General features: G+C 70.8%; 57 protein-coding genes and 1 pseudogene (1 of these 58 only partly in view). 36 read left to right on the top strand and 22 right to left on the bottom strand.

What is annotated here, in order from left to right; genetic code table 11:
- Together AB0H43_RS15905 and AB0H43_RS15900 are read left to right on the top strand one after the other, a co-directional pair.
- Positions 1-143, top strand: the end of a protein-coding gene (locus tag AB0H43_RS15905) for a winged helix DNA-binding domain-containing protein (RefSeq protein ID WP_360000074.1). The gene continues 1030 nt to the left of window position 1, outside the view; the window shows 143 of its 1173 coding nt (coding positions 1031-1173); the start codon falls outside the window, past its left edge; its stop codon occupies positions 141-143.
- Positions 144-177: 34 nt separating this feature from the next.
- Complete coding sequence (locus AB0H43_RS15900; protein WP_360000073.1) at positions 178-927, top strand: alpha/beta hydrolase; 750 nt, start codon at positions 178-180, stop codon at positions 925-927.
- On the opposite strand, the gene AB0H43_RS15895 is transcribed toward AB0H43_RS15900, so the two are convergent.
- Positions 860-2269 carry an aldehyde dehydrogenase family protein gene (locus AB0H43_RS15895; protein ID WP_360000072.1) on the bottom strand — a complete coding sequence of 470 codons (1410 nt, stop codon included), beginning with the start codon at positions 2267-2269 and terminating at the stop codon, positions 860-862. The two genes, AB0H43_RS15900 and AB0H43_RS15895, sit on opposite strands and share 68 nt — an antisense overlap.
- Positions 2270-2451: 182 nt before the next feature.
- On the opposite strand from AB0H43_RS15895, the gene AB0H43_RS15890 reads away from it, so the two are divergent.
- From AB0H43_RS15890 to AB0H43_RS15880, 3 genes are all read left to right on the top strand, one after another.
- A complete protein-coding gene (locus AB0H43_RS15890; protein WP_360000071.1) occupies positions 2452-3390 on the top strand; it encodes a hypothetical protein in 939 nt (312 codons plus the stop codon).
- Between the two features lie 81 nt (positions 3391-3471).
- Positions 3472-3951: a hypothetical protein gene (locus AB0H43_RS15885; RefSeq protein WP_360000070.1), complete on the top strand. Its 480-nt coding sequence runs from the start codon at positions 3472-3474 to the stop codon at positions 3949-3951.
- A 27-nt stretch (positions 3952-3978) separates the two neighbouring features.
- Complete coding sequence (locus AB0H43_RS15880; protein ID WP_360000359.1) at positions 3979-4797, top strand: hypothetical protein; 819 nt, start codon at positions 3979-3981, stop codon at positions 4795-4797.
- Between the two features lie 22 nt (positions 4798-4819).
- Here AB0H43_RS15880 and AB0H43_RS15875 read toward each other — a convergent pair whose 3' ends face one another.
- The gene (locus AB0H43_RS15875) at positions 4820-5722 is read right to left on the bottom strand and encodes an NADP-dependent oxidoreductase (RefSeq protein WP_360000069.1); all 903 of its coding nucleotides are present in this window, start codon (positions 5720-5722) and stop codon (positions 4820-4822) included.
- 95 nt (positions 5723-5817) lie between these two features.
- Between AB0H43_RS15875 and AB0H43_RS15870 the strand changes: the two genes are divergently transcribed.
- The 4 genes from AB0H43_RS15870 (at position 5818) to AB0H43_RS15855 (ending at position 9926) form a co-directional block, all read left to right on the top strand.
- Positions 5818-6114: a hypothetical protein gene (locus AB0H43_RS15870; RefSeq protein ID WP_360000068.1), complete on the top strand. Its 297-nt coding sequence runs from the start codon at positions 5818-5820 to the stop codon at positions 6112-6114.
- Between the two features lie 110 nt (positions 6115-6224).
- Positions 6225-8558 (top strand): HAD-IC family P-type ATPase, encoded by a 2334-nt coding sequence (locus tag AB0H43_RS15865; protein ID WP_360000067.1) that lies wholly within the window; start codon positions 6225-6227, stop codon positions 8556-8558.
- A gap of 79 nt (positions 8559-8637) precedes the next feature.
- Positions 8638-9708, top strand: coding sequence for a LacI family DNA-binding transcriptional regulator (locus AB0H43_RS15860; RefSeq protein ID WP_360000066.1), 1071 nt, complete (start codon positions 8638-8640; stop codon positions 9706-9708).
- Positions 9709-9710: 2 nt separating this feature from the next.
- A complete protein-coding gene (locus AB0H43_RS15855) occupies positions 9711-9926 on the top strand; it encodes a hypothetical protein (RefSeq protein WP_360000065.1) in 216 nt (71 codons plus the stop codon).
- Between the two features lie 144 nt (positions 9927-10070).
- Here AB0H43_RS15855 and AB0H43_RS15850 read toward each other — a convergent pair whose 3' ends face one another.
- Positions 10071-11462: an alkaline phosphatase PhoX gene (locus AB0H43_RS15850; protein ID WP_360000064.1), complete on the bottom strand. Its 1392-nt coding sequence runs from the start codon at positions 11460-11462 to the stop codon at positions 10071-10073.
- Between the two features lie 139 nt (positions 11463-11601).
- Here AB0H43_RS15850 and AB0H43_RS15845 point away from each other — a divergent pair, with 139 nt between their 5' ends.
- On the top strand, positions 11602-12015 hold the full coding sequence (locus AB0H43_RS15845; RefSeq protein WP_360000063.1) for a protease inhibitor I42 family protein: 414 nt from the start codon (positions 11602-11604) through the stop codon (positions 12013-12015).
- Here AB0H43_RS15845 and trpS read toward each other — a convergent pair.
- Both trpS and AB0H43_RS15835 read right to left on the bottom strand, forming a co-directional pair.
- The gene (gene trpS / locus AB0H43_RS15840) at positions 11999-13045 is read right to left on the bottom strand and encodes a tryptophan--tRNA ligase (protein WP_360000062.1); all 1047 of its coding nucleotides are present in this window, start codon (positions 13043-13045) and stop codon (positions 11999-12001) included. The two genes, AB0H43_RS15845 and trpS, sit on opposite strands and share 17 nt — an antisense overlap.
- A 164-nt stretch (positions 13046-13209) precedes the next feature.
- A complete protein-coding gene (locus AB0H43_RS15835) occupies positions 13210-14394 on the bottom strand; it encodes an aminoglycoside phosphotransferase family protein (RefSeq protein ID WP_360000061.1) in 1185 nt (394 codons plus the stop codon).
- A gap of 129 nt (positions 14395-14523) precedes the next feature.
- On the opposite strand from AB0H43_RS15835, the gene AB0H43_RS15830 reads away from it, so the two are divergent.
- Positions 14524-15009 (top strand): hypothetical protein, encoded by a 486-nt coding sequence (locus tag AB0H43_RS15830; protein WP_360000060.1) that lies wholly within the window; start codon positions 14524-14526, stop codon positions 15007-15009.
- Positions 15006-15623: a class F sortase gene (locus tag AB0H43_RS15825; protein ID WP_360000059.1), complete on the top strand. Its 618-nt coding sequence runs from the start codon at positions 15006-15008 to the stop codon at positions 15621-15623. Before AB0H43_RS15830 ends, AB0H43_RS15825 begins: the two co-directional genes overlap by 4 nt.
- 72 nt (positions 15624-15695) lie before the next feature.
- Here AB0H43_RS15825 and AB0H43_RS15820 read toward each other — a convergent pair whose 3' ends face one another.
- From AB0H43_RS15820 to AB0H43_RS15805, 4 genes are all read right to left on the bottom strand, one after another.
- Positions 15696-16721, bottom strand: coding sequence for a serine hydrolase domain-containing protein (locus AB0H43_RS15820; protein WP_360000058.1), 1026 nt, complete (start codon positions 16719-16721; stop codon positions 15696-15698).
- A gap of 575 nt (positions 16722-17296) precedes the next feature.
- A complete protein-coding gene (locus AB0H43_RS15815; protein WP_360000057.1) occupies positions 17297-18145 on the bottom strand; it encodes a metal ABC transporter permease in 849 nt (282 codons plus the stop codon).
- Complete coding sequence (locus AB0H43_RS15810; RefSeq protein WP_360000056.1) at positions 18145-18933, bottom strand: metal ABC transporter ATP-binding protein; 789 nt, start codon at positions 18931-18933, stop codon at positions 18145-18147. The genes AB0H43_RS15815 and AB0H43_RS15810 overlap by 1 nt, the downstream gene beginning before the upstream one ends.
- Positions 18930-19946, bottom strand: coding sequence for a metal ABC transporter substrate-binding protein (locus AB0H43_RS15805; protein WP_360000055.1), 1017 nt, complete (start codon positions 19944-19946; stop codon positions 18930-18932). Before AB0H43_RS15805 ends, AB0H43_RS15810 begins: the two co-directional genes overlap by 4 nt.
- Positions 19947-20056: 110 nt before the next feature.
- Between AB0H43_RS15805 and AB0H43_RS15800 the strand changes: the two genes are divergently transcribed.
- From AB0H43_RS15800 to AB0H43_RS15785, 4 genes are all read left to right on the top strand, one after another.
- Positions 20057-21028: an acetylxylan esterase gene (locus AB0H43_RS15800; protein WP_360000054.1), complete on the top strand. Its 972-nt coding sequence runs from the start codon at positions 20057-20059 to the stop codon at positions 21026-21028.
- A 72-nt stretch (positions 21029-21100) separates the two neighbouring features.
- Positions 21101-22345, top strand: coding sequence for a sensor domain-containing protein (locus AB0H43_RS15795; RefSeq protein ID WP_360000053.1), 1245 nt, complete (start codon positions 21101-21103; stop codon positions 22343-22345).
- 22 nt (positions 22346-22367) lie between these two features.
- Positions 22368-23009 carry a response regulator transcription factor gene (locus AB0H43_RS15790; protein ID WP_360000052.1) on the top strand — a complete coding sequence of 214 codons (642 nt, stop codon included), beginning with the start codon at positions 22368-22370 and terminating at the stop codon, positions 23007-23009.
- Complete coding sequence (locus AB0H43_RS15785) at positions 23006-23731, top strand: PH domain-containing protein (RefSeq protein ID WP_360000051.1); 726 nt, start codon at positions 23006-23008, stop codon at positions 23729-23731. The genes AB0H43_RS15790 and AB0H43_RS15785 overlap by 4 nt, the downstream gene beginning before the upstream one ends.
- Here AB0H43_RS15785 and AB0H43_RS15780 read toward each other — a convergent pair.
- Positions 23713-24492, bottom strand: a complete 780-nt coding sequence (locus AB0H43_RS15780) for a hypothetical protein (RefSeq protein ID WP_360000050.1) — start codon at positions 24490-24492, stop codon at positions 23713-23715. The genes AB0H43_RS15785 and AB0H43_RS15780 overlap by 19 nt on opposite strands.
- A 156-nt stretch (positions 24493-24648) precedes the next feature.
- On the opposite strand from AB0H43_RS15780, the gene AB0H43_RS15775 reads away from it, so the two are divergent.
- Complete coding sequence (locus AB0H43_RS15775; RefSeq protein ID WP_360000049.1) at positions 24649-25632, top strand: helix-turn-helix domain-containing protein; 984 nt, start codon at positions 24649-24651, stop codon at positions 25630-25632.
- Positions 25633-25644: 12 nt separating this feature from the next.
- Here AB0H43_RS15775 and AB0H43_RS15770 read toward each other — a convergent pair whose 3' ends face one another.
- Positions 25645-26319 carry a PhzF family phenazine biosynthesis protein gene (locus AB0H43_RS15770; RefSeq protein WP_360000048.1) on the bottom strand — a complete coding sequence of 225 codons (675 nt, stop codon included), beginning with the start codon at positions 26317-26319 and terminating at the stop codon, positions 25645-25647.
- Positions 26320-26401: 82 nt separating this feature from the next.
- Between AB0H43_RS15770 and AB0H43_RS15765 the strand changes: the two genes are divergently transcribed.
- Both AB0H43_RS15765 and AB0H43_RS15760 read left to right on the top strand, forming a co-directional pair.
- Positions 26402-27460, top strand: coding sequence for a hypothetical protein (locus tag AB0H43_RS15765; protein WP_360000047.1), 1059 nt, complete (start codon positions 26402-26404; stop codon positions 27458-27460).
- On the top strand, positions 27457-28245 hold the full coding sequence (locus tag AB0H43_RS15760; protein WP_360000046.1) for a MaoC/PaaZ C-terminal domain-containing protein: 789 nt from the start codon (positions 27457-27459) through the stop codon (positions 28243-28245). Before AB0H43_RS15765 ends, AB0H43_RS15760 begins: the two co-directional genes overlap by 4 nt.
- Before the next feature lie 265 nt (positions 28246-28510).
- Here AB0H43_RS15760 and AB0H43_RS15755 read toward each other — a convergent pair whose 3' ends face one another.
- The 9 genes and pseudogenes from AB0H43_RS15755 to AB0H43_RS15715 all read right to left on the bottom strand — a co-directional run.
- Positions 28511-29206, bottom strand: a complete 696-nt coding sequence (locus tag AB0H43_RS15755) for a hypothetical protein (protein WP_360000045.1) — start codon at positions 29204-29206, stop codon at positions 28511-28513.
- A gap of 44 nt (positions 29207-29250) precedes the next feature.
- On the bottom strand, positions 29251-30339 hold the full coding sequence (locus tag AB0H43_RS15750; protein WP_360000044.1) for a CaiB/BaiF CoA-transferase family protein: 1089 nt from the start codon (positions 30337-30339) through the stop codon (positions 29251-29253).
- Positions 30340-30342: 3 nt separating this feature from the next.
- The gene (locus AB0H43_RS15745) at positions 30343-31557 is read right to left on the bottom strand and encodes a lipid-transfer protein (protein ID WP_360000043.1); all 1215 of its coding nucleotides are present in this window, start codon (positions 31555-31557) and stop codon (positions 30343-30345) included.
- Positions 31554-32372: a hypothetical protein gene (locus AB0H43_RS15740; protein ID WP_360000042.1), complete on the bottom strand. Its 819-nt coding sequence runs from the start codon at positions 32370-32372 to the stop codon at positions 31554-31556. Before AB0H43_RS15740 ends, AB0H43_RS15745 begins: the two co-directional genes overlap by 4 nt.
- A 44-nt stretch (positions 32373-32416) precedes the next feature.
- Positions 32417-33034, bottom strand: coding sequence for a response regulator transcription factor (locus AB0H43_RS15735; RefSeq protein ID WP_360000041.1), 618 nt, complete (start codon positions 33032-33034; stop codon positions 32417-32419).
- Positions 33031-34203, bottom strand: a complete 1173-nt coding sequence (locus AB0H43_RS15730; RefSeq protein ID WP_360000040.1) for a sensor histidine kinase — start codon at positions 34201-34203, stop codon at positions 33031-33033. Before AB0H43_RS15730 ends, AB0H43_RS15735 begins: the two co-directional genes overlap by 4 nt.
- Positions 34200-35012, bottom strand: a complete 813-nt coding sequence (locus AB0H43_RS15725; RefSeq protein WP_360000039.1) for an ABC transporter permease — start codon at positions 35010-35012, stop codon at positions 34200-34202. Before AB0H43_RS15725 ends, AB0H43_RS15730 begins: the two co-directional genes overlap by 4 nt.
- Positions 35009-35845, bottom strand: coding sequence for an ABC transporter ATP-binding protein (locus AB0H43_RS15720; protein WP_360000038.1), 837 nt, complete (start codon positions 35843-35845; stop codon positions 35009-35011). The genes AB0H43_RS15725 and AB0H43_RS15720 overlap by 4 nt, the downstream gene beginning before the upstream one ends.
- 309 nt (positions 35846-36154) lie before the next feature.
- Positions 36155-36601: pseudogene (locus AB0H43_RS15715) on the bottom strand (SRPBCC family protein); the annotation flags it as partial.
- 110 nt (positions 36602-36711) lie between these two features.
- On the opposite strand from AB0H43_RS15715, the gene AB0H43_RS15710 reads away from it, so the two are divergent.
- Both AB0H43_RS15710 and AB0H43_RS15705 read left to right on the top strand, forming a co-directional pair.
- Positions 36712-36927 (top strand): DUF2795 domain-containing protein, encoded by a 216-nt coding sequence (locus AB0H43_RS15710; protein ID WP_360000037.1) that lies wholly within the window; start codon positions 36712-36714, stop codon positions 36925-36927.
- Positions 36928-37082: 155 nt separating this feature from the next.
- Entirely contained in the window at positions 37083-37265 is a 183-nt protein-coding gene (locus AB0H43_RS15705) for a hypothetical protein (RefSeq protein ID WP_360000036.1), read from the top strand.
- 80 nt (positions 37266-37345) lie between these two features.
- On the opposite strand, the gene AB0H43_RS15700 is transcribed toward AB0H43_RS15705, so the two are convergent.
- Positions 37346-38128, bottom strand: a complete 783-nt coding sequence (locus AB0H43_RS15700; protein ID WP_360000035.1) for an SDR family oxidoreductase — start codon at positions 38126-38128, stop codon at positions 37346-37348.
- Positions 38129-38199: 71 nt separating this feature from the next.
- Here AB0H43_RS15700 and AB0H43_RS15695 point away from each other — a divergent pair, with 71 nt between their 5' ends.
- The 3 genes from AB0H43_RS15695 to AB0H43_RS15685 all read left to right on the top strand — a co-directional run bounded on the left by AB0H43_RS15695 (position 38200) and on the right by AB0H43_RS15685 (position 41142).
- Positions 38200-39858 carry a RecQ family ATP-dependent DNA helicase gene (locus AB0H43_RS15695; RefSeq protein ID WP_360000034.1) on the top strand — a complete coding sequence of 553 codons (1659 nt, stop codon included), beginning with the start codon at positions 38200-38202 and terminating at the stop codon, positions 39856-39858.
- A gap of 35 nt (positions 39859-39893) precedes the next feature.
- Positions 39894-40379: a hypothetical protein gene (locus AB0H43_RS15690; RefSeq protein ID WP_360000033.1), complete on the top strand. Its 486-nt coding sequence runs from the start codon at positions 39894-39896 to the stop codon at positions 40377-40379.
- A gap of 64 nt (positions 40380-40443) precedes the next feature.
- Positions 40444-41142: a nucleotidyltransferase domain-containing protein gene (locus AB0H43_RS15685; protein WP_360000032.1), complete on the top strand. Its 699-nt coding sequence runs from the start codon at positions 40444-40446 to the stop codon at positions 41140-41142.
- A 175-nt stretch (positions 41143-41317) separates the two neighbouring features.
- On the opposite strand, the gene AB0H43_RS15680 is transcribed toward AB0H43_RS15685, so the two are convergent.
- Positions 41318-42049: an NAD(P)-dependent oxidoreductase gene (locus tag AB0H43_RS15680; RefSeq protein WP_360000031.1), complete on the bottom strand. Its 732-nt coding sequence runs from the start codon at positions 42047-42049 to the stop codon at positions 41318-41320.
- Between the two features lie 47 nt (positions 42050-42096).
- Between AB0H43_RS15680 and ligD the strand changes: the two genes are divergently transcribed.
- The 12 genes from ligD to AB0H43_RS15620 all read left to right on the top strand — a co-directional run bounded on the left by ligD (position 42097) and on the right by AB0H43_RS15620 (position 55300).
- Entirely contained in the window at positions 42097-43065 is a 969-nt protein-coding gene (ligD, locus tag AB0H43_RS15675) for a non-homologous end-joining DNA ligase (RefSeq protein ID WP_360000030.1), read from the top strand.
- Between the two features lie 76 nt (positions 43066-43141).
- Positions 43142-43657 (top strand): GrpB family protein, encoded by a 516-nt coding sequence (locus AB0H43_RS15670; RefSeq protein ID WP_360000029.1) that lies wholly within the window; start codon positions 43142-43144, stop codon positions 43655-43657.
- Between the two features lie 210 nt (positions 43658-43867).
- Positions 43868-44608, top strand: a complete 741-nt coding sequence (locus AB0H43_RS15665) for a TetR/AcrR family transcriptional regulator (protein ID WP_360000028.1) — start codon at positions 43868-43870, stop codon at positions 44606-44608.
- Positions 44608-46344: an ABC transporter ATP-binding protein gene (locus AB0H43_RS15660; protein WP_360000358.1), complete on the top strand. Its 1737-nt coding sequence runs from the start codon at positions 44608-44610 to the stop codon at positions 46342-46344. Before AB0H43_RS15665 ends, AB0H43_RS15660 begins: the two co-directional genes overlap by 1 nt.
- Before the next feature lie 113 nt (positions 46345-46457).
- Entirely contained in the window at positions 46458-48359 is a 1902-nt protein-coding gene (locus AB0H43_RS15655; protein WP_360000357.1) for an ABC transporter ATP-binding protein, read from the top strand.
- A 173-nt stretch (positions 48360-48532) separates the two neighbouring features.
- Positions 48533-49384, top strand: a complete 852-nt coding sequence (locus AB0H43_RS15650; protein WP_360000027.1) for a DUF4397 domain-containing protein — start codon at positions 48533-48535, stop codon at positions 49382-49384.
- On the top strand, positions 49381-50004 hold the full coding sequence (locus tag AB0H43_RS15645; RefSeq protein ID WP_360000026.1) for a class F sortase: 624 nt from the start codon (positions 49381-49383) through the stop codon (positions 50002-50004). The genes AB0H43_RS15650 and AB0H43_RS15645 overlap by 4 nt, the downstream gene beginning before the upstream one ends.
- Before the next feature lie 4 nt (positions 50005-50008).
- A complete protein-coding gene (locus AB0H43_RS15640) occupies positions 50009-51571 on the top strand; it encodes a serine/threonine-protein kinase (RefSeq protein ID WP_360000025.1) in 1563 nt (520 codons plus the stop codon).
- Between the two features lie 117 nt (positions 51572-51688).
- Positions 51689-52282: a hypothetical protein gene (locus tag AB0H43_RS15635; RefSeq protein ID WP_360000024.1), complete on the top strand. Its 594-nt coding sequence runs from the start codon at positions 51689-51691 to the stop codon at positions 52280-52282.
- Between the two features lie 37 nt (positions 52283-52319).
- On the top strand, positions 52320-53429 hold the full coding sequence (locus tag AB0H43_RS15630) for an aminopeptidase P family protein (RefSeq protein WP_360000023.1): 1110 nt from the start codon (positions 52320-52322) through the stop codon (positions 53427-53429).
- A gap of 120 nt (positions 53430-53549) precedes the next feature.
- A complete protein-coding gene (locus tag AB0H43_RS15625; RefSeq protein WP_360000356.1) occupies positions 53550-54548 on the top strand; it encodes a PfkB family carbohydrate kinase in 999 nt (332 codons plus the stop codon).
- Positions 54545-55300: a 5'/3'-nucleotidase SurE gene (locus AB0H43_RS15620; RefSeq protein ID WP_360000022.1), complete on the top strand. Its 756-nt coding sequence runs from the start codon at positions 54545-54547 to the stop codon at positions 55298-55300. Before AB0H43_RS15625 ends, AB0H43_RS15620 begins: the two co-directional genes overlap by 4 nt.
- The last annotated feature ends 234 nt before the right edge of the window (positions 55301-55534 follow it).

The raw sequence follows: 55534 nt of genomic DNA, 5'->3' as shown, positions 1-55534 counted from the left end.
TCCGGCTCCTCGAAGACGTCGGCGCGGCCAAGATCGCCGCGGTCGAGGAGGCCGTCGGCCGGTGGCAGGGCTGGCTCGGCGCGCTGCGGGTCGCACCGCGGGGGCGTCGCCACAGCGACCTCGAACGCAGCCTCCTCGCATGATCATTGCGTCACCCATGCTGTTTCGCCGAGCGAAATGTCCGACGAAACAGCATGCCTGACGCGACGATCACGGAACAATCGGGGACAGGAGCTGTCCGCAATCAGGGCTAGCGTGGTCCGTATGACGACATTCGTACTGGTCCCCGGCATGTGGCTCGGCGCGTCGGCCTGGCGGGACGTGGTGAGCCCGCTGACCGCGCTCGGGCATTCGGCGTACCCCTTGGATCTGAGCCTGGAGCCGGGCACGGACCTTGACGCGCACGTGGCCGAGGTGGTCGCGGTGCTGGAGAAGGACGATCTGCGGGACGTGGTGCTGGTCGGCCACAGTTACGGCGGCATGGTGGTGTCGACGGCGGCCGGGCAGGTCGCCGACCGCGTGGCGCGAGTGGTCTATCTGGACAGTGGGCCGCTGCCGGACGGGATGTCGCAGTTCGACACGACCTCGCCGGAGGAGCAGGAGCAGACCCGGGCCTCGGTGGTCGACGGCCTGGTGCCGGTCCCGGAGCATCTCCGAGCCGAGGGCCGGCCGCACCCGTTCGCCTCGGTGACCCAGGGCGTTCACTACACGCCCGAGTACGCGACCCTGCCGCAGACTCTGATCACCTGCTCGTTCCCGGCCGACCAGGTACGCGGCATGATCGCGGCGGGGCATCCGTTCTTCGCGAAGCTCGAGGGAGCCGACGTGGTGGACCTGCCCGGCGACCACTGGCCGATGTTCAGCCGGCCTGGGGAGCTGGCTGAGGTACTGGCGGCGCTTCCCAGTGGACGACCTTCGTCGCGGTGAACTCGTCGAGCAGCTCCGGGCCGTAGCCGTAGCCGTCCCCGCTGGCGCCACGGGGATGGGCGGCTCCGGCCGGAGCCCCGCCGAAGACCGAGTTCACCTTGACCGTGCCGACCGGTAGTTCGCGCCACGCTTCCTGAGCATGTCGTAGCGACCCCGTCAGCACCGTCGCGGCCAGCCCGTACGCCCCGTCCGCCGCCCGGGTCAGGCCTTCGGAGAAGGACGACACGACGCTCACCGGGGCGACCGGGCCGAAGGTCTCCTCCCGCATCAGCCGCATCTGCTCCGTGCATCCGGCCAGCACCGTCGCCGGGTAGAACGCGCCCGGTCCCGCCGGGATCTCCCCGCCACATTGGACGGCCGCGCCTGCGGCGATCGCCTCCGCGACCTGGCTGTGCACCTCGTCGCGGAGCCGGCGGTCCACGAGGGGCGCCAGGTCCAGCGCCTCGGCCCGTTTGACCAGCTCGGCCAGGAAAGACGCCGCGATCCGTTCGTGGACGTAGATCCGTTCCACGGCCACACAGATCTGGCCAGAGTTCGCGAAGGCGCCGATCGCCGCCTGCTCGGCCGCCCACGCCGGGTCGACGTCCTCGTCGACGAGCAGTGGATCGTTGCCGCCGTTCTCCCGGACGACCTTCGTCGTCGTGGCCCGGCGGATGCCGAGCCCGGTGGCGGTCGAGCCGACGTGCGCGATCACGTCCAGCGGTTCGCGTACCAGCCGGTCACCCACCTCGGCCCCGCCGTTCACGAGCGTCAGCACACCCTCCGGGAGTTCTTCCGCGATGAGCTGGTGCAGCAGCCAGCCGGTGGCCGGCGTACGCTCGCTCGGCTTGTAGACCACGGTGTTGCCGGTGACCAACGCCGCCCCGATCAGTCCACAAGAGACGGCCACCGGATCGTTCCACGGCGTGATCACAGCCGCCACGCCGCGCGGCTCGGGCACCATCAGGTCGGTCGCGCTCCAGGCCCCGGCCAGGCTCCGGCCGCGATGCGCCGGGCCGAGCTGCGCGTACTGGCGCAGGGTCGCGATGCCGGCGGCGACCCCGGCCCGCGCCTCGTCCAGGGGGCGGCCCATCTCGCGCTTGGTCAACCAGGCCAATTCCTCTTGGTACGCCGAAAGCCCGTCCGCGGCCCGGTCGACCGCCGCGGCGCGGTCAGCCGGTGCGGTACGCGCCCAGTCCCGGCTCGCCGCTCTCGCCGTACGCACAGCGCCGGAGATCGCCTCGGCGGAGGCGACCGGGATGCGGACGACGGGGGAGTCGTCGGCCGGGTCGGTCTTGTCGATCCATTCCTCGGCGCGTACGCCGGAGCACTCCTCGGCCAGCAGCCGTTCGATGTCGCGCATGCCGACGCAGGTGCCCGTGTCCTCTGCGGCTAAACCGGCGAGCCTGACTGAGCTGCGGTGATGCTTTCTTGGGACACGTGTTCGGGTAACGCTCGGAGTTTTTGTCGTACCTCACCGTTATCGTCGCCCGTGACAGGTGCTTCACCCCTAACCGCTGCCTGAGACAGCAGGGAGTTCCGGTCATGGCGATGGAGATGCCGCCCTGGTGCGGCCGATGCGATCAGCAGACGCGCAGGTTCGACCTGGGCGACAGCGAACGCCGCTGCCCCGAGTGCCACCCCTACTGGGCGTTCGGCCACTCCTCGATCGATCCCGCTCGCGTACCGGTCGGGCGGGCCGCCCAGGAGCAGGCCGTCCGCTGGCTGCTCTACGAACTGGTGAGCCTGCGCGAACTGCAGCCGCCTGAGCTGCGCCGCCGGATCAGCCGGTTCTTCGAGGCCGGGTGGACCCCGTTGGACGTCGTTCACGCCCTCGACCACGACCCCGACGGCAGTTCGGCGCGGGGAGTGCCGCTGGCGGGCGACACGCCCGCTCGCGTCGAGCGTACGGTGCTCAATCTGCTGGCCGCGTGGTGCGACGCCGACGGGCGGCCGTTGCCGTCCATCTCGCAACAGGCCGCGCGACGCCGTGACCGGATGCACGAGCGGCAGCGGGCGGCGCATCTCGCCTGGGCGGAGATCGCGGCGCGTCCGATCAACCCCGACGCCGCCGTCGTGTCCGGGGCACGTGGCATCGCCGCCGAGGCCCGTCGCCGGGCGGAGCACCTGCGGTTGGAAGGCCGTCGCCGGGAGCGGGCGGCGTTGGCGGCGCAGGCCACGGCTCTGCGGGCCCGTCAGGATCGGATCACCGACAGCGCTCAGCGCCTCGCCGCATATGCGCTCCAGACGGGTGTGAGCGCGGGCGAGTTCGAGGATCTCGCCGCGACTCGGCACGAGTGCTCGGCCGAACTCGACGACACGGCCTACGAGCTGCACGTGGTCTCGTCCGGGTGCGACGCCGACGTCACCCCTTCGGTCGCCGACTTCGGTTCGGCCGGACGTCGTGGCGCATCTACTTCGATGAGACGATCTGTGGGCGCATCGGCGGCCCGCCGCGGCGGCACTCAGCGACGCGCTGCCTGAGTGGACTCTTTCCAGTAGCGTGTCGGCGTTCGGGGCCGGGACCCCTCTTCGTGCCGGCCCCCAAGGGGAGGAGACAAGGACATGTCCGAAACAGAGGCCAGCGGCGGCGCGAAGGTGTTCCGGGGGTTGCTCTTCGCCGTCGTCATCGTCGGAGTGATCGTGCTCCTGGCGGTCTTCTGGCGGCAGGTGCTCAACAGCGGCAAGTCACTCGGCGAGGTGATCGCCGACGGCTTCCCGTCGCAGGGCGGCCAGCGGGTCGCCGTCGTGGTCTTCCTGATCCTGGCGATCCTGCTCGGCATCGGTTTCTCGCACGCCGGTCACTACACGGCTTACGGGCTCGCCGTCGGCCTCGGCCCGCTGCTGTGGTTCCTGTTCTGGGAGGGTTTCCCGCCCCTCGGCCTCACCACGAGCTGGGCGGAGAGCGCCGGGTTGCCGCACCTCGACCCGTGGACCGTCATCCTCTGGGCGATCGTCGCCGACGTGGTGATCACCCTGGTGTTCGTGCCGCTGGAGTGGCGGGAGAAGTACCTGCGGCGTAAGCACGCGCTGGACGCCGACTAGGGTCAGCCCATGCATCTCGCGCGTCGCATGTGGACACTGTTCGAACCGCTCCACGCGGTGACCTACTTCGCGCCCGAGGCGCGCGAGCAGTTCGAGGCGGCCGGCCTCCGGGGTTTCTGGCGAGGCTACTTCGCGGGGCGGGCCGCCGTGCTGGGGCCGGTCGGTCCCGCTCCGGTGATAGCCGCGTTCTTCGGGTTCGCCCCGGCGACGGTGGCCCGCGCTCTGCCTGACGTGTGGAGCCGGGCCACCCCCGCCGCCGCCCTGGAGGCGCGGCAGTCCGGAGCGGTCGCGGCCCTTCGACGGCTGCTCACCGAAGTCGGCGAGGACCACGTCGCCGAGGCGGCCGACCTGCTCAGCCGGGCTGCCCTGGCGGCCGACACGGCCGGGCGTGTCCTGGGCGCGGCCAATCTCGCGCAGCCGATGCCGGCGGATCCGTACGCCCGGCTGTGGCAGGCCGCGACGATCCTGCGCGAGCATCGCGGTGACGGGCACGTGGCCGCCCTGGTGACGGCCGGGCTCGACGGCTGCGAGGCGTTGGCCTGGCGATCCGGGCTCGACCTGTCCCGCCAGACGCTCCAACCGGCCCGGGGCTGGACCGATGAGGAGTGGGCGGCGGCGGTCGGCCGCCTCCACCAGCGGGGCTGGCTGACCTCGGCGGGGACGGCCACGACGAGCGCGGTCGAGGCGCACCGGCGGATCGAGCGGATCACCGATGAGGCCGCGATGCGGCCGTGGCACGCGCTCGGCTCGACCGACCGGCTGGTCGACCTGCTCACGCCGCTGGCCCGAGCCGCCGCGCGTGCCATACCGGAGATCAACCCGATCGGCCTGCCCGTCCGCTCCTGACCCGGCTTCTTGCCTGCGCTTCCTAGAGGGTGAGCACGACCTTGCCCCGGCCGTGACCCGACTCCACCGCGGCGTGCGCGGCGACCACGTCGGCCAACGGGTATGCGCGGACGGGGAGCACGATCTTGCCCGCCGCGGCCAACGCGACCACCTCGGCGAGCCGGTGCGGGGATCGTCCGGCGCGGACGACTCGGGTACCGAACTCGGCCGCGGCCGCGTCGTCGACGATGGTGCCGATCCGATCCCGGTCGGCGACCAGCTCGACGGAGGCGGCGACGGCACCCCGCCCGGCCGCGTCCAGCGCGACGTCGACGCCCTGAGGGGCGACCGCCCGGACACGATCCGCCAGCCCGTCCCCGTACGCCACGGGCACCGCGCCCAGCGAGCGCAGATAGTCGTGGTTGGCCGGGCTGGCGGTGCCGACGACGGTCGCTCCGGTCCTCCGGGCGAGCTGCACGGCGAGGGTGCCGACCGAACCGGCGGCGGCGTGGACGAGCAGGGTCTCCCCAGCGGCCACCTTCAGCTCCAGCAGCGCCCCCGACGCCGTCTGCGAGGCGGCGACCAGGGCCGCCGCGCTCGGGAAGTCGAGTTGCGGGGGCTTGCGGACGGCATTCTCGGCTGGGACGACGACGTAGTCGGCGACGGCGTCGAGCATGGTGGAGCCGAGGACCTCGTCGCCCACCGCCCAGTCGGTGACGCCTTCGCCGACCTGGTCGACGGTGCCGGCGTACTCCTGGCCGATCTGTTGCGGGAAGGCGATCTTCGCCCAGGTCATCGCCCCGGTACGCACGGCGACGTCGAACGGCTGCACGCCGGCGGCGTGCACGCGGACGCGTACCTGACCGGGTCCGGCCGACGGATCGGGCAGCTCGGCGAGGCGGAGGACGTCCGGCGGGCCGAACCGGTCGAAGACGACTGCTCTCATGCCGCCCAAGCCTGCCTGCTGAACCTTGGTTGAGGTCAACTCGGCGACTTCTTTGTGCGAGATTGGGCATAGGAACGGCAGAAGGGAGTACGCCAATGAGCAGCGACGCCATCGAGCCGATCGAGGAAGACCCCAACACCGCTGAGGCGGTCGACGACGAGGCGCCGGTCGCCGCGCTGGCCCCGTCCGGCCGGGGTACGCCCGACTCCACCACGCCGGTCTTCCGGGAGCCCGGGGAGGAGCCGGTTTACCGGACGGGCGCCGAACAGCAGTGGGATCCGGAGGATTACGCCGTCGCGAAGGGCTGGGACCCCACCCCGGAGAACGTCGAGCGCGCCCGCAAGGAGCTGGCGGAATGGGGACCGGCCGCCATCGAGAAGACGGTGCCGTGATCATGGGTTCCGGGAATTGACCAGGGAGCCACGGACACGACACACCGGTTGATCACGCCCGTTAGTTCGTGATCACGCCGCAGGGGGTGGAGGTCGGCCACACTGAGGGCGTGAGCGGACAGAGCAGCCGAACGGTCGGCCAGATCCTCCGGGCGAACGTCCTGACCCGGTTCAACGCCCTCATCGGCGCGTTGTGCGCGCTCGTCCTGGTCTTCGGCTCGCCGATCGACGCGCTGTTCGGCCTCATCATCGTGGTGAACAGCGCGGTCGGCGTGATCCAGGAATTGCGCGCCAAGCGCACGCTCGACCGGTTGGCGCTCGTGGGACGGGCGCCGGTGCGCGTACGCCGGGATGGCAAGGAGGTCGAGGTCGCGCCGGAGCAGGTCGTGCTCGACGACGTCGTGCTCCTGGCGACGGGCGAGAAGGCGCCGGTGGACGGCGACGTCGTCGAGAGCGACAACCTCGAGATCGACGAGTCACTGCTCACCGGGGAGTCCGACCCGGTGGACAAGGCACCCGGCGATCGGGTGCTCTCCGGCAGCTTCGCGGTCGCCGGGTCGGGCGCGTTCCGGGCGACGAAGGTCGGCGACGACGCGTACGCGGCCAAGATCGCGGCCGACGCGGGCCGGTTCAGCCTCGCCCACTCGGAGCTGTACCAGGGCATCAACCGCTTCCTCGGGCTGCTGACCTGGGTGATCGTCCCGGTCGGCGCGTTGCTCGTGATCGCCCAGTTCACCCGGGGGTCGAGCGTCTCCGACGCCGTGATCGGCTCCGTGGCCGGAGTCGTCCCGATGATCCCCGAAGGCCTCGTGCTGATGACCAGCGTCGCGTTCGCCGTCGGGGTGATCCGGCTGGGTCGCCGCCGCTGCCTCGTCCAGGAACTGCCCGCCGTCGAGGTGCTGGCCCGCGTCGACACCCTCTGCCTCGACAAGACCGGCACGCTCACCGAGCCGGGCATGCGGCTCCGCGCCATCGAGCCCATGCCCGATCAGGACGAGGAGCGGCTGCGTGCCGTCCTGGCCGCACTGGTCCAGGCAGACGAACGGCCGAACGCCACGCTGCAGGCCGTCGGCGCGGCGGTGGGTCCCGCTCCGTCCTGGCCGGTACGCGAGAAGCAGGCCTTCTCGTCGGCCCGCAAGTATTCGGGGGCGGACTTCGACGGCCACGGCGCCTGGTTGCTCGGCGCTCCGGAGGTGCTCCTGCCCGATTCCGCCGAGGCGTCGTCATCCGAGGCGTCGTCATCCGAGGCATCGTCCGGGGCGGGGTCGTCAGGGGCGGGGTCGTCCGAGGTCAGCTCGTCCGAGGCGGCTTCGTCGGACGCACGGGACCGGGCGTCGGCGCTCGCCGCCGAGGGGCTGCGCGTACTGGCGCTGGTGTCCGCGCCGTCGCTGTCTACTTCGGATGGCCGGAGTCCCATGGCGCTGATCGTGCTGGAACAAAAGCTCCGCGAGGCCGCCCCGGCGACCCTGAAGTACTTCGGTGAGCAGGACGTCACCGTGAAGGTCATCTCCGGGGACAACGCGGCAGCCGTCGGCGCGATCGCCGGGCAGGTGGGCGTACCTGGGTCGCGGGACCCCTGCGATGCCCGGACGCTGCCGGACGGCGGGGACGACCTGGCCGACGCGGTCGAACGGCACGCGGTCTTCGGGCGGGTCACGCCGCACCAGAAGCGCGAGTTCGTGCGTACGCTGCACAGCCGGGGCCACGTCGTCGCGATGACCGGCGACGGTGTGAACGACGCGCTCGCCCTCAAAGAGGCCGACCTCGGGATCGGGATGGGCTCCGGCAGCGGCGCGACCCGGGCGGTCGCCAAGGTGGTGCTGCTCGACGACGACTTCTCCGTGCTGCCTTCGGTGCTCGCCGAGGGCCGGCGGGTGCTGGCCAACATCGAGCGCGTGGCCAACCTGTTCCTGACGAAGACGGCGTACTCGATCCTGCTGGCGCTGGCGGTCGGGGTGGCTCAGCTGCCGTTCCCGTTCCTGCCCCGGCACGTCACCCTCGTCGCGTCGCTCACCATCGGCATTCCCGGCTTCTTCCTGGCCCTGGCGCCGTCGAACGAACGAGCGCGGCCCGGCTTCGTGCCCCGCGTACTCCGGTTCGCGATCCCGGCCGGGATCGCTTGCGCGGCGGCCACCTTCGTCGCGTACGCCCTCGCCCGGGCGGTCGGCGGCACGTCGCTCGCGGCCGACCGGTCGACGGCGACGCTGACCTTGTTCCTCGTCGCGTGGTGGGTGCTGCTGCTCGTCGCCCGGCCGCTGAACGGCTGGAAGATCGGGCTCCTGGCCGGGTCGGCCGGTGCGTTTGCCCTGGTGGCGCTGGTGCCGCCGTTGGCTCGGATCGCCGCCTTGAGCGTGACCGACCCGGGCAACGACGCGATCGGCGTCCTGTGCGCGACGGCGGCCGCGACCGCATTGACCTGGGTGGTTGCCAAGCTCCGGCGGTGAGCGTACTGTATCGATTCAGAAGCACTGGATCGATACAGAAGATGTGCGAGAACATCGCCAGAGGGAAGGGCGGTCGGCCGTGACACCGGTGAAGCCGACGTTGCAGACGATCGCCGACGAGCTCGGGGTCTCCCGCAGCACGGTGTCGAATGCGTACAGCCGACCGGATCAGCTGTCCCCGCACCTGCGGGACAAGATCCTGGCGACCGCCCGCCGCCTCGGTTACACCGGCCCGCACCCGGGCGCGCGCTCGTTGCGTACCGGGACGGTGGGTGCGATCGGCGTGCTGTTCACCGACGACCTGCGGTTCGCCTTCACCGACCCGTTCGCCGTGCAGTTCCTGGCCGGATTGGCCGCTGCGGCCCAACGCCACGACACCGGGCTGCTGCTGCTCCCGTTGTCGGCGAGCAATGAGGAGACCGCCGCGTCGATGGTGCAGAGCGCGGTCGTGGACGGCTTCTGCTCCTACTGCATCCCCGACTGGCATGCCGCCTGGGCGGCGGCCGAAGCACGCGACCTGCCCATCGTCACCGGCGAGCACCGGGACGAGGGCCGGCTGTTCGTCGGCATCGACGAGGCCGCCGCGACCCGGGCGGCCGGCGAGCACTTGATCCGCCTCGGCCACCGCAACATCGCCGTCGTCAGCGACTGGTTGATCCCCGAACGGGAGAATCATCCGGTTTCCTTGACCGATCCAGATGCCGTGCCGTACTACGTCAGCCGCGAACGCCTCCGGGGCTACGCCGAAGCGTTCGGCCAGGCCGGAGTGCCCTTCGACGACGTCATCACCGTCAACGCGGCCGGCAACGCCCGCGCCGACGGGGCCGCTGCGGCGGCGTACGCCCTGGATCGCGAAGAGCGGCCCACGGCGATCGTGGCGCTGACCGACCTGCTGGCGCTCGGCGTGCTCGACGCCTTGACCCAGCGTGGCCTGGCGCCGGGCCGGGACGTCTCGGTGATCGGCTTCGACGACATCCCCGATTCCGCCACGGCGGGTCTCACGACCGTGCGCCAACCCGCCGCCGACCGCGGCCGGATCGCGGGCGAGCTGCTGCTCGACCCGGACAGCCGGCCGCCGACCGGGCAGGTCGTCCTGCCCACCGAACTGATCGTCCGGGCCTCGACCGGCCCGGTCTCGTCCAGGAGGTAGTGATGCAGTTCCCCGCTGCGTTCGTGCTCGCCCGCCAGCAGACCGAAGAACACCTTGCCTCAGCCAGGCCCGACGCGCCCGTCGTCCCCGATCGTCCACAGCGGACTCCATCTGCCCGGCGACCCCGATTCGGCGGGCTCCGGCAGGCGGCCGCGAACGGGCTCCGCGGCCTCGCGACCCGCGTGGAACCGCGCCGGGACTGCCAGGCCGCCCTCTGACCGCGCGCGCTCATCGCGAGCCGCTCTCTAGCCGCGCGCTCATCGCGCCCCCCGCTCTCTAGCGTGATCATTGCGTCAGCCATGCTGTTTCGCGGAGCATTTTGTCCGTTCAAACAGCATGGCTGACGCAATGATCAGGAAACGTCAGCGGCGCTGCCGGCCCCACGGGCCGGTGATGGCGAAGACGATCCCGGGCGACTGGATGTTGGCGTAGAGGATCCGGCCGTCCGGGCTGAACGTCGGCCCGGTGAACTCGCTGTCGTTGAGCTCGTTGCGGGCGAGCGCGAACGCCGTGCCGTGCTCGTCCACCCCGACGAGGTGAGACAGCCCTTCGCCGTCCTCGGCGAGGATGACCCCGCCGTAGGGGGAGACGGTGATGTTGTCCGGCCCGTCGAAGTTCCCCTCGGCACTCGGGTCGGGGTTCACGCCGAAGATCGTCTTGAGCGTGATCGTCTCGCTCTCGGGGTCGTAGAACCAGACCTGCCCGTCGTGTTCGTTGACGCTGCCGTCGTCGGCCCGGGCGTAGCTGGCGACGAAGTACGCGCCGCCGTCGCCCCACCAGGCGCCCTCGAGCTTGCGGCTGCGGGTCACCTCGTCGTCGGTGAACTGCTTGCGGACCGAGACCGTCCGGGCGTCCCGATCGGGCACGTCCACCCAGTCCACCTTGTACCGCGTACCGGGTTTGGTCGCCTCGGAGAGATCCTTGACGTGCGTGTCGCCGTGGCGGGCACGCATCGCCTGGAGACGGCCGGCGGTCGCACCGCCGTCGCTGAGTGCAAGCTCCCGCAAGGCTCCCTTGCGGCCCTGGAACCCGCGCGGCGGAGTCCAGCGGAAGTAGAGGCCGAGCGGGCCGGAGGCGTCCTCGGTCAGGTAGATCTCGTTGCTGCGCGGGTTCACCGCGACCGCCTCGTGCGAGTACCGGCCGAGGAACTTCAGCGGCACCGGATCGAAGTTCGCCTCCCGGTCGAACGGGTCGACCTCGAAGACGTAGCCGTGGTCCTGCAGGTAGACCCCGCCCTTGCGCTGCTCGGTCTCCTCGCAGGTCAGCCAGGTGTTCCACGGCGTACGCCCGCCGGCGCAGTTGTTGTGCGTCCCGGCGAGGGAGACGTATTCGCCGATGCGGTTGCCGTCCGGGTCGACGTCGATGGTGGTCGTGCCACCGCCTGCGCCGGGGTCGAAGGTGAGCCCGGCCAGCGCCGGTACGCGGAACGGCTCGCTGCCGCCGATCTCATGGTTGTTGACCAACGCGCCCGCGCCCCGGTGGCCCCGGAAGAACGCGGTGCCGTCGGCGTCGCTGGGCGTGACCTGGCCGGTCTCCAGGCGCGTCTGCCCGGCGTACGCGACGACGGTGTAGGCGAACCCGGCGGGCAGGGCGAGCAGGCCGGCTGGATCGGGGATGAGCGGGCCGTAGCCCGCGGCGGGTGCGTGCGCCGCGGCCGGGCCGGCGATGGCGGGGATGCTGCCGCTCAGGGCGATTCCGAGGCCGCCGGCGGCGGAGGCCCGCAGTACGCCGCGGCGGGAAACGGAGGAAGTCACCTCGATCACTTTTCCGTAGCCACTGGGCAGCGGGGATACCGACATTCCACCAGGACGTGAACAGCGCGTGAAACCGCCGGGTGCAGGCGGGCCCGGGAGACCACCGGGCGGCTGGCGTCGATGGGCCACAATCTGCGGCATGCGACCGCGTCAGCTGACCGCCCTGCCCGCCGCCGTCCTGGCGCTCGCCCTGTCCGGCTGCTCGTCCACCGAGCACGTCGGGGTGGACGTGGGATCGGTGACCCTCGAGAAGGGACAGACCCTGTCGATCGACATCGGCGCGGTCAACGCGTCGATCGGCGACTCGTGGTACGTCGTCGAGTCCGGCGACCGCGCAGTCGTCGCCGAACCCCGGCGCGAGTACGACTCGGACTGCCGGGGCGGCGAGGTCGGCTGCGGCGGGAAGCTGAGCTACGAGGTGAAGGCGGTCGGCGTGGGGGAGACCGAACTGGTCTTCCGCTACTGCTACCGGTCCGGCCTCGACGCCTGCGACCCCGGCCCGGGGCGTGGACCGGCCACGCCCCAGACCATCAAGGTCACCGTGACTTCGTAGCCGCCTGCGCTTTCCGGCGGATGGCCTGGAACGTCGAGGTCAGCCCCATCGCCTTGCGGGCGTCGAAGACGGTCTGCCGCACCACTTCCCGCGTACGCTCGGTGCCCTCGACGATCAGGCGGTCGACCAGACCCGGCTCGTCGGCGTACTTGGCGCGGCGCTCGCGCATCGGGTCGAGAAACCTGTTGAGCGCCGTGGCGAGCTTCTCCTTCACCTCGACGTCGCCGACCCGGCCGGTGCGGTAACGCTCCTTCAAGTCCTCGACCTGCGCCTTGTCGTCGTTGAAAGCATCGTGGTAGATGAAGACCGGGTTGCCGTCGACCTTGCCCGGGATGTCGGCGCGCACCCGATCCGGGTCGGTGTACATGCCCATGACCTTCCGGCGTACCGAGGTGGCGTCGTCGGAGAGCAGGACGGTGTTGCCGATGCTCTTGCTCATCTTCGCCTGCCCGTCCGTGCCGACCAGCGTCGGCACGTCGGCGTGGATCAGCTCCGGCACCGGGAACGTGTCGCCGTAAAGGTGGTTGAACCGTCGGGCGATCTCCCGGGTGACCTCGACGTGCGCGGCGTTGTCCTTGCCCACGGGGACGGCGTTCGCCTTCACACACAGGATGTCGGCCGCCTGCAGCACCGGGTAGCCGAGCAGGCCGTAGGGCATCTCCTCCTTGCCGGAGTCCCGGGCCATGTCCTTCAACGACGGGACCCGCTCCAGCCGGGGGACCGTCACGAGGTTCTGGAACAGCGTGTTCAGGTCGCCGACCTCGGGGATGGCCGACTGGAGGTAGAAGGTCGCGGTCTCCGGCTCGATCCCGGCCGCGAGCATGTCCAGCACCATGTCCCGCGCGTTGCCGGCCGATCGCTCGATGTCCGCGCGACTGTTCTTGGTGGTCAGCATGTGCAGGTCCGCGATGATGAAGAAGCTTTGGTACGCGTGCTGCAGGCGTACGCGGTTGGCGATGCTGCCGACGTAGTGACCGAGGTGCAGTTTGCCGGTGGGACGGTCGCCGGTGAGCATGACGTTCTCAGACATGGCAGGGAAGCCTTTCGAGGGCGCACGGGCACACTGCGGCCACGCGCGGAAAGAAAAAGAGAAAAGGGTGGTACGGATGGATCAGCTGGAGAACGTCGACAGCCGCCATCGGTACAGAATGAGGACGCGAGAGTCCATGTGATCAACCATAGCAGCCGGAGCGGTCAGGCGGCGAGAGCCGCCTGGTGGAGCCAGAACGGCACGTCCCCGGCGTGGTATGGATGCTCCGACGGCTCGATGTTGGCCAGGAACCGGGCGTAGGTGGCGGCGTTGCGCAGGGCGGCCACGGGGCGCAGGAGATCGATCGCCTTGACCGGGTCGCAGCCCGGCACGGCGTGCTGCCAGCGGGCGGCCCAAGCCTCGATCAACGCGGCCCCCTCGGGCTCGCTGACCCGCTCGGTCAGCCGCAGGATGTCGAAGCCGGGGTGCCCGACGAACGAGTCGCCCCAGTCCAGGACGGCTTGGTGGACCTCGTCGCCGCGGGCGTTGCCGGGGTGCAGATCCCCGTGGACGAGGGTGTCCGGCAGTCCGCACGCGTCGATCGCGGCCCACCGGTCGGGCAGGCCCGCGACGAGCGCGTCGAGCGCCGGGTCGCTTTCCGCATACCACTGGGTGACGCGAGTGACGACCTCGGTCAGGCGGGGGCCGCGAAGGTCCGGGACGCCGAGCCCGATCAACCGCGTGGCCTGCGCCGCCGCCTCGACCTGGACGTGGTGGTGCGTCGCGGCGATCGAGGCGCGGACGCCGAGCCCGGCCGCGTAGAGATCCACCCCGGGCAGGTCGGCGAGCAGCATCCGGCTGCCGTCGGTGGCCAGCTGGATGGGCACGGACAAGCCGAACCCCTCGGCGGCCAGCCAGCGCAGCACCACCGGCTCGTGGGCGAAGAACGCCGGGACCTGCTTGAGCCAGACCGTGCCGGCGGCCGCCTCCAGCCGCCAGATCGCGCTCAGATTCCAGGTACGCATCTGGGTCGCCGCCCCGATCGGCCCGAACTCGAGCTCGTGCAGCTGCTCGGCGGCCCAGTCGAGGCTGCGGTCCGGCCCGCCGGGCTTGGCGTAGTCGGGCCGCAACGGGTGATCATTCAGATCCACGTCGATGGCTCGGGTGGCCGGCAGTTCGCCGGCCGAGAGCGGCCCGGTCTGCGCCAGGTACGTGACCTCGCCGCCGGGGAAGAGCTCCGGGGCGTGCAGCAGGCGCAGGACGGCGACCTCGACGCCGAAGCGCTCCTGGACGGCCGCGATCACGCTCGCGGTCTCCTGCCACCACGGGACCTCGACCTCGACCGGCGGCAGCGCGCCGAGTGGAGCGCCGTCGTCGTCCAGCAGGGCCAGCGTCACAGTACGGGGCACGTCGATGATCATAGTGGACGTCCCCCTCGAGGATTTCTCGCGAAACACGGTATTGGCGCGGTTGTTGCGCTTATTGTCGGATGTGCCAGCTCGTTCGGGGCCGACGTGTCCATGGCGAAAGGGACCGCTATGAGCGCTGCGCTGCCGTTCCGGCTCGTCGCGGGCGCTCTGCTCGGTTTGGTCCTCACCGTCGTCTTCTTCTTGGCGCTGCCGGCCGTCGCCTGGGCGGAGGACGCCCAAGTCGACCCGAATCCGGTACGCCCCGGCGCGCAAGTGGACGTCGTCGCCACCTGCCCGGCCGGCGTGCGCAGCGCATCGATCTCGGCCACCAGCCTCGACGGGGCCTCGAACATGCCGATGCTCGCCTCGGCGAAGAACCCGCGGGAATGGTCGGTCACGCTGACCATCCCGGCCGAGACCCAACCCGGCACGTACGCGCTCGGCGGCACCTGCGGCGACGGCACCGGCTTCACGGCGACCGTCACCGTCGCCACCGTCCTCGGCCCGATGGGCGGCGGCGGCTCGACGATGCGCGGCCCGTCCGCCACGCTGCTGATCACCGGCTCCCTCCTCCTCGTGGCGTCGATCGCCGTACGGCGGCTGGCCCGGCGATGAGGCGGCTACTCAGCCTCCTCACGTGGCTGTTCGCCGTCGCCGGCGTGGCCACCCTGGCCGCGGCCTTCGCCTTCATGCCCGCCCGGCCGCCACTGCCCAGTCTGGCGCAGATCCCGGACGGCTACACCGTCGACGGGACCGGCCGGCTGCTCAGCCGGTCCGTGCCGGTGTCGGTGCGCGTACCGGCGATCGGAGTGGACGCGGCGATCGTGGCGACCGGCGTCGCCGCCAACGGCTCCATCGAGGTGCCGCCGCTGGAAACCCCCGACGTCGCCGGTTGGTACCGCTACGGGCCCAGTCCGGGTGAGGCGGGCAGCGCGGTGATCGTCGGCCACGTCGACTCCCGCACCTCCGGCCCGGCCGTCTTCTTCCGGCTCGGCGAGCTGCGTAAAGGCGACGACGTCCTCGTCGATCGGGACGACGGGACGACCGCCGTGTTCACGGTGGACGGCGTACGCCTCGTGCCGAAGGACGAATTCCCCGCGCCCGAGGTGCATCGGGTCGCGGCGACGGCGCTGCTACGGCTGATCACCTGCGGCGGCCGATTCGACTACGCGACCCGGTCCTATATGGACAATGTGATCGTGTACGCGACCCTCACCGGCACTCACTGAGTCCGTTTCGTCGACGGTCCCTGTGCCGGTAGACGGTCGCCGGCCGTCGTTTCGCCGGTGGTTGCGGGCGGCCTAGAGGCAGTCGTTCAGGACGTCGACGAGGCGGTCGACGCGCTCGAAGCCCGCCAGATGCCTCGTGACGTAGCCGAAGGCGTACCCGCGGACGGGGTCGGCGAACCCGCAGTTGCCGCCGATCCCGCCCATGCCCCAGCTGCCGTCGTCCTCCACCTGTACGCCCAACCCCCAGCAGACCTTGCGATCCAGCACCTGGTCGACCCCGTCGTGCTGGACCCGGATCGCTTCGGCCACGACCTCCGTCGTACTGGCCATCAGTTCGGCGTAGAACTTGGCCACGCCGAGCGCCGTTGCGTGGAGGTTGACCGCCGGAACCTCGGTGCCCCGCCAAAGTTCGCCGTTGAGCACAGCCAGGTCGAGGCAGCCGAGAGGATTGCCGAGCGCTCGTGCCTTCAGGGAACCGGGTTCGCCGAGGATCGTCACGGGCCAGTCGGGGTCGCCGTAGACCAGATCGGCGCAGCGCGCCTCGTCGGCCGGGGACAGCCCGAACCCGAGATCCAGGCCCCACGGTTCGGCGACCTCCTGGCGGAGGAATCCGCCGAGCGAGCGTCCGTCGATGCGGCGGACGAGTTCGCCGACGAGGTGGCCGTAGGTGAGGGCGTGCTCGGCGGCTACCTCGCCGGGAGTCCACATCGGAGTGGCGGTGGCCAGGTCGGTGCAGAGCAGATCCCAATCCCGCAGCGCCTCGGCCGTCCGCGTCACCGGGAACACCGGCAGACCCGCCGTATGCGCGAGCACCTGCCTCAGAGTCGCGTCGCTCTCGAACTCCGGCCAGTGGCGGCGTACCGGGTCGTCGAGGTCCGCCCGGCCCCGGTCGACGAGCAGCAGCAGACAGTACGCCGCGAACGGCTTGCTCACGGAGTACGTGTTCACCAAAGTGTCCCGGCCGACCGCGCCGCCGACGAGATCCACCACCACCCGGCCGTCGTGGATCACCGCCAAACCGGCGCCGGACTCGGCCCCACTGCTCAGCAGATCCTCGAACGCCGCCTCGACCGGCTCGAAACCCCTCGCCACCGTCATGCGGCCATTGTGCCGGTCGACACCAGCGGGTTTCCCGACCTTCCCGTGCGGTCCTCCTGGCGTTCCTTCGGCGTGTCTCCTGGGGCGTCGTTGCCCGTTCGCGCTCGGCTCCTCGGCCATGATCCGGGGACCGGGAGTGATCTCCGGAAGCTCAGATACCTGATCTTGGTGCGGATACGTACGTAGCCGTCCGGAGATCATCTACCCGCTCGCGCTCGCCCTCCGCGCGCCCGCCCTCCGCGCGCTGACCGGCGCTCGGCGTCCGTGCGCTCGCCGTCCGCGCGCCGCTGTCCCACGCCCGTGCCTGCCGTCCGCGCGCCGCTGTCCCGCGCCCGCGCCGCCCGCGCCCGCGTCGCCCGCGCCCGCTGGCCCGTGCTCGCGTTCGCCGCCCGGCGGCTGGCCCGCGCCTGCCATCCGTGCGTCCGTCGACCCGTCGGTTCCTGGCGCGGCTGGGCCGCCCGGCGTCCGCGAATAGGCACCGTGAGGTTGGGCGTGCCGCGATCCCCGGTCTCGCCATGTTCCTAGGGGCCGGCAAGCCCGGCGCCTGCTTGCCGGCGTCGGGCTTGCCGGCGTCGTCAGACGGCGTGGGTGTCGAGTTGTCCGGCGCGCTGGAGCCGCCGTCCGCCGGTGATCAGCATGACGGCGGCGAACACTGCCGCTCCGGTCAGCACGATCGTCGTGCCGGATGGGACGTCCAGGTGGTAGCTCAGGTACATGCCGACGAAGCCGCAGACCGCGCCGATGATCGTGGAGAGCACGAGCATGCGGGAGAACCGGTTGGTCAGCATCCGGGCGACGACCGCGGGGACGACGAGTGTCGCGGCCACGAGGGTGACGCCGATGACGGTCAGGGTGGCCAGGATGGACAGCGACAGCACCAGCATGAGCAGCGCGTCCGTCCGCGCGACGCGTACGCCGCTGACGTCGGCGACGTCCGGGTCGAACGTCGCGAACAGCAGCGACCGGTAGTTCAGGAAGACGACGATCCCGGCGAAGAGGAAGACCCCGGCGAGGATCCACATGTCGGTGTAGGTGATCCCCAGTACGCTGCCGAACAGCGCGGCGTCGAAGCTCGGCCCCTTGGCGCCGTAGAAGCTCAGCAACGCCACGCCCAGCGCGAACGAGGCCGTCGTGATGACGCCGATCGCGGCGTCCGCGCCGATGCGCCGCCGCCGGGTGACGGCGTTGATGGCCAGGGCCGACCCCAGGCCCCACAGGCCCGCGCCGAGGTAGTAGTTCACCGCGATGATCGAGCTGGCCGCGAAGCCGCCGAAGATCGCGTGCGACAGCCCGTGCCCGATGTAGCTCATGCCCCGCAGGGTGATGAACACGCCGATGAGTCCGCAAAGCCCGCCGGCCATGGTGGCGACGATCAGGCCCTTGACGAAGAACGGGTAGGTGAACGGATCGAGCAGCACGTCCATCAGGAGCTCCCGGAAGGGGTCAGGTTGCCCTCGAGGTCGAGGACGACGGGCATGCCCAGGTGTTCCAGGACCTGCATCGGCGCGCCGAAGGTCTCTTCGAGCACCGGGGGCGTGATGACCTCACGCGGGGTGCCTTCGGCGACGATGCGGCCGTGGACAGCCACCAGCCGGGGCAGGTGGGAGGCCACGCCGTTGAGGTCGTGGGTGGTGATCAGGATGGCGACGCCTTCGGAGTGCAGATCCGTCAGCAGGTGCAGCATGTCGTGCCGGCTCGCGACGTCCACTCCGGACGTCGGCTCGTCCATGAGCAGCAGACGCGGCCGGCGTAGTAGCGCGCGAGCGATGAACATGCGCTGCTGCTGGCCGCCGGACAGCTCCCGGATGTGCCGGTGGGCGAGGTGTCCGATGCCGAGCCGGTCGAGGACCGCCGCGATGTCGGCCTTGTCCGTCCGGCTGGGCCAGGGGAAGCCGCGTTGCTTGCGCGCCATGAGGACGCACTCCGAGACGGTGACCGGGAAATTCCAGTTCACCGTCTCCAGCTGCGGCACGTAGCCGACCGCGATCCCGGGCTTGCGGACGATGCTGCCGTGCTGGGGCTTGTTCGTGCCGAGCAGGAGCCGCAACAGGGTCGTCTTGCCGGAGCCGGACGGCCCGACGACGCCGATGAAGTCGCGCTCGCACACGCTCAGGTCGACGCCCCGGAGCACGGCGTGGTGGTCGTAGCCGAAGTTCACCCCGGCGAGGCGGACCAGTTCCTCGCCGCGTCCGGTCGTGTCGACGGCGGTCACTGCGGGTAGCCCGCCTTGTCGGGCGTGGCGATCGCGATGTCGAGCGCCTGCAGCTTGGCCGGGTCGCCGCCCAGACCCTTGATCATGGTGACGTAGTCGTAGCGCATCAGGCCCAGCCACGAGTGGTCGGTCTCGCCCGGCTTGCCGGGCAGGTCGTCGTCGCGCAGGGTGTCCTCGTAGCGAGCGCCGGTCGACCGGCCGATCTCGGCCAGCACGTCGGACGGGAAGACCTCGGAACCGAAGATCACGGGGACCTTCTCCGCCTTGATCTGGTCGATCAGCGCGGCGACCTCCTTCGGGGTCGGATCCTCGAAGTTCTGCGGCTGGATCGCGCCGATCACCTTCCAACCGTACGTCTTCGCGAAGTAGGCGTATGCGTCGTGATAGGTCAGCAGCTCCTTGTGGCCGCCCGGAATGGTCTCCTGATCGGCCCGGAGGGCGGCGTCCAACTCCTTGGCCTTGGCCTCGAAGACCGTGTAGTTCGCCTTGTACGCCTCGGCGTTGGCGGCGTCCGCCTGCACCAGGGTGTCCCGGATGACCGCGGCGTACTTGATCGCGTACGTGGGGTCGGTCCACAGGTGCGGGTTCGGCTTGCCGTCCTCCTTCGGGAAGGAGAAGTCGTAGATGTAGTCGCTCTCCGGCAGCACCGTCGTGCCGATCTCGACGATCTTGGCGCCCTTCTTCAAGTTGGTCTCGGCCAGCTCCTTCGTCGGCTCCTCCAGCTTGAGGCCGTTGACGAAGACGATGTCGGCCCGGCTCAGCACCTTGGCCGCGCTCGGCGGGGGCTCGAACGTGTGGGAGTTCGTGCCCTCCGGGACGAGCCCGTCGATACGTGCCTTGTCGCCCGCGACGGCGGCCGCGATCGAGGTGATCGGGGCGACGGTGGTGACGATGCGCAGACCGGTTGAGCTGCCGGGGTCGCCGGACTCGCCGCAGGCGGCTAGCGTGGTGCCGGTCGCGAGTAGTACAAGTGTCGGAATGGTGAGGACACGGCGGAGCCGAGAGGTGACCATGACGGCAGCCTAAAACTGCGCCGGACGCTATTGCAAGTTAGTTGCAATAACTCCAGCTGAACGTGGGGTTTAGGGTGTCCCAAGATCCCTCTCGCTGAAAGGAGCGGCCCGTGCTCGTCGACTGGCCCCTCGACCGTCTCCGCGAATACCGTCCCGACCGCGTCGAACCCGCCGACTTCGACGCCTTCTGGGCGAAGACCCTCACCCAGTCCCGCGAAGCCGCCACCGACGCGGTCTTCACCCCCTACGACGCCGGCCTGGCGACCGTCGACGTGTTCGACGTGACCTTCAGCGGGTACGCCGGCCAGCCGGTGAAGGCCTGGTTCCTGCTGCCCAAGCACATCGAGGGCCCGCTGCCCTGCGTCGTGAACTACCTCGGCTACAGCGGCGGGCGCGGGCTGCCGCACGACTGGCTGCACTGGAGTGCGGCCGGCTATGCCCACCTGCTCATGGACACCCGCGGCCAGGGCTACAACCCGGCGTACCCGGGCGACACCGCCGACCCGGACGCGTCGGGCGCTCCGCAGGCCCCCGGTTTCATGACGCGCGGCATCGGCGATCCGCAGACCTACTACTACCGCCGGGTCTTCACCGACGCCGTCCGCGCTGTCGAGACCGTGCGGGCGCATTCGCGGGTCGACGCCGACCGGGTCGTCGTCACCGGCGACAGCCAGGGCGGTGGCATCACGATCGCGGTCGCCGGCCTCGTCGACGGCCTGGTCGCCGCGATGCCGAACGTCCCGTTCCTGTGCCACTACCGTCATGCGACGGAGATCACCGACAGTGCGCCCTACTCGGAGATCGTCACGTACCTGAAGGCCCACCGGCACGACGTCGACCAGGTCTTCAGCACGCTCAGCTACTTCGACGGCGTCAACTTCGCGACCCGGGCGACCGCGCCTGCCCTGTTCTCCGTCGCGCTGATGGACGCCGTCTGCCCGCCGTCCACGGTCTACGCTGCGTACAACCACTATGCCGCGGAGAAGGAGATCGTCGTGTGGCCCTACAACGGCCACGAGGGCGGTCAGACGCTCCAGCGCGTCGAGATGCTCCGCTTCGCCGCAGGCCAGACTACGAAGTAGGGATAACCCCACCATGAGGACGCCGGGCGGCGGGATGTCTCGCGTACTAGTACAGGCCCTAGCGTTGTGGCCATGAGGATCTTCCGCCGTCTCGGCTCCGACGCCGCGTACAACTTGCTGTCGCTGCCGGTCGCCGTCATCACCTTCGTCCTGGTGGTCCCGTTCTTCTTCCTCGGGGTCGGCACGCTGGTGATCGTCCTCGGGTTCGCGGTGCTCGCGTTCTCCTTGCTGCTCGCGCGCGGCTTCGCCGATCTCCAGCGGGTACGCCTTCAGGTGTGGTCGGGGCAGAAGACGCCGCGACCGGTGTACCGGAAGGCGCCCGAGAACGCCGGCTGGTTCCGCAAGATGACCAACCCGATGCGCTCGGGCCAGTCCTGGCTGGACCTGCTGCACGGCTTCCTGAACCTGCCGGTCGCGATCTTCTCCTTCGTGCTGACGGTCGCCTGGTGGGCGGCGGCCCTGGGCGGGCTGACCTACTGGTACTGGGAGCGGTTCCTGCCTTATCCCGACGACTACAGCAACCCGCCGGTTGAAGCATTGTTCGGCGAGTACAGCCGGCACAACGAGATCCTCTGGAACACCTACCTCGGCATCTTCGCTCTGCTCACGGTGTACTTCGTGCAGCGGTTCGCGGCGATCGCCCACGCCTCCTTCGCCCAGCTCCTGCTGACTCGGCTGGCCCAGATCCAAGGCCGGATCGAGGATCTGACCGCCAGCCGGGCCGCCGCCGTCTCGGCGGAGGCGACGGCGCTGCGGAAGCTGGAGCGTGACATCCACGACGGGCCGCAGCAGCGGCTGATCCGGCTCGCGATGGAGCTGAGCCGGGCCCGCCGCCAGCTCGACAGCGACCCGGACGCGGCGGCCGTCACCATCGACGAAGCGCTCGGGCAGGCCAAGGAGACCCTCGACGAACTGCGGGCGCTGTCCCGAGGCATCGCGCCGCCGATCCTCGCCGACCGGGGCCTTCCGGCCGCGCTGACGACGTTGGCCAGCCGCTCGACGGTGCCGGTCGACGTGACCCTAGAAGTCGACGAGCGGCTGCCGGCCCAGGTGGAGAACGTGCTCTACTTCACTGCCGCCGAGGCGCTGGCGAACGTGGCCAAGCACAGCACGGCCACGGCGGCCCGGCTGACGCTGACCCGCCAGGACGGCCGGGTCTACGTCATGATCTCCGACAACGGCCAGGGCGGCGCCCACCCGGCGAAGGGCCACGGGCTGGCCGGGCTGGCCGACCGGCTCACCACAGTGGACGGCGAATTCGCGGTCGACTCGCCACCCGGCGGCCCCACTGTGGTGATCGCCGAGGTGCCGGTCTGACCGGTTCGCTACGCTCGACGGCGTGCGTGTCATCGTCGCCGAGGACGGGGTCCTCCTCCGAGAGGGCCTCGTCCGGCTTTTGGCCGAGGCCGGTCACGAGGTCGTCGCGGCAGTCGCCGACGGCCCGTCCTACGTCGAGGCGGCGCTGTCGCTGAAACCGGACATCAGCGTGGTCGACGTCCGGATGCCCCCGTCCCACACCGACGAAGGCCTGCGCGCCGCCGTCGAAGTACGCCGGAAGTCCCCGAAGACGCCGATCCTCGTCCTGTCGCAATACGTGGAGCTGGCGTACGCCGACGACCTGCTGGCCGACGCGACGGGCGCGGTCGGCTACCTCCTCAAGGACGCGGTCGTCGACGTCGACGGCTTCCTCGACGCCCTCGACCGGGTGGCGTCCGGCGGCACCGTCCTGGATCCCCAGGTCGTCGCCCAGCTTATGATGCGCCGCCGGGCCGATCCGCTCGGCGAGCTGACCCCGCGCGAACGCGAGGTGCTGGGCCTGATGGCGGAGGGTTCGTCGAACACGGCGATCGCCAAGCGCCTCGTGGTCACCGAGGGCGCGGTGGAAAAGCACGTCTCGAACATCTTCCTCAAGCTGCAGCTACCGCAGGACAGCGATCAGCATCGGCGAGTCCTTGCCGTGCTGGCGTACCTTAGGTCGTGACCGCGAACGCTGTTCGATGGAGCGCCCTTCCGTTGGCGCTGCTGGCTTTCCTCCTGCGCCTCGCCGACGAGGCGGGCTGGTACGGGCCGGAACCCGGCTCGCGGGTCGCCCTAGGCTTCCTGGTGCCGGTGTGCCTGCCGGTCGTGGCCTTTACGCTGCTGGTCTGGTGGGCCACTCGGCGGGCGGCCGTGCCGGCCCGCGACGGCGTCTTCGTCATCCCGGCCAGCCCGGCCGCGGCCGTGTTCGCGATCTTCGGCGCCAATCTTCTCGGCGAGCTGGTGCCGACCGCACCGCCCGGTGAGGAGCCGGGAATCGTCCTCGACGCCTTCGACTGGACGTTCGACGCACCCATGGGCGCGTTGCTGCTGCTGTTCACCTGCGCGGTGTTCCTCCTCCGGCGACCGCGGCTGGTGCTGGACGCCGCCGGGATCACCGTCCAGCACCTCTTCCGCCGTCACACGGTGCGCTGGGACGAGATCGCCGACGTACGCCGGATCACCCGGCCGCCGACGATCCGCCTGGTCCTGCACGGCTCGGCGGTGTTCGGGCTGGCCCGGGAGAGCGTCGACCTCGCCGTCGGCTGGTTGTTCGTCAATCCCGACGTTCTGCAGGTGGTGATCGGCCACTACGCCGCTCATCCGGCGGAGCGCAGCGCCATCGGCACCGCTGAGGAGGCCGCCCGGCTTCGGGCGTACGCGGCGGATCAGGCGGCGTGGGCGTGATCGCCGGTCGGGCGCCGTCGGCGTAGCCACCAGAGCAGGCCGCCGCCGAGGGCGACCAGGATGAGGCCACCCGCGACGATCGCTCCTGAGCCGATGCCGCCGCCGTCCTCGCCGACGAGCACCGGAACCTCGTCGGCCGTGGGGGATTCCGTGGCGGGCTCGTCGGTCGTCACCGGTGACGGGCTCGGTGACATGCTTGCCGAGGCGACCGCTGCCGGGGTCGGACTGGCGGCCTTGCGCGTCGGGCTCGCCGACGGCTTCGGCTTCGTGCAGGGGATCACCTTGCCGTTGCGCTTCAGCCGCAGGGTGGCGGTGTTGTTGCTGCTCTTGGGATCACCGTCGTATGAGATCCGCACCTTGCCACAGGTCAGATCCTTGGCTGAGACGATCTTGACAATGATTGAACTCTCCGCACCGCCGGCCGGCCGGTTGTAGTGGCCGTCCACCCAGAGCTGGCCGTAGAACCGGCATCGCACATGCTTCTTCGGGGTTATCGCGGTGCAATCCGACGACTGCGACGGGTTGGGGGAGATGAGTTCGGTCCCGTCTGGTGCCCAGAAATCGCGGACGGTCCAACCGTGTGAGCTTTCCGGACCGTAGTTGTGCTCGGTGAACGCCAGGGTGACCACCCCGCTGGTGGTCGCCAGAGTCGTCGTTGACCCCGTCTCGGCGAGGTCCGCCTTCGGGTCGGCGGCGTACGCCGGTTGAGCAGGCGAAAGCACGATGACGACAGCGGCGATCATGATCCGTATCCAGCGCACGGCGGGACGCTAACATGATCGATCTTGGCTCGGCGTCCCCTCAAGGATCCGCTGAACGACTGAACGCGTCGAACCGACCGGTCACTTCCGCAACCGAGGCCGGATCGGTCAGCGTCCTGTATCCGGGGCACGGATGGACACGGGGGGGATTCGTTCATGTTGCGCATCTACTTCACGAGCGCCGACATCGCGCGCGTACGCCTCGCGCCGACCGCCGATCCGCTGTGGGAGATGGTCCTGAGCATCCACATGCTCCGAGGTCAGCGGGGCGATCTGCTCTTCACCGACTGGCGGCGGACGACCGCGGCCACGCTCCTGGCGGCGGGTGTCGGCCCGGCGATGAACCTGCTCTCGTCACTGACCCCGACCATGGGGTATTTCCCGGACTTCCTGAACCCGATCGTCCCCGGACACCAGCTCGACGACGGGCTTGAGCGGATCCTGGCCACGCCGATCGCGGTGCTGCGGCGGGATCTGCACCGGATGAGCGTCACCGAGCAGGCGAAGCCAGGCGTACGCCGTCTCGCGGACGGCTCACCGGCCGCGCTGCGGTCGCTGGCCGACACCATCCGGACCTACTACCGCCTGGCGATCGAACCGCATCGGCGGGTCGTCGAGGCAGCCGTCGAGCACGACCGATCGGTCCGCATCCGGACGATGGCCGACGGCGGAGTCGCCGTGATGCTCGACGGGCTGCGCCCGATGATCGAGTACTCCGACGGGGAGTTGCGCGTACCCAGCCACCCCGATCAGGAGATCTACCTGCACGGCCGCGGTCTGCTGCTCATTCCGGCGTACTTCGGGGTCAACCATCCGATGACCATGTTCGAGGAGAGCGCCGAGCCGGTGCTGGTCTATCCGGTCGAACGTCGTTTTGATCTGCTGCCGGACACCGCCTCCGAACGCCGGTCGGGCCTGGTCGCGCTGATCGGCCAGACCCGGTCGGCGTTGCTGGCCGCGGCGGCGGGCGACGGCCGCAGCACGACCGATCTCGCCCGCCGGGCCGGGGTGTCGGTGGCCTCGGCGAGCGAGCAGTCCGCCGTGCTGCGCGAGGCCGGGCTGGTGACCAGCCGGCGCGACGGCAACCGGACGGTCCATCGGCTCACGACGCTCGGCCAAGCCCTGCTGCACGGCCGCTGATGCTGACGCGCGTCAGAGGCGGCGGACCTCGTCCAGGACGACGCGGCCGCCCAGCTCGACCGTCTCCGGATCGACGTAGCGGGTCAGGATCTGCGAACCGATGCCCTGCCGGATGATCAGATCCCGCTTCAGCTCGCCCGTCAGCGTGATGGCGGCCGCCCCGGTGGCCTCGTCCTCGACGATGCCGTCGCCCCGCCGGGGGAAGCCCCGCGCCCGAACCGTTCCGGCCTCGGCGTCCACCCAGGCCCAGGCGTACAGCCAGCCCTCGCCCGGTGGCGGGGTCGGCAGCGCGTCGACCTCCTCGGCCGACCCGAACTGCTGCGTACGCCGCCCGGTCGCCCAGCTCGGCGGGCTGGAGATCCAGCTCAGCTCGCCCTCCTGCCGGGTCGGCACCTCACCGGCGGCCGGCCGCAGCAGCTCCAGCGCGTGCACCTCGCGGCGAAGCAGCCAGGCCGTGCCGACCAGCGGATGCCCGGCGAACGGCAGCCGGGTGCTGGGCGTGTAGATGTCGAGGACCGCGTCGGAGAGGTCGTCGACGAAGACGGTCTCGCTGAAGCCCAGCTCCCGGGCCACCTCCTGGCGGTCGGGCTCACCCGGGACCCGGTCGCCGTCGAGGATGACGCCGAGCCGGTTGCCGCCGGTGTCGCCGGGCGCGCAGAAGACGCGCAGCACATGCAGGTCAGTCACCAGCCGAGCCTAGTCCTCGTATCCCGCCCCCTGGCGGGGCGACCGGGATGGCGCTACTGCGCCGCAGTGGATGATGAGTGACATGAAGATCGCGGTGCTCCACGCCCGGCAGCCGTTGACGACCGATCTGCGCGAGGTCTTCCCCGAGGCCGAGTGCGTCGTCGTGTCGTGCGGCGAACCGGCCGTCCGGGAGGACGTGGGTGGCGAGCCGCCCACTCTCGTCCAGGCCGATCGCGGGGACTGGGCCGCCGTGCTCGGCGGGATCAAGCCGGACGAGCTGGTCACGAACGACGAATACAGTCTCGCCGACTGCGCCGGGCTCCGGGACGCTCTCGGAATGGCGGCGCGGCTTCCGGCGTATCCCTGGAAGTACCTGGACAAGGTCACGATGAAGCGCGAGCTGGCCGCGGCCGGGATCACCGTGCCGCGATTCGTGGCTTTCGAGCCGGTCGTCGCGCGGTCCGCGGCGGAGGTCGTGGCCCGGGTGGGGCTGCCGCTGGTGGTCAAGCCGCGGCAGGAGGCCAACTCGCGCGGTGTCCGCGTGCTGTCCACCGTGGCTGAGCTGAGCGAGTGGCTGGCGGCTCACGACGGCGAGGAAGGCTGGGAGGCCGAGGAGTTCGTCGCGGGCGTGGGCCATCATGTCAACGCAGTCGTACGCGGAAAGCACGTGGAACCGGTGCAGGTGGGCCGTTATCTGGGCCCGCTGCTGAACCTGCCGATCGGAAGTATGAGCGTGCGGTACGACAGTCTCCACGAGCTGAACGAGCGAGTGGTCGCGACGCTGGGGTACGCCGAGATGGTCGTCCACACTGAACTGATCGTGCGGCCGGACGGGGAGCCGGTGATCGTCGAGGTCGCCGGCCGGGCTCCCGGTGGCGAGGTGCCCCGGATGGCGGAGCGGCATGCCGGGCTGAATCTCGAAGCGGCGCATCTGCGCTTGCAGGCGGGGCTGCCGATCGGCAGTCCACAGCGGACGGGCCTGGATGCTGCGTGGATCTGGCGGCGGCCCGGTGGCCTGCCCGAGCTGGCCTCGCCGCACGAGGTCCGCCGGCGCGACAGCGTCCACTCGGTGGTGCTGTGGAACGCCGATGCCGACCAGCTCGCGGCCGACGCTCAGGTTCTCGCCGGAGGTCCGTCATGATCACTGCCGAACAGACGATCGCGTACGCGACGGCGACGAACGATCCGCTTCCCGAGCACCTGTCGGGTGAGCTGGCCCCGCCCGTCTTCGCGATCGTGCCGGTGTGGGAGGTCGTCGTCGAGGCGGTCATGGGCGCCGCCCCGCTCGACGCACTGGCCTTGATCCTGCACGGGGAACACGATCTTCGTATTCACCGGCCGATCACGCCGGGGATGGAGCTCCGGTCGGCGGCCGCGGTGACCGGGGTGCGGCCCAAGGCGTCCGGCACCAGCGTCGTCGTCCGTACGACGACGCACGACGGCGACGACCTCGTCAACGAGCAGGTCATCACCGCGTTCATCCGTCGATGGACGGGTGTGGCCTCGGGCGATCCGGCGCCGTCGCACGACTTCGACGAGACGCTCCGGATCGGGCCCGGTACCTCGGTCGGCGCCCGGCTCGACCCTGACCAGACATACCGGTACAGCGAGGCCGCCGGTGATCCGATGCCGATCCACCTCGACGACGGGATCGCCCGGCGAGCCGGGCTGCCGGGAATCATCGCGCACGGGCTCTGCACGATGGCGTTCGCGTCCTGGGCGGCGATCACGGCGGTGGGCGGCGGCGATCCGCGTACGCTGCGGCGGCTGGCCGTCCGGTTCAGCCGGCCGGTGCTGCCCGGTCAGGCGATCACCCACACGTTCTGGCCGGTGTCGGCCGGTGTCGCGCAGTTCGAGACGGTGGCCGACTCGGGTGCCGTCGTCCTCCGCAACGGTCGCGCCGAGTTCGGCGACCCCCTCCAGTAGCGGGTCCCGCCGTGGCGGCGCGGGCAGCGGGTCCCGGCGTGCGGCTCGGGTGGCGGGTCCCGGCGCGCGCGGGTAGCGGAGTCGCGGCGTGCGGCTCGGGTGGCGGGTCCCGCTGTGCGGCTCGGGTGGCGGGTCCCGGCGCGCGGCTCGGGTAGCGGAGTCGATCAGGCCGCCGGGGGAACGATCAGGGAGCTGCGGAGGCGACACGCCGGTCGATCATGGCCGTTAGTTCATGATCGGCGGGAAAGGGAGCGGCGGGAAGGGGTCAGCGGGAGCGGCGGAATCGGGTCGAGACGAAGGCGGCGGTCAGCAGGATGAGCGCGGGGGCGAGCGTGGCGAGCCACGCGCCCCGGAACGGCGAGGAGGTCTCGGCGAGCCGGGGAGCTACTGGCGAGGGTGCCGCCGCGGCCGCTGCGACGAGCCGTGATGGGGCAGGCGACGACGTGGACGAGGTGGGCGTCGAGGAGAAGGGCTCCGCGCCGGTGAAGGTGCGGCTGCAGTGGTGCGACTCGTAGACGCAGACGGCCAGGGTCACCCCGTCGTCACCGGTGTTCGGGTCGGCCGCGTCTTCGACGGAGAAGCCGAGGTGCGGGGAGGCCGGTGTCGCGCTGCGCAGGCGCAGGCGTACGCCGACACGGATCGCCGAGCCCACCGCCAGCGACCGGTGGCACGTACCTTCGACGACGTGCGGGCAGCCGGTCCAGCCCAGGAACGCGAAGCCTGCGGCCCGGGGCCGCCTGACCACGATCTCCGCGCTGTGCGGACCACGGTTCCGGACGGTCACCTGTGCGGTCAGGACGTCGCCGACGTGGAGGTAGTGATAGGTCCGGTCGGGTACGGCGTACGCGTCGGCCTGTCCGGGCGCGGCGGACGCCGGGGCGGTCGCCAGCAGCAGCGCCGCGACCGTCGTGAACCAGGCTGCCAGCTTGAGCACAACAACTCGCAATCGGACGAAGAGCACGAAAAGCTAGCATAAGTCCGATATTGGATCTCCGTCCGGCGGGGTCAGCCCAGCCAGTCGCGTAGCACCTCCGCGGTGTGCTCGCCGGGCTTCGCGGGCGGCCGGGTCAGCTCGGCCGGGGTTCGCGAGAACCGGGGTGCGGGCGCGGGCTGTGTCGTCCCAGCGAAGTCCACATAGGTCCGCCGGGCCGCCAGGTGCGCGTCCTGTGCGGCTTCGCGCATCGACAGCACCGGCGCCACGCATGAGTCGCCGTCCGCGAAGATCTCGGTCCATTCGGCTCTGGTACGCGTAGCGAAGGCCGTCCGGAGGCGTTCCCGAAGGTCGGGCCAGCGCGCTGCGTCGTACTGCAGATCGGTCAGCTCCGGTTGCCCGAGGCGCGCGACGAACTCGGCGAAGAATCGCGGCTCCAACGGGCCGACCGCCAGGTGCCCGCCGTCGGCCGTCTCGTAGACGTCGTAGAACGGGGCGCCCGAGTCGAGCAGGTTGACTCCGCGCTCGTCCCGCCACGCGCCGCCGGCCAGCAAACCCCAGGTGAGCGTGTTCAGGTGGGCCGCGCCGTCCACGATGGCGGCGTCGACGACCTGACCCCGGCCGCTGCGTCCGGCCTCCCAGAGCGCGGCGAGCAGCCCGGTCGCGAGGTAGAGCGCGCCGCCGCCGAAGTCGCCCAGCAGGTTCAGCGGGATCTGCGGCGGGCCGCCGGCGCGGCCGATGCCGTGCAGCACCCCGGCCAGCGCCAGATAGGTGACGTCGTGCCCAGCGGTCTGCGCCCGCGGACCCTCCTGACCCCAGCCGGTCATCCGCCCGTACACCAGTTTCGGCTGCCGGGCCAGGCACACCTCGGGACCGAGGCCGAGCCGTTCGGCGACACCGGGCCGGTAGCCCTCGATGAGCAGGTCGGCCTTGGCGATCAACTGCAACGCGACGTCGAGATCCCGCGGATCTTTGAGGTCCAGCGCGATCGACCGCTTGCCCCGGTTGAGCAGGTCGTACTCGGGATCGACGGGAGAGGACGGGGTGCCCCGGTCGATCCGGACGACGTCGGCGCCCAGATCGGCCAGGAGCATCGCGCAGAACGGCCCGGGTCCGAGCCCGGCCAGCTCCACCACGCGTACGCCGGCCAGCGGCCCCGGCACGCGTCAGGCCTTTGTGTAGAGCGTGACGACGGCGGCCCCGCCGAGCCCGATGTTGTGCTGCAACGCGGCGCGTACGCCGTCGACCTGCCGGGGACCGGCCTGGCCCCGTAGTTGCCAGGTCAATTCGGTGCACTGGGCGAGCCCGGTCGCGCCCAGCGGATGCCCCTTGGAGATGAGCCCGCCGGACGGGTTGACCACCCAGCGACCGCCGTATGTCGTGGCGCCCGAGTCGATCAGCGCACCGCCCTCGCCCTCCCCGCACAGGCCGAGCGCCTCGTAGGTGAGCAGCTCGTTCGTCGAGAAGCAGTCGTGCAGCTCGATGACCTGCACGTCGTCCGGGCCGAGCCCGGCCGTGTCGTACGCCTTCCGCGCGGCCAGCCGCGTCATGTCCGCCCCGACGACGCTGATGGCGCTGCGATCTTCGAAGGTGGCGGGAGTGTCGGTCACCATGTGCTGGGCCGCGATCCTGATCGCCCGGTCGCCGAGGCCGTGCTCCTCGACGAACCGCTCACTGGCCAGCACGGCCGCCGCCGAACCGTCCGAGGTCGGCGAGCACTGGAGCTTCGTCAGCGGCTCGGAGATCATCTTGGACTGCAGGATCTGATCCAGCGTGTAGACGTCCTGGAACTGGGCGTACGGATTGTTCGCCGAGTGGCGGTGGTTCTTCTCGGCGATCCGCGCGAACTGCTCGGCCGTGGTGCCGTACTTCGTCATGTGCTCGCGTCCGGCGTTGCCGAACAGCTGGGCGGCGTACGGCGCGGTCGTCGGCTCGTAGAGCTCGGCCTGGGCTGTGAGGTGCCGGGCCAACGGCGGCTCCCGATCGCCGAAGGCCATCGTCAGCGAGCCCTTCTGCATCTTCTCGAACCCGATCGCCAGTACGCAGTCCGCGAGCCCGCCCGCGATCAGCTGCCGCCCGAGGAACAACGCGGTCGAGCCGGTCGAGCAGTTGTTGTTGACGTTGCTGATCGGGATGCCGGTCAGGCCGAGCTCGTAGAGGCCCCGCTGACCGCTGGTGGAGTCGCCGTAGACATAGCCCGCGATGGCCTGCTCGACCTGGGCGTACTCGACGCCGGCGTCGGCCAGCGCCGCCTGACCGGCCTCTCGCACGAGCTGCGGATAGTCGACGCTGTTCCCGTCGGCGTCGACGCTGCCGGGCTTGCGGAACGGCGTCATCCCGACGCCGACGACATAGACGTTGCGGCTCGAAGCGTGGCTCACACTCGAAGGTTACTCGTGGGTACATCGGCGCGCCACAGCGCGTACAGGGCGAGTCCGGCCGTCACGACCAGCGGCGCGCCGTCCCGGACGAGCCCATCACCGTCCAGGAGCAGCCAGCACAACGGCAACTGCACGGCCAGCGCCACCAGCGTCAGCAGGATGACCACGGGGCGCGGCCAGCGCTTGCCCCGGAGCAGGAAGAACGTCACGATCCCCATCAGGTAGCTCATCCCCAGCGCGGCGATGAACCAGATCGCGATCACCGGCACGAGGGTGACCCGCCCGTCGAGGACCAGCCCGACCGCGACGATCGCCGGGACCAGCATCAGCGGCCCGTACGCCAACCCGGCGACCCGGGCGGTCAGCAGCCACCCCGACACCGGCGGCCGTTTGGGCTCGACGTGTTGCAGGGAGAGCCCGCTGCGGTCCATCACCAGGCGGCGAGGCGGCCGCTGCAAGTGCGCGGCCAGCTCGTCGGACCGGTAGAGCAGCACGAGGACGGCGGTGCACAGCAACACCAGCACCAGGAACCCGAGTACGCCCGGCGCAGCCGGAAGGCCCTGCTTCGGCACCACCAGGCGGGCGACGGCGAACAGCGTCGTCACGCAGAGGATGAGCCCGAACGGGCGAGCGCTCGCCCGGCCCAGCCGCACCTGGCGGATCAGCAGCAGGAAGCCCAGCGAGCGCAGCAACGCCCACCCCGTACGCACCGCCAGACCCCAGTCGCCGCCTTGGGCGTACCACCAGATGAGCACCTCGACCACCACGGTGGCGAGCGCGGTCACGGCGAGCAACCACTGGAGGAGGCGGACCATGCGCCCGAAGATACGTCAGCTCGCGCAGCGTCGGCGACGGCCGGTCAGAGCAGGCCCCGAGCCATGGCGGTGGTGACGGCGGCGGTGCGGTCGTCGACGTCGAGCTTGCTGAACACCCGCAGCAGGTGGGTCTTCACCGTCGCCTCCGAGATGTGCAGCTCGCGGCCGATGTCGCCGTTGGTCAGGCCGCGCGCCACCAGCCGCAGCACCTCCGCCTCGCGGGCGGACAATCCCGGCTGAACCGGCTGGCGCACCTGGCGCAGCAGGCGCCCCGCGACCGCCGGAGCCAGCACTGTCTCGCCCCGGGCGGCCGCACGCACGGCGTTGGCCAGTTCTGCCGGGGCGGCGTCCTTGAGCAGGTAGCCCGACGCGCCCGCCTCGACCGCGCGCAGGATGTCGGCGTCGGTCTCGTAGGTGGTGAGCACCACGATCCGGCTGCGCGACGCCCTGCTCAGGATCTTCTCCGTCGCGGTGGCGCCGTCGCCGCCCGGCATTCGCAGGTCCATCAGGATCACGTCGGGGGTGAGCGCTGCCGCAGCCGTGACCGCCTCAGGGCCGGACGCCGCCTCGCCGACGATCCGCAGATCGGGCTCGGCCTCCAGCATGCCGCGCAGTCCCGCCCGCACGACGGGGTGGTCGTCGACGAGCAGCACGGTGATCATGCGCGCACCTCCAGGGTGATCGTGCAGCCGAGACCGGGCGCGCTGTCCACTGTGAGCAGTCCGTCGACCTGGGCGGCTCGCATGCGCATTCCGTCGAGCCCGAAGCCGCCGTGCGTCGTGACGGGGTCGAAACCCCGGCCGTCGTCTCGCACCGTCAGGAGCACGCGGTCGGCGGCGTAGACCAGGTTCAGCGTCACGTCCGTCGCGCCCGCGTGGCGGCGAATGTTGGTGAGCGCCTCCTGTGTCGCCCGCAGCAGCACTACCTCGGTGGCGGTGGGCAGCGGAACCGGGTCGCCGCTCATGGCGTAGGCGACGGTGACACCGGTCTCCTCGGCGAGCCGGTCGGCCTGGCGACGGATCGCCTGGTCCAGCGATGCCGAGTCCAGCGCGGCCGGCGCCAGGGCGGCGATGAGCGCTCGTGACTCGGCCAGGTTCTCCCGAGCGGTACGCACTGCGAGGTCGACATGACCTCGGGCGCGGGCCGGATCACGGTCCAGTTCCGACCCGGCCGCCTGAAGCAGCGTGATGATGCTGGTGAAGCCCTGGGCGAGAGTGTCGTGGATCTCGCCCGCGAGCCGTGAGCGTTCCTCGGCCACACCGGCCAAGTGGGACAGCCGCGCCACCTCGGCCCGGCTGGCCTCCAGCTCCCCGATCAACGCCAGGCGCTCCTCGCTCTGCTTGATCACCCGGACGATGAAGACGCCCATGAGCACCGACAAGGCCATGCCGAAGAAGGCCATGATCATCGTAGTCCGGGTGTCGCCGGGGTCGGCCCGGCCGATCAGCGCCGCCACGACCGGAAGTACGTTCGCCCCGATCGCGCCGGCGATCGCCTGACCGAGCGGCAGGCTCATGAACATCAGCGGAGACAGCACGAAGTTGATGTACGCCGAGATCGGCACCGCCGTGACCGCCACGGCGGCCAGCCCGAGCTGCGCCCCGATGAACGGCCACAAGCGGCGTCCCTCGGCGTCGGCCAGGATGAGCGGCCGTCCCCACCAGGTGTAGCAGGCCGCCATCGCGGTCAGGGCCACGGTCGCCACCACCGCGCGGGCCGTCGCCCCGGGACTGTGGCCGACGGCCACGAGCACCAGGACGACGGTGTATCCGATCGCGAAGTAGACGTCCCAGATCCGCAGGCTCGCGTACCAGGACTGGGAGCCGCTCATCGCTGCTCGGTCCACCGGAAGGTCATCAGGCACGCCGCCAATCCGACCACACACCATGCCCCGAGCACGAGCGCGGTCCGGCCCGGCTCCCAGCCACCGGCCATCTCGTGCGCGGCCATCGAATCCGGCAGGAACACCGAGCGGAATCCCTGACCCATCCACTTGACCGGGAAGAACGACGCGACCGTCACCATCCACTGGGGAAGCATCGTGATCGGGTGCACGAAGATCCCGGAAAGGAACTGGAGTGCGACGACCGGCACGTTCAGCACCACGCCCGCGCTGCGCGACGAGCGTACGAGGGAACTGGCGGTGACGCCCATCGCCGTGCAGGCCACGATGGACAGGGCCAGCACCCAGGCGAAGGTCAGCCAGCGCCCGGGTTCGTCGGGCAGCGGCATGTCGAAGACGGCCACCCCGACGCCGAGCATCAGGGCGACCTCGGCCACCGTTGCGACGGCCACGACGGTGAGCTTGCCGATGAAGTACGCCAGCACGGTCATCGGCGTGCCGCGCAGCCGCCGGAGAGTGCCGTCCTCGCGGTCGGCCGCGATTCCGACGCCCATGGTGATGAACGCCGTCGAGATGATCCCGTACGCGATCATGCTGGCCGAGAAGACCTGCGCCGCCGAGGCCTCCGAATGATCGCCGTAGGAGTCCTTGAAGATCGATCCGAGCAGGACGAGCAGCAAGGCCGGGAAGATCAGGCTGAACCCGACGGCCTCCCGACTCCGCAGGAACTGGCGCAGTTCGACCGCGCCCCGGGCCAGACCCAGGCGGCCGCTGGAGGGCAGGGCGGCAGTGCTCATCGGGCTTCTCCGATCAGGCTCAGGTAGGTGTCTTCGAGGGTGGGGCGGGAGACGGTGACATCGTCGAGAACGCCCTCGGCGGAGCGCTGCGCGATGAAGGCGACGGGGTCGGCGGTGTGTTCGGTGTGGCGGCCGCGTCCGTCGGTCCACGTCACCGTGGCCAGCTGCGCCCCGCGGCCGCCGATCGAGCCGGGGGTGCCCTCGGCCACGATCCGCCCGGCGGCGATCACCGCCAGCCGGTCGGCCAGCACCTCGGCCTCCTCGAGGTAGTGCGTGGTGAGCAGGATCGTCGTGCCCTCGCCGCTGAGCAGCCGGATGAGGTTCCAGAACTGACGGCGGGCCTCGGGGTCGAAGCCGGTGGTGGGTTCGTCGAGGAACAGCAGCTCCGGGCGTCCGATGATGCCGACCGCGACGTCGAGGCGGCGGCGTTGCCCGCCGGACAGGGTGCGTACGCGGGACTTCGTCTGCTCGGTCAGGCCGACGAGGTCGACGACCTCCGCCACTGGACGGGAGACCGGATAGCAGGCCGCGAAGTGGCGTACCGCCTCGGCGACGGTCAGGTCGGCCAGATCGTGAGCGGACTGCGCGACGATGCCGATCCGCGCCCGCCAGCGCCGGCCGGCCGTGCCCGGGTCCTCGCCGAGCACGCTGACCTCGCCGCCCGACCGGCGACGATGGCCCTCCAGAATCTCCACCGTGGTGGTCTTGCCCGCCCCGTTCGGGCCGAGCAGGGCGAATACCTCGCCCGAGTCGATGGCCAGGTCGAGTCCGTCGACCGCCGGCCGGCCGGCGTACGCCTTGCGCAAGCCCCGAACCGTGATGGTTTTCGTCATGGTCTCAGCGTCGCCGCCGGACGGGGTGCGGCGGGACGGCCGGCAGACGTAACTCGGGTGTCCACCGACCGGTGGACACCCGAGGGGCTTGCCGCTGTCTAGCTACAGTGGGCGATCGAGGTCGTCGTCCGGGCGGCTCCACATGCCCGGCTCACCCGTCGGACGCTGCCCCCGCATGCCGGGATCAGGCATCCCGGCGTCCGGCATCCCCGGCTGCCGCGGCGCGCCCGTCTCGTACGCGGACTGCGACTCGTACGTGGTGCCCGGGTCCTCGGCGAGTCCGGAGCGGCCGCTCTCGACGCGACCGCCCTCGACGCTGCCGCGCCAGGCGCCGGTCTCACTGCCGCGCTGCTCGATGAACTCCTTGAAGTTCTCGAGGTCCTCCTTGACGTGGTGGCCGACCATGCCGGTCTTGTCCGCCACGTTCTCGGCGAAGCCCTCGGGCTCCAGGTCCAGCTGCGCGGTGACCCGGGTGTGGTCCGAGTCGATGGGCTGGAAGGTCACCGTGCCGCCCTGGCGGGTGCCGCTCGTCGACATCCACGCCACCCGGCTGTCCGGCTGCTGCTCGGTGATCTGCGCGTCGAACTCACGGCGTACGCCGTTGATCTCGACCGTCCAGTGGGTCAGGGTGTCGTTGATCTGCCGGACCTCCTTGACCCGCTTCATGAACTTCGGGAACTGCTCGAACTGGGTCCACTGGTTGTACGCGGTGTGGATCGGCACCGCGACCTCAACGGTCTCGGTCTGGCTGGACATGCCAGCTCCTTTCGTCGTCCGACCGGTCCAATCACATTCGGCGAAGGCGCGTTTGACCTCGTCGAGCCCGGGTATCGCAGCGCTCGCTCCCTGGAGACCGGAGGTGTGCGATGAGCGGAGTTCCGCTGCCGGGGCTCGAAGAACTGCTCGACGACGTCTACGTCGCCGACGAGCGCGTGACCCGGGAGGAGATAGTCCGCCGGGCCACCGCGGCGGATCTGCCCGCCGAGACGCTCAGCCGGCTCGACGCGCTGCCCGAAGGCGAATACGAGCGCGACGAGGTGGCCGAGTCGATCCGGCTGATGTCCGCCGAGCGTGACGCTTGACCGGTTGTCTCTGCCATACCGGGCAACTACCCGGCCGGGGCAGAGGTATGCAGCCGTGCGCAAGATTCTCCCGAATCGCCCCCGATGCCGCGGAAGCGGCCCTAGCATCGGAAGCGCCCGGAGTCCGCGGGGGACCTGGGCGTACGGGGGTTGACATGGGCATCTCGGACAAGATCGCGGACGCCGTCGACAAGGTCTCCGACAAGCTCGGAGGCGACGACAAGCTGAAGGAACACGTCGACACCGCGGCCGGCAAGGCCGACGACGTGACCGGCGGCAAGCTCACCGGCGGCATCGACAAGGCGTCGGACGCCGCCAAGGACATCATCGACAAGTAGGCGATCTCGTTCCGGCGAGGGCGGTACGCTCGGCGCGCCGCCCTCGCCGCCGGTTGTCTATCGGTTCCGGTCGGTCTGGCTTATCGGGAGCGGGCGTCCAGTCGTAGCGACTGCCAGGAGCCGTCGGCCGCCCAGCCGCCGTCCACCGACAGGGTCACGCCGTTGACGAACGCGCTGCGCTGGGGATCGGCGAGGAACGCGACCGCCTGCGCGACGTCGTCCGGCGTGGCGAACCGGCCCAGCGGCACATGGTCGACGATGTCGTCGTCGCCGTACGCGCCCTCGCCCTGCGACGCGTCGTCCATCGGAGTCTTCACCCAGCCCGGGCACACCGCGTTCACGCGTACGCCGCGGCCGCCCCACTCCACGGCCAGCGTCCGGGTGAGCCCGATCAACCCGTGCTTGCTCGCGTTGTACGCCGCCCGGTCGGCGATGCCGAACAACCCGGCCACCGACGCGATGTTCACTATGGATCCCGCGCCGGCCGCCAGCATCTGCCGCCCGAACGCCTGGCAGAGCAGGAACGGGCCGGTGAGGTTCACGTCGACGACCTGGCGCCACAGCGCCGCCGGAGTCTCGTCGGCCGGGCTGATGCAGGCGACGCCGGCGTTGTTGACCAGGACGTCGATCCGGCCGTAGCGCTCGTTGACCGCCCCGGCGTACGCGGTCACGTCGGCCTGGCTCGTGACGTCGCCGACGACGGTCAGCGCGTCCGGGAAATCCGTGATCTCCTGCCGGTCGAGGAGGGCGAGCCGGAAGCCGGCCGCCGCGAGCACTTCGGCGATCCGGGCGCCGATGCCTTGGGCCGCACCGGTTATCGCGGCGACCGGCGCGTCCGGCCGGTCGGGGGAGGGTGTCGTCATGCCGTCACCCTAGGCGGTGTCGCGCCGCGTCCGGGTTTGCTCGTCAGACCCACCGGGTAGCGTCAGCCCCGATGAGATCACTTCTGTCGTTCCCCCCGTTCCACCTGCTGCACACTCTGCGGTTGCGCCGCGCGGCGCGGCAGGTGTTCGGCTGGCGTCGCCTGCGCGACGGGCAGCTGGCCGCGATGCGGTCCATCATGTCGGGTCAGGACACCCTCGTGGTGCTGCCCACCGGGGCCGGGAAGTCCGCCGTCTACCAGATTCCGGCGACCCTCCTGCCCGGTCCGACGATCGTCATCTCGCCCCTGCTCGCGTTGCAGCAGGACCAGCTGGCGTCGTTGAACGATCGCGGTACTCCGCAACTGCGCGCCGTGCGGATCAGCTCGGCCGAGACGCCGGCCCAGCAGGCGGCCGCCCTGGCCGAGGTGCGTGAGGGCCGGGCGCGGTTCCTGTTCACCACGCCCGAGCAGCTCGCCGATCCCGAGCGGGCACGACAGGTCCGCGAGCTGCGGCCCTCGCTCGTCGCCGTCGACGAGGCGCACTGCATCTCCGCGTGGGGCTACGACTTCCGGCCGGACTACCTCGGGCTCGGCCGGTTCATCAGCGACCTGGGGCGGCCACCCGTCGTCGCGTTGACCGCGACCGCCTCCCCGCCCGTCCGCGAGGACATCGCCGCCCGGCTGGATCTGCGCCGGCACCGCACCATCGTGTCCGGTTTGGACCGTCCGAACCTGCACCTGGAGGTGGCGTACTGCTCCGACGAGCAGTATCGGTGGCGACGGCTGCAGGCCTTCCTGAAGGAGGAGGACGGCCGCTCCGGCATCATCTACGTGCCGACCCGGCGCGCCGCCGAGGAACTGGCCGACCGGCTGGTCTCGGCGGGGTTCAAGGCGGCGTTCTACCACGGCGGCATGGCCGGGGGCGTCCGCGAGAAGCGGCATCTGGAGTTCAGCGACGGCGAGATCCCCGTCATGGTGGCGACCTCGGCCTTCGGGATGGGCATCGACAAGCCCGACATCCGATGGATCGCGCACGTGGCGTTGCCCGATTCCCCCGACAGCTATCTCCAGGAGATCGGCCGGGCCGGTCGCGACGGTCAGCCGGCCCGCACCCTGTTGTTGTGGCGGATGGAAGACGAGGCGCTGCAACGGTTCTTCAACGGCGGCTCGCCGGACCACGCCGAGCTGCGTGACCTGGCGGCGCTGCTGCGTACCGGGGGACCGGCGACCAAGACGCAGCTGAAGGAGCGCAGCGGACTGAGCGCCCGCAAACTCGCCCAGCTCCTCAGCCTGCTCGAGGAGGTCGGCGCGGCCGACACGCTCGCCACCAACAAGGTCGTGAGCCCGCGATACGCGCCGGAGCCGGTCGCGGCGGCGAAGGCGGCCCTGGCCCAGTTCGAGCGGCGGCAGGCGGTCGGGCAGACCCGCGGCGACATGATGCGGGCCTACGCGCAGAGCCGGTCCTGCCGCGCCCAGGTGCTGCTGGCGTATTTCGGCGAGCACGTGGCCAAGCAGTGCGGGCACTGTGACAACTGCCACGTGCGACCGGGTGAGGGCGTCTCCGACGACCGCCCGTTCACCGTGCACACCGGCGTACGCCACGCGGAGTGGGGTTCCGGTCTCGTGCTCGGCTACGACGGCGACAAGATGACGGTGCTGTTCGACGAGGTCGGCTACAAGACGCTGTCCGTGCCCGTGGTGCGAGCGCAGCAGCTGCTCGTGGTCGACTAAATTACGACAGGCTTCACCGACTCGAGGGGGTAAACGTGAACGGCTTCACCGACGCCGAATGGGGACTGCTGGTCGGCCTGCCGCAGGCCGTCCTGATCGCCGCCAGCGCGGCCGAGGAGGACGGCGCCCGCCGGACGGCCGCCGAGAACGCGGCCGGGATGGCGGCGATCTCCGACGGCCGGGACTCGGCCAGCGAACTGGTGCGGACGGTCGCCGCCGAGATCGTCGCCCGGCTGGGTGACCCCGACGGTGAAGAGGAGGCGAGCCTGCCGGTCTTCGCACCCGGCGACCCGGTGGCGGTGGCGGCCGACGCGCTCGACCGGGCCAAGGCGGCGGCCCAGCTGCTCGACGAGCGCGGCCACGAGGCCGACGCGGCGGCGTACAAGCACTGGCTGGTCACCATCGCCGAGGAGGTCGTCACCGCGGCGTCCAGCGGCGGCCTGCTCGGCATCGGGGGCACCGAGGTCAGCGCGGCCGAGCAGTCCTTCCGCGACGATCTGGTGCAGGTGCTCAACGACTGAGCCGCCAGGGCCGGTCACCACGATCTGGTTGGCACTTTCGGCGTACGCGGGGAATGCTGACCAGATGCACGACGAACCGGTCGCGGTGGCGCGAGATCTGGTCCTGGAACTGTTCCCGCTGGCCCGATGGGCGGTGCTGGCGGGCAGTGTCCTGACCGCGCACCGTACGCCCGGTTCCGACCTGGACATCGTCGTGGTGTTGCCGGACGGAGATTCGCAGGCGCCGCACCGCGATTCGCGCTATTACCGCGGCTGGCCGGTCGAGCTGTTCGTGCACGACGAGCAGTCCATGACGTACTACCTGGACAGGGACGTCGCCGAGCGGCGTCCAGTCCTGCATCGGATGATCGCGACGGGACTGCCGATCCTGGGCGATCCCGGCGACCGCCCCGCGCGTTGCGCCCGGGTGCTGGCCGCCGGGCCGCGCGGGCTCAGCGACGCCGACCGCGAATACGTCCGCTACGGCCTGACCGATCTGCTGGACGATCTCGCCCACGCCGTCGACGCGGGCGAGCGCACGGTGATCGCGACCGCGTTGTGGACGGCGTCGGCCCAGCAGGCGCTGGCACTGGCCGGGCACTGGACCGGGACGAGCAAGTGGCTGCTGCGGGAACTGCGCGACCTGGACGCCGACCTGGCCGAGCGGTGGCTGGCGGCGGCGGGCGACCCGGTCGCGACCGCGAAGTTCGCGCGGGAGGTCCTGGACACGGCGGGCGGGCCCCTCTTCGAGGGCTACCGGGCGGCCGGCGTACGCCCCCGCTGACCCCTGCAGGTGTTCCGCTGCGGACTCGTCGTACGCGCGCGGGGCGTGCTGTTCGCGTTTTCCGGGATAACGTCCCTTTCTTGGTCCGGGAAGGCCGCGTTATCCCGGAAAACGCGCGCGAGCCAACGCGCGCGTTATCCCGGAAAACGCGCGCGAGCCAAGGCCGCGGGTGAGCTCAGGCCGGCGGCTGGAACTTCGGCTCCCAGCCGAGCAGCCGCCGCGTCTTGTCGATGCTCCAGCGTCGGGCGGAGGTGTCGCCCGAGATGAGGAAGGTCTCGCAGCCGACGCGATAGTCCATTGCGGACAGAACGGCGGTCGCGAGGTCGCTGGCGGCGGTGGGCTCGACGAGGACCCCGTCGCCGGTGTGGTGCACGATGGGCTCGCCGAACCGGGTCCAGGCCGGCCAGTCGGTGTCGGCGGTGGGCCAGGTGAGCCGGAGGATGGTGACCGTCATGCCCCACTCGCGGACGGCGGCGTGGCATACCTGTTCGCCGAGGTGCTTGGTCAGCCCGTAGAGGTCGGTCGCGTCCGGCGGCTCCTCGCCGGTCAGCGTCCGGTCGAGCAGGTCGCGATATACGGACAGGCTGCTGATGTGGACGGCGTGCGGCACCCCGTTCTCGTGGGCCGCCAGCAACGCGAGGTGGACCGACTTCACGTTCACGTCGTACGCCGCGCCCGAGCCGACGGCCGGATCGAGATCGTCGGCGCCCATGGCACAGTGGATCAGGACGTCGACTCCCTTCAGCGCGCTCCGTAAGGCGGTCAGATCGGTCGCGTCGCCGACGATGTGCTCGGGGTGCGCCCGAGGCGGCTTACGGTCGAAGACGACGACCTCGTGGTGGCGGGCCAGAAACGGCAGCAGGAGCGCGCCGACGTAGCCCGAGCCCCCGATCAGGAGTATGCGCATCAGTCGATGATGGCACCAACGCGCGCGGGAACGGAGATGATCGAAGCGTGAGCACTTCCCGCCCCAGCTGGCCGCCGACGGTGGAGCCGATGCTGGCCACCGCCGGGCCCATTCCGCAGGGATCCGGCTGGGCCTTCGAGTTCAAATGGGACGGCATCCGGGCGGTCGCCTCCACCAGCTCGGCGGGCGAACTCCGCCTGATCAGCCGCAACAATCTGGATCTGACGAGCAGCTATCCGGAGCTGGCCGAGCTGGGGGCGTACCGGTCGATCACGCTCGACGGGGAGATCGTCGCGCTCGACCCGGCGACCGGTGCGCCGTCGTTCGCCTTGCTGCAACGGCGGATGCACGTCGGTCGCCCGTCGGCGGCCCTCGTCGCGGCGGTTCCGGTGCGCTACTTCGCGTTCGATCTGCTCTATCGGCGTACGGCGCTGATCTCGAAGCCGTGGACGCAGCGGCGTGAGGCTCTCGACGGGCTCGGCCTGACGGGTAATGCCCTGGCGGTCCCGCCGTACTTCACCGGCGACGGCGAGGACGTGCAGGCGGCGGCGAAACAGCAACGGCTGGAAGGCGTGGTCGCCAAGCGGATCGACGGGCTCTACGAACCCGGCCGCCGTTCGCGGGGCTGGATCAAGACGCCGTTGTTCGACACCGCGGAGGCCGTCGTCTGCGGCTACACCGCGGGAGAGGGGCGCCGGGCGGGTACCCTCGGCGCGTTGCTGCTCGGCGCGTACGACGGGGAGGGCCGCCTGCGGTTCATCGGCCACGTCGGCACCGGCTTCAGCGACAAGGTCCTCGACCAGCTCATGGCCCTGCTCAAACCGCTGGTCCGCGAGAAGTCGCCCTACGACGAGGAGGTTCCCCGCATGTACGCGAAGAAGGCGCGCTGGGCCGAGCCGAGTCTCGTCGGGGAGATCGTGTATCGCAACGTGACCCCGGACGGGCGGCTACGGCATCCGTCCTGGCGGGGGCTGCGGCCCGAACGCCGGCCGGACGAGGTACGCATCACCTGGTGAGCGCCTGGTGCGTGCCGCGCCGGACGATACGGAAAACGGCTTGCCCGGCGGCGGCGACCGGAGTTTCCTCATCCGGGTGCGCCTGGACCCGATCGACATCGTCCCCTACGACCCGGAGTGGCCGACGGCGTACGCCCACCAGCGTGACCGGGTGACGACGGCGCTCGGCGACTGGCTGACCGGTCCGGTCGAGCACATCGGCAGCACCTCGGTGCCCGGCCTGCCCGCCAAGCCGATCATCGACATGCTGGCCCGGGTGCCGAAGTGGGATCCCGCGCTGACCTGGCCCCTCGCTGAGGCGCTGGCCGGCGTCGGCTGGGTGCACGCCCCGGAGCCCGCCGACGACGCCCAGCGGAAATGGTCGTTCTGCTTTCCCGACGCCGTCTGGCGTACGCATCACCTGCACGTGGTGGGGGAGGACTGGGACTGGCGACCGCTGCTGGCGTTCCGGGATCACCTCCGCACGCATCCGGACGACGCCGCCGAGTACGCCCGGATCAAGACCGAGCTGGCCGCGGCGGACCGGCACGACCGGCCGGCGTACCGGGCGGGCAAAGCGCCGTTCATCGAGTCGATCCTGGCCCGGCTGTGACCGCCTCCGTCAGCGCCGGATCAGGGATCCGGGTCGAATCTTGGCCCAAGATTCGACCGAGATCCCTGATCCAGCGCCTAGCGGGGCGCCCAGCGGGGCGCCTAGCGGGGCGCCGAGTGAGGCGCCAAGCGAGAGGAGGGAGATCAGCTGTGGGCGAAACGTCGTGATCACGACTTGAATGAGCGAGCACTCACTCAGTAAGCTCGCGGCGTGAAGACCGAGCCGAACCGACGTCGCCGGGTGCCCGCGATGGCCCCGGACGATCGCCGGGCCGCGATCATCGCCGCGACGATTCCGCTGCTCAAGGAGCACGGCGTCCTGGTCACCACGAAGCAGATCGCCGAGGCGGCGGGAGTCGCCGAAGGCACCATTTTCGGGGTGTTTCCCGACAAGCCGTCGCTCGTCCGGGCGGCGATCATGAGTGTCTTCGATCCGGCGCCGCTGGAGCGGGCGTTGTCGGCCATCGACCCCGAGCAGGATCTCCGGGGCCGGCTGGTGGACACCGCGCACATCCTGGTCCGAGGCCTGAAGGAGAGCGGCAAGCTCATCGGGCTCATCCGCACCGCCGCCAAGGGCGAGGACGACGCGGGCGAGATGGTCGGCAAGATGAAGGAGATGCGCGAGCGCACCTTCGGGGCCGTGGCCGGCGTGATCGAGCCCGACCGGCAGCGGTTGCGGGTTCCCACGGAGACCGCGGCGCACATGCTCGTGAGCCTGGTCTTCGCGATGGGGCAGCAGGGACTGCTGGGCCAGGCGACCCCCCAGGACTTCCAGCCGCTCGACGCCGAGCAGATCGTCAGCCTGCTCCTGGACGGCCTCCTCGTCCGGGAGAACGAGTCGCCGGAGACCCCGGACATCGCCGCGATGCTGCTCGACGGCTGGGAAGACGAGATCCGGGACATCGATCTGCACAACACCGCGAACGACACCGCGAACCGATCGGGAGAATGATGCTCATCCGCCTGTTGCGCAAGCACCTGCGGCCCTACCGGGGGGACATAACCCTGGTCGTGCTGCTGCAGTTCATCTCGACCCTGGCGACGCTCTACCTGCCCACCCTCAACGCCGACATCATCGACGACGGCGTGGTCACCGGCGACACCGGGAACATCCTCAAGATCGGCGGGGTGATGCTGGGCGTCACCCTGATCCAGATCGCCTGCTCGATCGGGGCCGTCTACTTCGGCGCCCGGACCGCGATGGCGGTCGGCCGGGACATCCGCGGGGCGCTCTTCGACCGCGTCGAGTCCTTCTCCCTGCGAGAGGTCGGGAAGTTCGGGGCGCCGTCGCTGATCACCCGGACCACCAACGACGTCCAGCAGGTGCAGATGCTGGTCCTGCTGACCTTCACGCTGATGGTGGCGGCGCCGATCATGATGGTCGGCGGCGTGATCCTCGCCCTGCGCCAGGACGTTCCGCTGTCGGCGTTGCTGCTGGTCATCGTGCCGATCCTGTTCGCCATCGTGGCGTTCCTCGTCGTCCGCATGCGTCCGCTGTTCCGGCTGGTCCAGGAGCGGATCGACAAGGTGAACCGGGTCGTCCGCGAGCAGATCACCGGCATCCGGGTCATCCGCGCGTTCGTCCGCGACGAGCGGGAGCACACCCGGTTCGCCGACGCCAACCAGCAGCTCACGGACGTGTCGCTGGCGGTCGGCAAGCTGATGGCGACCGCGTTCCCGACCGTCATGCTGGTCGTGAACGTCTCCAGCGTCGCGGTGCTGTGGTTCGGCGGGCACCGGATCGCCGGCGGCGACATGGAGATCGGCGCGCTGACGGCGTTCCTGAGCTATCTCATGCAGATCCTGATGTCGGTCATGATGGCCACCTTCATGTTCATGATGATCCCGCGAGCGGAGGTCTGCGCCGAGCGCATCGAGGACGTGCTGGACACCGAGTCCAGCGTCGTGCCGCCGACCGCGCCGGTCACGGAGGTCAACCGGGACGGCCGTCTCGACTTGCGGCAGGTGGAGTTCCGCTACCCGGGCGCCGAGGAGCCGGTGCTGCGGGGGATCGATCTCACCGCGCAACGCGGGCAGACGACCGCGGTCATCGGATCCACCGGGTCGGGCAAGTCCACGTTGCTGAATCTCGTGCCCCGCCTGTTCGACGTGACCGGCGGCGAGGTCCTCGTCGACGGCGTCGACGTCCGCGAACTCGACCCCGCGCTGCTCGCGACGCTCGTCGGGTACGTGCCGCAGAAGCCGTACCTGTTCTCCGGGACGATCGCGTCGAACCTGCGCTACGGCAACCCGGACGCCACCGACGAGCAACTGTGGCGGGCGCTGGAGGTGGCCCAGGCCAAGGACTTCGTCTCGGAGCTGCCCGACGGATTGGCGTCGCCGATCGCCCAGGGCGGCTCGAACGTCTCCGGCGGTCAGCGGCAGCGCCTGGCCATCGCCCGCACCCTGGTGCTGCGGCCGGAGATCTACCTCTTCGACGACTCGTTCTCCGCGCTGGACTACGCGACCGACGCCCGGCTGCGGTCGGCGCTGCGGTCGGAGGTCGCCGACGCGACGGTCGTCATCGTCGCCCAGCGGGTCAGCACGATCCGCGACGCCGACCGGATCCTCGTCCTGGACGAGGGCCAGGTCGTCGGCGAGGGCACCCATACCGAACTCATGGACGGCAACCCGACGTACCGGGAGATCGTGCTGTCGCAGCTCACCGAGCAGGAGGCCGTCGCGTGACCAGTGAATCCCCGAACGGCAAGGCCGCCGCACCGGCCGGAGAGGCGCCCGCGCAACCGGCCGCCCCGGTACGCCGGCCGCAGGGTGGCGGCCCCGGCTTCGGGCCGGGCCGGATGATGGGCGCACCGGCGGAGAAGCCGCTGGACTTCAAGGGCTCGCTGAAGCGGCTGGTGAAGATGCTGCGGCCGGAGCGGTTCGTGGTGGGCGCGCTGATGCTCTTCGGCATCGCGAGCGTGTTCCTGTCGGTGCTCGGGCCGAAGATCCTGGGCAAGGCGACCGACGTCATCTTCGCCGGCGTCATGGGCCAGCAGTTCGACCAGCCGGGCATGACCAAGGAGCAGGTCGTGGCCGGGGTCCAGGCGACCGGCCAGAATCGGCTGGCCGACATGCTGTCCTCGATGGACTTCACGCCCGGTCAGAGCATCGACTTCGACCAGCTCCGCACGATCCTGCTGTGGGTCCTCGGCATCTACGTCGTGGCGTGGCTGTTCGGCGTGATCCAGGGCCGGCTGACCACCGTCGTGGTCCAGCGGACCATCTACCGGCTGCGGGAGCAGGTCGAGCTGAAGCTGTCGCGGCTGCCGCTCAGCTACTTCGACAACCAGCCCCGGGGCGAGGTGCTCAGCCGGGCGACCAACGACACCGACAACATCGCCCAGACCCTGCAGCAGACGCTGAGCATCCTGGTCACGTCGCTGCTGACGATCGTCGGCGTACTGGGGATGATGTTCTGGATCTCGCCGCTGCTCGCGGTGATCGCGCTGATCACCGTGCCGCTGTCGATCATCGTGACGGCCCGGATCGGCAAGCGGTCCCAGCCGCAGTTCATCCGGCAGTGGGCCACGACCGGCAAGCTCAACGGGCACATTGAGGAGATGTTCACCGGGCACTCGCTGGTGAAGGTCTTCGGGCGGCAGAAGGAGGCGTCGCAGACCTTCGCCGAGCACAACGACGCCCTGTACGCGTCCAGCTTCAAAGCGCAGTTCATCTCCGGGATGATCCAGCCGGCGCTGTTCTTCCTCGGCAATGTGAACTACGTGCTCGTCGCGGTCGTCGGCGGGCTGCGAGTCGCCTCGGGTGCGATGTCGCTGGGTGACGTCCAGGCGTTCATCCAGTACTCCCGGCAGTTCAGCCAGCCGTTGACGCAGGTCGCCAGCATGGCCAACCTGCTGCAGTCCGGCGTCGCCTCGGCCGAGCGGGTGTTCCAGCTGCTCGACGCGGACGAGCAGTCGCCCGAGCCGCAGCACCCGGCACGCCCGGCCGAGGTCCGGGGCCGGGTGGCCTTCGAGGACGTCTCGTTCAGCTACAAGCCGGACCGGCCGCTGATCGAGGGCCTGTCGCTGGCGGTCGAGCCGGGGCACACCGTCGCGATCGTCGGTCCGACCGGAGCCGGCAAGACGACGCTCGTCAACCTGCTCATGCGGTTCTACGACGTGTCGAAGGGCCGGATCACGCTGGACGGCGTCGACATCGCCGAGATGTCCCGGGAGGAGCTGCGCGAGCAGACCGGCATGGTGCTGCAGGACACCTGGCTGTTCGGCGGCACGATCGCCGAGAACATCGCGTACGGGGCGGACAACCCGACGCGGGAGCAGATCGTCGCGGCGGCCGAGATCGCGCACGCCGACCGCTTCATCCGTACGCTCCCCGACGGCTACGACACCGTCATCGACGAGGAGGGCGGCAACATCAGCATGGGCGAGAAGCAGCTGATCACGATCGCCCGGGCCTTCCTCGCCGAGCCGACGATCCTCATCCTGGACGAGGCGACCAGCTCGGTCGACACGCGTACCGAGGTGTTGATCCAGCGGGCGATGAGCAGTCTGCGGGCGGGCCGGACGAGCTTCGTCATCGCCCACCGGCTGTCCACGATCCGCGACGCCGACACCATCCTCGTGATGGAGAACGGCCGGATCGTCGAGCAGGGCGCCCATGCGGAGCTCATCGCCAGGGACGGCGCGTACGCCCGCCTCTACCAGGCGCAGTTCGCCCAGGCGCTGGCCGAAGTGGACTGATTCTGTCGCCTACCCGACCGGCCGCGGTCCCGCCTGGGACCGCGGCCGGTCGCGTGTTCCGGCCAGCGTGGGAGCGACACCCGCCGGGGAGAAAGGCGGCACAGCTCGGCCAAACGGGCAATGGTGAGGATCACCGTCAGGGGGCACTCTTCAGCGTGTCGAGGGGAGGCATCGTGCTATCACGCGCTGCGCGATTGGCCGTGGTCGCGCTGCTCTTCGCCGGGACGGCGCCCGCCGCTCCGGCGTACGCCGCCGGTCACGGTTACGTCCGCCTGGCGCATCTGTCACCGGACACTCCCGCCGTCGACGTGTACCTCTCCTCCCAGACCGGCGCCCTCGCCGAACAGGTCTTTCCCGGCGTCGGGTACGGCGTGATGTCCGACTATCTGGCGCTGCCGGCCGGTGGCTACACCGTCGCGATGCGACCCTCGGGCGCGCCGAAGTCACAGCCGCCGGTACTGACGACGCAGGTCAGCGTCGCCGCCGGGCAGGCGTACACGGTCGCCGGGGTCGGCCGCTACGCCGACCTGGGGCTGCGCGTCATCGTCGACGACTTGAGCCTGCCGGCCGACGGGCAGGCCAAGGTCCGCGTCGTCCAGGCCTCGGTCGCCGTGCCCGTCCTCGGGGTGGCGCTGCCGGACGGGACGCCGATCGCGGAGAACGTCGCGTTCGCCACGGCCACGGCGTACCAGCAGGTCAAACCGGGTGATTGGCGGCTGGTGATCAGCCCGGCCGACGGCCGCGCGCCCACCGGGCTGGCCTGCGTCCTCAAGCCCGGCGCCGTTTACTCGATGCTCATCCTGGACGGGCCGCAGGGCCTGCGCGCCGAGCTGCGTACCGACGCGACGCGCGAGGGCGGCGTACCGACCGGCGGCGTCGAGACCGGTGGTGGTGGCACCGCGCCCGCGCCGATCTGGCCGATGGTCGGAGCCGGCGCGTTGGTGCTGGTCGCGGTGGGCGCGCTCGGCGGGCTGACGGCCCTCCTGGTCGCTCGAGCTCACCGGCGGGCGGCCCGGGTGTGGTGAGCGCGCCGGGGACCGCGATCCGGCGCCATCGGGCGCCGGGGCCGGTCGGTGCGGTGCTGCTCGCGGTGGTCGCCGTGGGCGCCTTGGCCGGGGCGGCGAGTCTGCTCCGGGTGGCGGCCCGTCCCGGGCCGACGGCCGCGTGGGTGGCCGGGGTGATCGTCCCGGCGCCTTCGACCAGCACGGTGCCGCCGCCGACTCGCCTGCGGATCGCCGCCATCGGCGTCGACAGCGCGCTCGCCGCCCTGCACCTCGACGTCCGCGGGCGGCTGATCGCGCCGAGTTCCTTCGACCAAGCCGGCTGGTACGCCGAAGGCACCGTCCCAGGTGAGAAGGGTCCGGCGGTGATCGCCGGGCATGTGGATTCGATCCACGGCAAGGCTGTCTTCTATCGGCTGCGCCAGCTCCGGCCGGGCGACCGTGTCGAGGTGCAACGTGGGGGAGCCTGGGTGAATTTCGCGGTGACCGCCGTCCACGAGTACGCCAAGAGCGCCTTCCCGGCGGCGGAGGTCTACGGCCCCACCCCGGACGCGCAGTTGCGCCTGATCACCTGTGGCGGCGACTTCGACCGGGACGCCCGGTCCTATGAGGACAACATCGTCGTCTCGGCGGTGCGGACGTGATCGCATGACGGAGACGACGGCGCTGATCGCGGGCCGGTACCGGCTGCTCGAACCGGTCGGCAAGGGTGGCATGGGCCGAGTCTGGCTGGCTCACGACGAGGTGTTGCACCGCCAGGTGGCGATCAAAGAAGTGGTCCCGCCGGCGTGGCTCACGAAGTCCGAGCGCGATCAGCTGCGGGAGCTGACCCTCCGGGAGGCGCGTGCGGCGGCCCGGCTGAACCACCCGAACGTGGTCAAGATCTACGACGTGCTCCACTCCGAGAAGTGGCCGTGGATCGTGATGGAGTACGTGCCGTCCCGATCGCTGCAGAAGGTGCTGGAGGAGGACGGGCCGCTGCCGCCGCGGGTTGCCGCGGAGGTCGGCCTGGCGGTGCTCGCCGCGTTGCAGGCGGCGCACGGGGCGGGCGTCCTGCATCGGGACGTCAAGCCGCACAACGTGCTCATCGGCGCCGACGGCCGGGTCGTGCTGACCGACTTCGGCCTGGCCACGCTGGACACCGACGGGGCGATCACCCGGCCCGGCCTGATCGCGACCCCGCAGTATCTGGCGCCCGAGCGCGCCCGGCTCGGCTTGTCCAGCGTGGAATCCGACCTCTGGTCCCTGGGCGCGACGTTGTACGCCTCGGTCGAAGGGCGTACGCCCTATGCCCGGCCGAGCGTGGTGGAGACGCTCACCGCGCTGGCCACCCAGGAGCCGGACCCGTTGCTGCAGGCGGGGTCGCTGAAGCCGGTGATCGACGGGCTGCTGCGGCGAGACCCGCGTACGCGGATGACGTCGGCCGAGGTCGAGCGGCTGCTGCTGCGGGCGGCGAACGGGCAGTCCACCGATCTCGAGGCGCGCCGCCGACGCCGGATGCGCCTGATCCTGGCCGCCGTCCTCGTCACGGCGATCGCGGCCGGGAGCGGAGCCGCCGTCGCGGCCGCCCGGACCGGCGGCGCCGGCGGCGACCTGGACCAAGCGTCGCAACTGTCCACCGCCGTTCAGGCGGGCGTGGTCGCCTGTGAGCAGCCGCCTCCCCCCGACGCGCATCCCGTGCCCACCGACCGGCCCGGTCCCCCCGGTACGCCCAAACTAGTGAACGGCTTCACCTGGTACTTCCGGCCCGGCAGCTTCGGGGTGGGCGTGCCGGTCGGGTGGCGTACCTGGTCGGTGGGGTCGACCGCCTGCTTCGCCGACCCTCGGGGCGGGCGGGTGCTGGCCGTCGACCCGATCCGGCCGGCGACGGAGGATCCCGTCCAGGGCGGCCGCGCCGAGGAGCGCCGGTTGATCGACGCCGGTGTTCTTCCCGGCTACGCGCTGGTGCATCTCAAGCCGCTGTCGATGGCGGTCCCGGCCGCCGAGTGGGAGTTCACCTTCGACTCCGGCAGCGTCCGGCGCCACGCGGCCGCACTGGTGATCAGTCATCCGGCGGCCGACCTGATCGTCTACTGGGCCACCGACGACGCCGACTTCCCGCCGAACCGGGCTTTGTACGACGTGGTGCGCGCAAGCTTCCGGCCGCCCCCGCCCGGGGCCGGCCAGCGGCTCCCGGTCTTTCCGACGGGGTCAGGCGCCCCGGTCGGTTGAGCGGCTCGAATCGGATTCCCCGGTGTCTTCGTCGCAGCAGGGCGAAGACCTCCCGGCAGAGGCCGGCAACACTGTTACCTTGGGTCACCGATTGAGCACAGGGGGTGCACTATGCGGGTGACGCACCGCGCAACCGCCATCGCCGCCACGATCGTCGTCGGCTGCCTGGCGGCGGCCACGGTGTTCGCCGGAGTCCGGCTGCTTCGTGATGACCGGCCTGCGGACAGCGCCACCCCGGACGCCAGGGCCGTCGAACAGGTCGCGAACAACGCGCCAAGGACGTCCGGCTCGGACGACATCGTGACCTTCGCCGGGATCGCTGACATCAAGTTCGGCGACACGGTGGCCGAGGTGACCGCGGAGCACGGACTCACCAAGCATCAGGGCGCCTGCGTGATGCAGTTCGGCGACCTGACCGGCGTCGACCCGGTGTTCGCGCAGGACCGGCTGGTGTTGCTGTGGGCGCACGCCCCGGTGCGTACGCCCGAGGGAATCTCCGAAGGCAGCAGCGTCGAGGCTGTGCGGCAGGCGTACTCGGATGAGGTCGAGCTGACGCCGCCGGCGGGCAGTCACGCGTACCCGGGGATCATGGTGCGGCAGGGCGACGCGGCGTACCTGTTCCTCCATGACGGGACGACGGTGCGGAAGGAGGTCGCGGGCTACGCTGACTACGTCCAGCGGCTCTACACGGACGGCTTCGGCGCCTGCTGAGCCCGCTGGCGTCCGCCGACGCAGCCGGGAGAACGCCATGGTCACGCCGTTCACCAGTGACGAGTACGCCGACCGAGTGGCCCGGGTCGCCCGCGCGGCGGCCGGTGCGGGCCTGGACGGGCTGCTGATCACGCCCGGCCCGGATCTGGCGTACCTGTGCGGGTATACGCCGCCCGTCACGGAAAGGTTGACGCTGCTGGCGATCGCGGCCGACCGGGACCCCGTCCTCGTGGTGCCCCGGCTCGAACGCGGTGACGCCGAGAAGTGTCCGGGCGCGAGTCACCTCCGGCTCGTGGACTGGCCGGACGGCACCGATCCCTACGCCGTCGCCGCCGAACACTTAGGCGCTGCGGCGTACGCGATCTCGGACTCCGCCTGGGCCATGCACGTCCTGGGACTGCAGCGGACGGCCCCGCACATCGCGTACAAGTCGATGACCGAAGTCCTGCCCATGCTCCGGGCCGTGAAGGACGACGCGGAGCTGGCGCGGTTGCGCGGTGCAGGTGAGGCCGCGGACCGCGCGTTCGAGGCGATCCTGACGATGGCCTTCGCCGGGCGTCGTGAGCTGGACGTGGCCGCGGACCTGACGCGGCTGTTGCACGACTTCGGGCACGAGCGTGTGGACTTCGCCCTGGTCTGTTCCGGACCGAACGGCGCGAACCCGCACCACCACGCGGGCGAGCGGGTGATCGAGGACGGCGACATGGTCGTGCTCGACTTCGGCGGGCTGCGCGACGGCTACGGCTCCGACATCAGCCGGACCGTGCACGTCGGCGAGCCGACCGAGGAGGAGCTGACCGTGCACGACGTCGTACGGCGAGCGCAGCAGGCCGCCTTCGACGCCGTCGCCCCCGGCGTGCCGTGCGAGGAGATCGACCGGGTCGCCCGCCGGATCATCACCGAGGCCGGGTACGGCGAGCAGTTCGTCCACCGGACCGGCCACGGCATCGGCATGAGCGGCCACGAGCCGCCCTACCTCGTCGAAGGCGAAGGACGGCAGCTCGTGCCCGGGATGTGCTTCTCCATCGAGCCCGGTATCTACCTCAAGGGGCGGTTCGGGGTGCGCATCGAGGACATCGTCACCGTCACCGAGACCGGTGGCGAGCGGTTCAACCTCACCACGCGCGAACTGGCCGTCGTCGGCTGACGTGATCATCGCGTCAGCCATGCTGCTTCAGGCGGCGAAATGTCCGCCGAAACCGCATGGCTGACGCGACGATCATGCTTGAGGGGCGCTCGAGTGGGGTAGAAGACCGCCGTGCGTGTCATGGTCTTCGCCCCGGCGCCGCAGTTGACGGTGACCGTCGAACGTCCCTCGCGGGGCGGCACCGACGAGATCCACCTCCACGCCGGCGGTCAGGGTGTCTGGCAGGCCCGGATGATCGCCTCACTGGGCGCGCAGGTGGTGTTCTGCACCGCGCTCGGCGGCGAGGCCGGGCAGGTGCTGTCCACCCTCATCGAGTCCGAGGGCATCGAGTCCAGGGTCGTCGAGACGAACTCGGCGACCGGGGCGTACGTCCACGACCGGCGGGGCGGCGAACGCCGTGAGGTCGCGGTCATGCCCGGCGAGGCGCTCGGCCGGCACGAGCAGGACGAGTTGTACGGGCTCGCCCTCAGCGAAGGTCTGCGGTCTCAGGTCAGCGTGCTGAGCGGCATGGCGGAGACGCAGGTGCTGCCGCCCGACATCTACCGGCGGCTGGCCGGCGACCTGCGTCGCAACGGCGGAACCGTGGTGGCCGACTTGTCCGGGGCGTACCTGGACGCGGTGCTGGAAGGCGGGCTGGCCCTCGCCAAGGTGTCGCATGAGGAACTCGTCCGGGACGGCCGGGCCCCGACCGAGCGGACCGCCGACCTCATCTCGGCCATGCGACGGCTGCGCGACGGGGGAGCGCGGGCGGTCGTCGCCACCCGGGCCGAGAAGCCGGCGCTCGCGTTGCTGCCCGACCCCGAGGACACCATCGTCGAGGTACGCATGCCCGAGCTGGAACCGGCCGACCATCACGGCGCCGGTGACTCGATGACGGCCGGGATCGCCACGGTGCTGGCCCAGGGCGGTGACCTGCCCGCCGCCGTACGCCTCGGCGCGGCCGCCGGAGCGCTCAACGTGACCCGCCACGGACTCGGCACCGGCCGGGCCGACGCCATCGCGCGCCTGGTCGAGCGGGTGTCGCTGCGGGCGTACGAGGGCGAGCCGATGCCGCCCATGGACGGTCACGCCACGCCCGACGAACTCGCGCATCGGACCCAGCCGGGAGGCCCAGCATGACCAGGGTGGTGGTGACCAACGACGACGGCATCGACGCGCCGGGCCTGCATCAGCTCGCCGCCAGCCTCCACGAGGCGGGACTCGACGTGGTCGTCGCCGCACCGAGCCGGGAGCGCAGCGGTAGCAGCGCCGGGATCACGGCGACCGAAGAGGGCGGCCGCATCGTCGCGGAGGAACGCGAACTGCCCGGGCTGCCGAACCTGTGCGCGTACGCGGTCGCCGCGACGCCGGGCTTCATCGCGATGATCGCCGCCCGGGGCGCGTTCGGCGATCCGCCCGATCTGCTGCTCTCCGGGATCAACCGCGGGGCCAACTGCGGCAACGCCGTCCTGCACTCGGGCACGGTCGGGGCCGCGTTCACCGCCGCGATCGGAGGCGTACGCGCGATGGCGGTCTCGCTCGACGTCCCGCACGGCAAGGTCGACGGGGACCTCCATTGGGCGACGGCCGGACGGCTCGCGGTGGAGCTGCTTCCGCTGCTCGACCAGGTGCCCACGTCGGTGGTGCTGAACCTCAACGTCCCCGACGTCCCGGAAGTCGCCGGACTTCGGCAGGCCCCGTTCGGCGGCTTCGGACAGGTGCAGATCGGACTGGCGGAGATCACCGCAGGGGCAGTACGCACAACCCTGGAGGAGACCTCCGAACAGCCCAAACCCGGGACGGACCTGGACCTGCTCGCCCAGGGGTACGCCACGATCACGCCGGTGCGCCCGTTGCAGGAAGCCCCGATCGAGCTGACCCTGCCCCGCTGAGGCCCCCCGCTCGGCGGCCCCGGCGGGCCTTCGCCCGCCCGCCCCGCTGGCTGTACGCCCGCGCCGCTGGCTGTACGCCCGCGCCGCTGGCTGTACGCCCGGCGCGCTGGCTGTCCGCCCTGCCCCGCTGGCTGTCCGCCCTGCCCCGCTGGCTGTCCGCCCGCTGGCTGTCCGCGCGATCATGAACTAACGGTCGTGATCAACATCCTGATCAACTCCGCGACGGACTGATCA

It is taken from the genome of Hamadaea sp. NPDC050747 (assembly GCF_040654195.1).
Lineage (GTDB): Bacteria > Actinomycetota > Actinomycetes > Mycobacteriales > Micromonosporaceae > Hamadaea.
This window is presented reverse-complemented; position numbering and strand designations above follow the sequence as displayed.

Excerpts from the sequence above, each read along its gene's own strand:
- AB0H43_RS15900 (WP_360000073.1), top strand. The coding sequence starts at position 178 with ATGTCCGACGAAACAGCATGCCTGACGCGACGATCACGGAACAATCGG.
- AB0H43_RS15895 (WP_360000072.1), bottom strand. The coding sequence starts at position 2,269 with ATGCGCGACATCGAACGGCTGCTGGCCGAGGAGTGCTCCGGCGTACGC.
- AB0H43_RS15890 (WP_360000071.1), top strand. The coding sequence starts at position 2,452 with ATGGCGATGGAGATGCCGCCCTGGTGCGGCCGATGCGATCAGCAGACG.
- AB0H43_RS15885 (WP_360000070.1), top strand. The coding sequence starts at position 3,472 with ATGTCCGAAACAGAGGCCAGCGGCGGCGCGAAGGTGTTCCGGGGGTTG.
- AB0H43_RS15880 (WP_360000359.1), top strand. The coding sequence starts at position 3,979 with ATGTGGACACTGTTCGAACCGCTCCACGCGGTGACCTACTTCGCGCCC.
- AB0H43_RS15875 (WP_360000069.1), bottom strand. The coding sequence starts at position 5,722 with ATGAGAGCAGTCGTCTTCGACCGGTTCGGCCCGCCGGACGTCCTCCGC.
- AB0H43_RS15870 (WP_360000068.1), top strand. The coding sequence starts at position 5,818 with ATGAGCAGCGACGCCATCGAGCCGATCGAGGAAGACCCCAACACCGCT.
- AB0H43_RS15855 (WP_360000065.1), top strand. The coding sequence starts at position 9,711 with ATGCAGTTCCCCGCTGCGTTCGTGCTCGCCCGCCAGCAGACCGAAGAA.
- AB0H43_RS15845 (WP_360000063.1), top strand. The coding sequence starts at position 11,602 with ATGCGACCGCGTCAGCTGACCGCCCTGCCCGCCGCCGTCCTGGCGCTC.
- trpS (WP_360000062.1), bottom strand. The coding sequence starts at position 13,045 with ATGTCTGAGAACGTCATGCTCACCGGCGACCGTCCCACCGGCAAACTG.
- AB0H43_RS15830 (WP_360000060.1), top strand. The coding sequence starts at position 14,524 with ATGAGCGCTGCGCTGCCGTTCCGGCTCGTCGCGGGCGCTCTGCTCGGT.
- AB0H43_RS15825 (WP_360000059.1), top strand. The coding sequence starts at position 15,006 with ATGAGGCGGCTACTCAGCCTCCTCACGTGGCTGTTCGCCGTCGCCGGC.
- AB0H43_RS15820 (WP_360000058.1), bottom strand. The coding sequence starts at position 16,721 with ATGACGGTGGCGAGGGGTTTCGAGCCGGTCGAGGCGGCGTTCGAGGAT.
- AB0H43_RS15815 (WP_360000057.1), bottom strand. The coding sequence starts at position 18,145 with ATGGACGTGCTGCTCGATCCGTTCACCTACCCGTTCTTCGTCAAGGGC.
- AB0H43_RS15805 (WP_360000055.1), bottom strand. The coding sequence starts at position 19,946 with ATGGTCACCTCTCGGCTCCGCCGTGTCCTCACCATTCCGACACTTGTA.
- AB0H43_RS15795 (WP_360000053.1), top strand. The coding sequence starts at position 21,101 with ATGAGGATCTTCCGCCGTCTCGGCTCCGACGCCGCGTACAACTTGCTG.
- AB0H43_RS15775 (WP_360000049.1), top strand. The coding sequence starts at position 24,649 with ATGTTGCGCATCTACTTCACGAGCGCCGACATCGCGCGCGTACGCCTC.
- AB0H43_RS15765 (WP_360000047.1), top strand. The coding sequence starts at position 26,402 with ATGAAGATCGCGGTGCTCCACGCCCGGCAGCCGTTGACGACCGATCTG.
- AB0H43_RS15760 (WP_360000046.1), top strand. The coding sequence starts at position 27,457 with ATGATCACTGCCGAACAGACGATCGCGTACGCGACGGCGACGAACGAT.
- AB0H43_RS15740 (WP_360000042.1), bottom strand. The coding sequence starts at position 32,372 with ATGGTCCGCCTCCTCCAGTGGTTGCTCGCCGTGACCGCGCTCGCCACC.
- AB0H43_RS15735 (WP_360000041.1), bottom strand. The coding sequence starts at position 33,034 with ATGATCACCGTGCTGCTCGTCGACGACCACCCCGTCGTGCGGGCGGGA.
- AB0H43_RS15730 (WP_360000040.1), bottom strand. The coding sequence starts at position 34,203 with ATGAGCGGCTCCCAGTCCTGGTACGCGAGCCTGCGGATCTGGGACGTC.
- AB0H43_RS15725 (WP_360000039.1), bottom strand. The coding sequence starts at position 35,012 with ATGAGCACTGCCGCCCTGCCCTCCAGCGGCCGCCTGGGTCTGGCCCGG.
- AB0H43_RS15720 (WP_360000038.1), bottom strand. The coding sequence starts at position 35,845 with ATGACGAAAACCATCACGGTTCGGGGCTTGCGCAAGGCGTACGCCGGC.
- AB0H43_RS15710 (WP_360000037.1), top strand. The coding sequence starts at position 36,712 with ATGAGCGGAGTTCCGCTGCCGGGGCTCGAAGAACTGCTCGACGACGTC.
- AB0H43_RS15705 (WP_360000036.1), top strand. The coding sequence starts at position 37,083 with ATGGGCATCTCGGACAAGATCGCGGACGCCGTCGACAAGGTCTCCGAC.
- AB0H43_RS15700 (WP_360000035.1), bottom strand. The coding sequence starts at position 38,128 with ATGACGACACCCTCCCCCGACCGGCCGGACGCGCCGGTCGCCGCGATA.
- AB0H43_RS15695 (WP_360000034.1), top strand. The coding sequence starts at position 38,200 with ATGAGATCACTTCTGTCGTTCCCCCCGTTCCACCTGCTGCACACTCTG.
- AB0H43_RS15685 (WP_360000032.1), top strand. The coding sequence starts at position 40,444 with ATGCACGACGAACCGGTCGCGGTGGCGCGAGATCTGGTCCTGGAACTG.
- AB0H43_RS15680 (WP_360000031.1), bottom strand. The coding sequence starts at position 42,049 with ATGCGCATACTCCTGATCGGGGGCTCGGGCTACGTCGGCGCGCTCCTG.
- AB0H43_RS15660 (WP_360000358.1), top strand. The coding sequence starts at position 44,608 with ATGCTCATCCGCCTGTTGCGCAAGCACCTGCGGCCCTACCGGGGGGAC.
- AB0H43_RS15655 (WP_360000357.1), top strand. The coding sequence starts at position 46,458 with ATGATGGGCGCACCGGCGGAGAAGCCGCTGGACTTCAAGGGCTCGCTG.
- AB0H43_RS15640 (WP_360000025.1), top strand. The coding sequence starts at position 50,009 with ATGACGGAGACGACGGCGCTGATCGCGGGCCGGTACCGGCTGCTCGAA.
- AB0H43_RS15630 (WP_360000023.1), top strand. The coding sequence starts at position 52,320 with ATGGTCACGCCGTTCACCAGTGACGAGTACGCCGACCGAGTGGCCCGG.
- AB0H43_RS15625 (WP_360000356.1), top strand. The coding sequence starts at position 53,550 with ATGGTCTTCGCCCCGGCGCCGCAGTTGACGGTGACCGTCGAACGTCCC.
- AB0H43_RS15620 (WP_360000022.1), top strand. The coding sequence starts at position 54,545 with ATGACCAGGGTGGTGGTGACCAACGACGACGGCATCGACGCGCCGGGC.